At 34.7% G+C, this 57,671-nt stretch carries 33 protein-coding genes, 1 tRNA gene, 3 pseudogenes and 1 riboswitch (1 of these 38 only partly in view); of the genes and pseudogenes, 16 read left to right on the top strand and 21 right to left on the bottom strand.

Annotation, left to right across the window (positions count from 1 at the left end):
* Positions 1-1,191 precede the first annotated feature (1,191 nt).
* The 7 genes from V4P56_RS04535 to V4P56_RS04505 all read right to left on the bottom strand — a co-directional run bounded on the left by V4P56_RS04535 (position 1,192) and on the right by V4P56_RS04505 (position 11,928).
* Positions 1,192-3,381 carry an autotransporter outer membrane beta-barrel domain-containing protein gene (locus V4P56_RS04535; protein WP_455481738.1) on the bottom strand — a complete coding sequence of 730 codons (2,190 nt, stop codon included), beginning with the start codon at positions 3,379-3,381 and terminating at the stop codon, positions 1,192-1,194.
* A gap of 163 nt (positions 3,382-3,544) precedes the next feature.
* Positions 3,545-5,824 (bottom strand): autotransporter outer membrane beta-barrel domain-containing protein, encoded by a 2,280-nt coding sequence (locus tag V4P56_RS04530; RefSeq protein ID WP_455481737.1) that lies wholly within the window; start codon positions 5,822-5,824, stop codon positions 3,545-3,547.
* Positions 5,825-8,093: 2,269 nt separating this feature from the next.
* Positions 8,094-8,167 (bottom strand) — tRNA-Gln (locus V4P56_RS04525).
* Between the two features lie 70 nt (positions 8,168-8,237).
* Complete coding sequence (locus V4P56_RS04520) at positions 8,238-8,996, bottom strand: iron ABC transporter ATP-binding protein (RefSeq protein WP_455481736.1); 759 nt, start codon at positions 8,994-8,996, stop codon at positions 8,238-8,240.
* Positions 8,993-9,868, bottom strand: a complete 876-nt coding sequence (locus V4P56_RS04515; RefSeq protein WP_455482662.1) for an iron chelate uptake ABC transporter family permease subunit — start codon at positions 9,866-9,868, stop codon at positions 8,993-8,995. Before V4P56_RS04515 ends, V4P56_RS04520 begins: the two co-directional genes overlap by 4 nt.
* A gap of 67 nt (positions 9,869-9,935) precedes the next feature.
* Positions 9,936-10,892: an ABC transporter permease gene (locus V4P56_RS04510; protein ID WP_455481735.1), complete on the bottom strand. Its 957-nt coding sequence runs from the start codon at positions 10,890-10,892 to the stop codon at positions 9,936-9,938.
* 112 nt (positions 10,893-11,004) lie between these two features.
* Positions 11,005-11,928: a siderophore ABC transporter substrate-binding protein gene (locus V4P56_RS04505; protein WP_455482661.1), complete on the bottom strand. Its 924-nt coding sequence runs from the start codon at positions 11,926-11,928 to the stop codon at positions 11,005-11,007.
* Positions 11,929-12,132: 204 nt separating this feature from the next.
* Here V4P56_RS04505 and V4P56_RS04500 point away from each other — a divergent pair, with 204 nt between their 5' ends.
* The 4 genes from V4P56_RS04500 to V4P56_RS04485 all read left to right on the top strand — a co-directional run bounded on the left by V4P56_RS04500 (position 12,133) and on the right by V4P56_RS04485 (position 26,746).
* On the top strand, positions 12,133-18,561 hold the full coding sequence (locus tag V4P56_RS04500) for an autotransporter outer membrane beta-barrel domain-containing protein (protein ID WP_455481734.1): 6,429 nt from the start codon (positions 12,133-12,135) through the stop codon (positions 18,559-18,561).
* 721 nt (positions 18,562-19,282) lie between these two features.
* Positions 19,283-22,570, top strand: coding sequence for an autotransporter outer membrane beta-barrel domain-containing protein (locus V4P56_RS04495; RefSeq protein WP_455481733.1), 3,288 nt, complete (start codon positions 19,283-19,285; stop codon positions 22,568-22,570).
* Positions 22,571-22,993: 423 nt separating this feature from the next.
* Positions 22,994-26,158, top strand: coding sequence for an autotransporter outer membrane beta-barrel domain-containing protein (locus V4P56_RS04490; protein WP_455481732.1), 3,165 nt, complete (start codon positions 22,994-22,996; stop codon positions 26,156-26,158).
* Between the two features lie 234 nt (positions 26,159-26,392).
* Complete coding sequence (locus V4P56_RS04485) at positions 26,393-26,746, top strand: hypothetical protein (RefSeq protein WP_455481731.1); 354 nt, start codon at positions 26,393-26,395, stop codon at positions 26,744-26,746.
* Positions 26,747-27,003: 257 nt separating this feature from the next.
* Here V4P56_RS04485 and V4P56_RS04480 read toward each other — a convergent pair whose 3' ends face one another.
* The 3 genes and pseudogenes from V4P56_RS04480 to V4P56_RS04470 form a co-directional block, all read right to left on the bottom strand.
* Positions 27,004-27,975 carry a WD40 repeat domain-containing protein gene (locus tag V4P56_RS04480; RefSeq protein ID WP_455482660.1) on the bottom strand — a complete coding sequence of 324 codons (972 nt, stop codon included), beginning with the start codon at positions 27,973-27,975 and terminating at the stop codon, positions 27,004-27,006.
* A 10-nt stretch (positions 27,976-27,985) separates the two neighbouring features.
* Positions 27,986-29,006 (bottom strand): annotated as a pseudogene (locus V4P56_RS04475) (CobW family GTP-binding protein).
* A gap of 22 nt (positions 29,007-29,028) precedes the next feature.
* Positions 29,029-29,769, bottom strand: coding sequence for a creatininase family protein (locus V4P56_RS04470; RefSeq protein ID WP_455481730.1), 741 nt, complete (start codon positions 29,767-29,769; stop codon positions 29,029-29,031).
* 1,349 nt (positions 29,770-31,118) lie between these two features.
* On the opposite strand from V4P56_RS04470, the gene V4P56_RS04465 reads away from it, so the two are divergent.
* Complete coding sequence (locus tag V4P56_RS04465) at positions 31,119-31,538, top strand: hypothetical protein (RefSeq protein WP_455481729.1); 420 nt, start codon at positions 31,119-31,121, stop codon at positions 31,536-31,538.
* 83 nt (positions 31,539-31,621) lie between these two features.
* Positions 31,622-31,993, top strand: coding sequence for a hypothetical protein (locus V4P56_RS04460; RefSeq protein ID WP_455481728.1), 372 nt, complete (start codon positions 31,622-31,624; stop codon positions 31,991-31,993).
* An 801-nt stretch (positions 31,994-32,794) separates the two neighbouring features.
* Here the strand turns inward: V4P56_RS04460 and V4P56_RS04455 are convergent.
* Entirely contained in the window at positions 32,795-34,123 is a 1,329-nt protein-coding gene (locus tag V4P56_RS04455; RefSeq protein WP_455481727.1) for an NAD(P)H-dependent oxidoreductase, read from the bottom strand.
* Between the two features lie 166 nt (positions 34,124-34,289).
* Here V4P56_RS04455 and V4P56_RS04450 point away from each other — a divergent pair, with 166 nt between their 5' ends.
* Positions 34,290-34,760 carry a MaoC family dehydratase gene (locus V4P56_RS04450; protein WP_455481726.1) on the top strand — a complete coding sequence of 157 codons (471 nt, stop codon included), beginning with the start codon at positions 34,290-34,292 and terminating at the stop codon, positions 34,758-34,760.
* Positions 34,761-34,774: 14 nt separating this feature from the next.
* Here the strand turns inward: V4P56_RS04450 and V4P56_RS04445 are convergent, their stop codons facing one another.
* Genes V4P56_RS04445 through V4P56_RS04435 form a run of 3 tightly spaced genes read right to left on the bottom strand, consistent with a single transcriptional unit; the run spans position 34,775 to position 37,286 of the window.
* Entirely contained in the window at positions 34,775-35,434 is a 660-nt protein-coding gene (locus tag V4P56_RS04445; protein WP_455481725.1) for a methionine ABC transporter permease, read from the bottom strand.
* Entirely contained in the window at positions 35,427-36,461 is a 1,035-nt protein-coding gene (locus V4P56_RS04440) for a methionine ABC transporter ATP-binding protein (RefSeq protein WP_455481724.1), read from the bottom strand. Before V4P56_RS04440 ends, V4P56_RS04445 begins: the two co-directional genes overlap by 8 nt.
* Before the next feature lie 6 nt (positions 36,462-36,467).
* Positions 36,468-37,286, bottom strand: coding sequence for a MetQ/NlpA family ABC transporter substrate-binding protein (locus V4P56_RS04435; protein WP_455481723.1), 819 nt, complete (start codon positions 37,284-37,286; stop codon positions 36,468-36,470).
* A 521-nt stretch (positions 37,287-37,807) separates the two neighbouring features.
* Here V4P56_RS04435 and V4P56_RS04430 point away from each other — a divergent pair.
* Entirely contained in the window at positions 37,808-38,434 is a 627-nt protein-coding gene (locus V4P56_RS04430; RefSeq protein ID WP_455481722.1) for an SH3 domain-containing protein, read from the top strand.
* An 81-nt stretch (positions 38,435-38,515) separates the two neighbouring features.
* Here V4P56_RS04430 and V4P56_RS04425 read toward each other — a convergent pair whose 3' ends face one another.
* The 3 genes from V4P56_RS04425 to V4P56_RS04415 all read right to left on the bottom strand — a co-directional run bounded on the left by V4P56_RS04425 (position 38,516) and on the right by V4P56_RS04415 (position 41,115).
* Complete coding sequence (locus V4P56_RS04425; RefSeq protein ID WP_455481721.1) at positions 38,516-39,547, bottom strand: aspartate-semialdehyde dehydrogenase; 1,032 nt, start codon at positions 39,545-39,547, stop codon at positions 38,516-38,518.
* A 691-nt stretch (positions 39,548-40,238) separates the two neighbouring features.
* Positions 40,239-40,439, bottom strand: coding sequence for a Trm112 family protein (locus V4P56_RS04420; RefSeq protein WP_455481720.1), 201 nt, complete (start codon positions 40,437-40,439; stop codon positions 40,239-40,241).
* Between the two features lie 13 nt (positions 40,440-40,452).
* Complete coding sequence (locus tag V4P56_RS04415) at positions 40,453-41,115, bottom strand: LON peptidase substrate-binding domain-containing protein (protein ID WP_455481719.1); 663 nt, start codon at positions 41,113-41,115, stop codon at positions 40,453-40,455.
* Between the two features lie 505 nt (positions 41,116-41,620).
* Positions 41,621-41,720, top strand: a riboswitch (glycine riboswitch).
* A gap of 137 nt (positions 41,721-41,857) precedes the next feature.
* On the opposite strand from V4P56_RS04415, the gene gcvT reads away from it, so the two are divergent.
* Genes gcvT through gcvP form a run of 3 tightly spaced genes read left to right on the top strand, consistent with a single transcriptional unit; the run spans position 41,858 to position 46,152 of the window.
* Positions 41,858-42,976: a glycine cleavage system aminomethyltransferase GcvT gene (gcvT, locus tag V4P56_RS04410; RefSeq protein WP_455481718.1), complete on the top strand. Its 1,119-nt coding sequence runs from the start codon at positions 41,858-41,860 to the stop codon at positions 42,974-42,976.
* 6 nt (positions 42,977-42,982) lie between these two features.
* Entirely contained in the window at positions 42,983-43,351 is a 369-nt protein-coding gene (gene gcvH, locus V4P56_RS04405) for a glycine cleavage system protein GcvH (RefSeq protein WP_455481717.1), read from the top strand.
* 5 nt (positions 43,352-43,356) lie between these two features.
* Complete coding sequence (gene gcvP, locus V4P56_RS04400; protein WP_455482659.1) at positions 43,357-46,152, top strand: aminomethyl-transferring glycine dehydrogenase; 2,796 nt, start codon at positions 43,357-43,359, stop codon at positions 46,150-46,152.
* A gap of 306 nt (positions 46,153-46,458) precedes the next feature.
* On the opposite strand, the gene alr is transcribed toward gcvP, so the two are convergent.
* The gene (gene alr, locus V4P56_RS04395; RefSeq protein ID WP_455481716.1) at positions 46,459-47,580 is read right to left on the bottom strand and encodes an alanine racemase; all 1,122 of its coding nucleotides are present in this window, start codon (positions 47,578-47,580) and stop codon (positions 46,459-46,461) included.
* 2,260 nt (positions 47,581-49,840) lie between these two features.
* On the opposite strand from alr, the gene V4P56_RS04390 reads away from it, so the two are divergent.
* From V4P56_RS04390 to V4P56_RS04370, 5 genes and pseudogenes are all read left to right on the top strand, one after another.
* Entirely contained in the window at positions 49,841-50,671 is an 831-nt protein-coding gene (locus V4P56_RS04390; protein ID WP_455481715.1) for a ferredoxin--NADP reductase, read from the top strand.
* A gap of 64 nt (positions 50,672-50,735) precedes the next feature.
* Positions 50,736-51,059, top strand: a pseudogene (locus V4P56_RS04385) (ferredoxin--NADP reductase); the annotation flags it as partial.
* 660 nt (positions 51,060-51,719) lie between these two features.
* A complete protein-coding gene (trhO, locus tag V4P56_RS04380; protein WP_455482658.1) occupies positions 51,720-52,637 on the top strand; it encodes an oxygen-dependent tRNA uridine(34) hydroxylase TrhO in 918 nt (305 codons plus the stop codon).
* Positions 52,638-53,314: 677 nt separating this feature from the next.
* Entirely contained in the window at positions 53,315-54,448 is a 1,134-nt protein-coding gene (locus V4P56_RS04375) for a type III PLP-dependent enzyme (protein ID WP_455481714.1), read from the top strand.
* Positions 54,449-54,491: 43 nt separating this feature from the next.
* The gene (locus V4P56_RS04370) at positions 54,492-55,076 is read left to right on the top strand and encodes a GNAT family N-acetyltransferase (RefSeq protein WP_455481713.1); all 585 of its coding nucleotides are present in this window, start codon (positions 54,492-54,494) and stop codon (positions 55,074-55,076) included.
* A gap of 146 nt (positions 55,077-55,222) precedes the next feature.
* On the opposite strand, the pseudogene V4P56_RS04365 reads toward V4P56_RS04370, so the two are convergent.
* The 3 genes and pseudogenes from V4P56_RS04365 to V4P56_RS04355 form a co-directional block, all read right to left on the bottom strand.
* Positions 55,223-55,315: pseudogene (locus V4P56_RS04365) on the bottom strand (rhodanese-related sulfurtransferase); the annotation flags it as partial.
* 183 nt (positions 55,316-55,498) lie between these two features.
* Positions 55,499-57,070, bottom strand: coding sequence for a DHA2 family efflux MFS transporter permease subunit (locus tag V4P56_RS04360; protein WP_455482657.1), 1,572 nt, complete (start codon positions 57,068-57,070; stop codon positions 55,499-55,501).
* Positions 57,071-57,097: 27 nt separating this feature from the next.
* Positions 57,098-57,671 carry the 3' portion of an HlyD family secretion protein gene (locus V4P56_RS04355; RefSeq protein ID WP_455481712.1) on the bottom strand. 527 nt of this gene lie beyond the right edge of the window, so the window shows 574 of its 1,101 coding nt (coding positions 528-1,101); its start codon lies beyond the right edge, outside the window; the stop codon is at positions 57,098-57,100.

Below are 57,671 nucleotides of genomic sequence, written 5' to 3'. Positions count from 1 at the left end.
TAGATGAATGTGCTGTAGGTGCAGTACTTGTGGTTTCAGATTGTGTTCCTGTAGGTATAAGTTCCAAAGTGGGGGCAGGCACAAGTACTGTATCTGTAGTTAAAGATTCCACAGTTGGAATTAAGGATTCTGAACTCACAGTCTGAGTAAGTACAGACGTACTAAATCTTGTTTGTTCTGTATCTGTAGTCCCACCTGATGCGGTTGATATATCTGCAGATTCATTAGATGAAGGTGCTGTAGGTGTAGATGAAGGTGCTGTAGGTGTAGATGAAGGTGCTGTAGGTATAGATGAAGGTGCTGTAGGTGTGATTGAAGATTCCACAGTTGGAGGTGAAGATTCTAGATGCGCAGTCTGAGTAGATACAGACATAGGTTTAGGAGGAATTTTCATTATTTTTTTAAGTGGAAATTTTGCCATAGACTCGAATTTCACAGGCTCACCTATTTTTAATTCTATAGGGTTTTCAAGACTAGGTACTTTCTGCACAATTTTAAATTCTACAGGGTTTTCAAGACCAGGTACTTTCTGCACAATAACTGTGGGGTTGTTATTTTTACCTTTAAGTACATATGTAGAATCTGAAAGTGCAAGGTTTTTAAAGTTAAAACCTTCAGATTTAATTTCTTTAATTGACAATGGTGTAACAGTTTCATTAGACGCATAAGAAAAACTTGGATGAGAATAAAATAAGATTCCAGAAGCTGTGTATAGTAAAAGGCTTTTTTTCATAGAGATATATTCCTCACATTCATTACCCCTCTCTAATAAAGAATCTAGCGAGCTTTTAATCCATTGTGTCTTTTTTGTAAAGAACAAAACAAAGTATTGTATAGTATTCTCAAATACTTTAGAGAATTTAAAAAAATGACAATATAGATCAGTGGAAAAACGGATTCTGGAAAATTCAACTTGGAGCTGATACTCATGGTTAAACCATCATAAAGTATGAGCTTTTGAGACATTGTATATTGATTAAATGTTTATATTTGTATGAGAAGCAGAATGTCGTGATGTGGGAGATATTAGCGTATTTATCATATAAAATCGTTACGTAGATAATTTTTTTGGGGGATGTAATGAAATAATCTTTATATATTTTAAAAAATATGACGTATTTTATAATTACGTAAAAATAAGCAGCACTGTTTACATTTCAGTGCTGCGTGAACTGCTAAGATTCAAAATATTTAGAAGCGGTAGTGCATTCCACCAGAAAGAGTAATTCCAGAGATACTGGATTCTTTGAGTTTATGTTGATAGCTGATATCAGCATGGAGTGTAATGTTTGGAGATAATTGTGCGTTAACGCCAAGGCCACCTTCAATGGACGATCCTATAGTGTCGAGATGGAAAGCAGTATCATTAATTTTTATCGTGTGTTTATCAGCAAAAGCTTTGATAATGTTCAATTTACTATAAAGTGAAACAGCATCACCGTCATTTTTTGTTAAACGCCCACCAAGACGCAACAACCATTGACGAGGATTACTCATATCTACTTCAAGATCATTGGCATCTAAGAAGGTTCCCAGTGTTAAATGCTGGTAAATAAGCTGTGCTTGTGGTTCAAATATTAGCCCCCCAAAGTCGGTTACCAATTTCTGACCAATTGTGGCAGACGCACCTAATGTTTTTGCATCATTAATTTTTGTACTGTTTTTTATAAGAATTGTGGTGATATTTCCCTTGAAAATTCCATAAGAGAGGAATGCACTTAGATACACGCCACTATCATGCTGGATGTTGCCGTAGGTAGTGAATAACCATTTATCAAATGTACTCTTTTCAGAATTTTCTGTACTCTTTGAAAAAGTTAATTTTCCATATGTACCTAAAAGACCAAAATTTGTAGTGATATTTTGATCTTCTAATGTCAATAGTGTAGCACCTGCTTGCAATGCGGTATAGCGAATATCATTACTGTAGCCATATTTTAGCGGCTTGTTGGATAATAGTTTAATCTTATTATCATGGGTGATTTTATTCCCGTAAGAAGACAAGAAAAATTTTCTCTTTTTATTATCCGTTGGTTCAAACATTGTTATCCGTATATTATCTAATAGTGCGCTTTGATTGCTCATATCAGCAAATCCGGTAACGAATAAAGCATGAGGCATTACCAAATAGTTTGCCACGTGTCGTACAAAATAGTCTGCCACTCGTTGTACAAAAGCTCTTGTTTGTTCTTCAGGATCAGGATCAGCATTAGATAAAATTTCGTTTTCTTTATGGGATCTCAAGTTAGATGATTTTTTGGCATCAACCGTAGTTTGTGCAGTAGCATCAATCTTTAAAGGTACATTCACATTAACATTTGGTGAGACATTAAGAGCTGTTTTTGGTGCTGGGGAAGGAGTGTTTTGTGATTGTGGGGCAACATCAACACGAGATGGTGAATTTACATCAGCTGCATATTGCTGATTAGTAATTGAGCTGTCTTGTGATACTTCATTATGTGTCTTTTGAAGATTAGAATAATGGTTTTGCGTATTTTGTACCTGTCTACGATCATCAGTATTAAGCGGCTGATTGGTATCAGCCATAGAAGTATTATGTGCAAGTGTATTACTTTTAGCATCCCCTAATGCATTGGATGTTATATGTGTATGCGCACTAGATGATGGTGTATTTAAAAGCATTTGATTTGCAGCTAGCATATTAGATAAATTTTGAGCAGATTGAATAAAAAATGCTTCCGTCAGTATACTATCTACAACAGAATTTAGTGCTTTATCTAAAATAGGATCCCGTACTCGTATTTCATTTAAAGCATGACTATTTATTCCATCTACAGTATGACCTAATACCTCACCTATAGCATTAACCAATACTTCACCTATAGCATGCACCACAGCTCTTGCATGATCGTCAGAACCATATTTACCAGCTTTAGACATCATTAAATCAATATTTGTAATTGCTAGACCCCAAACATTCTCTAATGCTGGTATATTCGCCATTATCTCACTATTTGTAGTATGAATAAGTACATCACGTACAGCCTGCTCCATAATTCTTTCATGAGCTTTAGAACCATATCTACCAGTTTTAGACATCATTAAATTAACACCTGTAGCTGCCCTATTTAACGCATTCTGTAGTGTTTGTTGAAATGGACTAGGTGAAACATCCAAAGATGTAGGTATTAAATTATGAGATGTAACTGCATTCATACCATGGGGAATAGTCGACATAGTGCTCATGCTTGATGGTGCAATATGTAAATTAGGATGAATGTAATTATCAGATCTATTTTTATGCATTTTTATAACATCAGAAGAAGTTTTATGAGTCACTGTGTTAAGTGCATAAGATAGGCTGGAATGAGAATAAAATAAAACTGCAGAAACTGTATATAATAATAAGCTTTTTTTCATATAAATATATTCCTAAATATTTATTGCCTATTGCTACTAAAAAATATAGCAATCTTTAAATACATTATGTTCCTATATAATGTAGGGAATAAAATAAACGCTACTATACAACACTGTTTAGATTGCAGTGCTGTATGAGTTTTAGTGTTATGAATTAAAACATTTAGAAGCGGTAGCGCATTCCACCAGAAAAATTAATTCCAGATACACCAGATTTTTGGAGTTTATGCTGATAGCTGATATCAGCATGAAGTGAAATATCTTGAGATAATTGTGCATTAACACCAAGACCTCCTTCCACAGAAGATCCCATAGTATCAAGGTGAAAAGTATCACCAATCTTTATCGTGTGGTTATCAGCAAAGGCTTTAATAACATGCAATTTTCCATAAAATGAAACAGTATGGTCTCTTTCAGTATGAGCAAAAGTTTGCATTAAACGCCCACCAACACGCACTAGCCATTGATAAGGATTATTCATATGAACTTTAAAGCCATCAATATCTGATAGAGTTCCTAACATTAAATGCTGATAAATAAGCTGTGCTTGTGGCTCAAATACTAACCCCTCAACATTAGTTACTAATTTCTGACCAATTGTGGCAGATGCACTCAATGTCTCCGCTTTCTCTAATTTTGTTGTGCTTTTGATGTGAGCTGTGGTGATATCTCCTGTCAAAATTCCATAAGAGAAGAGCGTATTCACATATAGATCGCTATCATGCTGGATGCTACCATAAGCGGTGAGTAACCATTTATCAAGTATGCTCTTTTCAGAATCTTGCATATCCTTTGGGGTGAAAGCTAGCTTCCCGTATGTACCTAAAAGACCAAAATCTGTAGTAATATTTTGCCCTTCTAGTGCAGTCAGTGTAATCCCTGCTTGTGAAGCAGCGTAATGAACATCAGCACTGTAGCCATACTGCAATGAACTACGGTTGGAAGATAATGTGATCTTATTGCCATAGGGAGACAAAAAGATTCCTTTCTTTTTCTTATCTTTTGATCCAAATGCTGTTGTACTCCTATTATTCAACAAAGAAGTTTGATTGCTCACATCAGTAAATCCAGTTGAGAACAATGCATTGGGCATAACTAAATAACTTGCTACCTGTGGTACAAGAGCTTTAATCTTTGCTTCAGGATCAAGATAAGCATTTTGCAAACGGAAATCCCAAAAATTCTCATCTCCATCCAAGAAGCTTTGTTGAACATTAGCTTTACCGTGTACTGATGTTGATCCGTAGGCATTCAGTGTATATTTATAAGGTAAACCATTCATTGTGGTATAGCCATTTACTAATTTGAAAGAATTCTCATTTGCTGTTCCGGATACTTGAACAAGTGAGAGGCCACGCGTATTAAAAAGGACAGAATTTCCTGCTTCTTCTAGATTTTCATTCTTTAAAAGGTTATTTAGATAAATTGTTGTAGTTCCTGATACATTACCATGAATGAGAAGTCGATCAGCTTTTTGTTGATCTTTTGCAGCACCATCACTCCATTTCAGATTGAGATAAATCTTTGCATCGCCTGTTGCATTGTAAACTGTTGTTGCGTCAGTTTCCCTTTCTTCCCTTGGTTTTTGTTCTTGATCTTTTTGCTGTTGGTTTCCTATACGTAAAATTTGGTAATAATCTTCTTTCGGTTCATTAAATACGATAGCGCTATTATTAAGATTAAGTACTGAAATATTAGAATGTGCTCTTTGATTAATGTCGAGCAACGAGTAATTAAATGGATTTTCTTCATTATCTGGTTCATTTTCACTAATCTTTAAGAACCATTTGCTGTCATTGCTCAGAGTAAAAACTGTTGTATTGCTTGGAAATGTTCTTGTTCTACCCTCTAAAATGGAACGATCAGAGGATAATGTCAGAGTGACGGGGGAAAGATCTCGTCCTTTTTTATTTTTCAATAATACATCAGCACGAATTTCTGAATTTTTAAGTTTAACGTCACCATTTACTAATGGTCCTAAAATACCAACACCATCTTTAACAAGAAGTTTTGTGTTGGTAAGTATTGCTTCACCGGTAGTTTCCGTTTTTCCTGTTTGAAAAACGATACCATAGCCTTCATGGTTTCCTTTGATGGTTACAACTGAATCTTTAAGATTGATTACACCTTTTGCGATTTGTAAACCTGTTATCATTGCTTTTGCATTAATCTCTTCAGCATTAATGTGTGCACCGTCTCGTGCACTAAATGAAACAAATTCTGAAGTAATTGTTCCTTTTTTAATCGTAAGTACTGACTGGTCGCCACTTACATCTACTGCATATAACCTATCACGAATATTAACGTTATTGAGGATTTTATTTTCTTCGGTAATTGTAACTTTAGAATGCTCCGTAAGGGCAGTATCTGCATAAGCTGAACTGAAATGAGAAAAAACTAAAGATCCAACGATCGTATATAATAAAAAATCTTTTTTATACATAGATATGCCCTTCATATAAATATATCCTGAACGCTTATTCCATCTTCATGATGGCATGAGTATGGGGCAGATCTACCTCATTATGTATTTTTTGTAAAGAACAAAACAAAGTATTGTGCGGCACTATCTATACTCTACTTTATGAAAATAATAAATGTAAACCAATGGAAAAATAAGTTCCATAAAATTCAATTTGGAGAATTTATACTCATGATTTAAACGACCATAAATTATGATTCTTTAGGATATTGTGTATTGATTAAGGTCTGTTATCATTGAATCTTTACAGGATTGAGGTAAAAAATATCACCCATCTAAATCCCCATTAAGATTATCAAAAATTAACTGATAATTAAATTGGTAGTAAAATAAAAAACAAAGAATCTTTGAATAGATTATCAATAGAAAAAGCAGTTGTATGGGCTCCATTACTATCAATGGACTGGCAGTTTAAAGTGTATACCATAACAATTATATCTTAATCCTTATAGTGACTTTTACTTGATAATGGCACAACTAATGTCAGAATAAGGATAAGATATATTAGGAATTCTACTACTATGAATTCAGATAGTAAGATAATTTCCAATTATAATAGAGAGGATATAAGATTCTTTATTTTTTGCATCTTTTTCAAGTATAATGTCCTTAAGGCGTCGGGTGCTTGAAATGTTAAAATGGATTATTAATGTGGAAAAAAATATGCCATAAAAATTGGTGGTTTTCCCGTTACCGGTATTTTATAGACACCACACCCGACAGAAAAGGATTATTCAACGCATATTTACTGCTACCATAATTTAGTATTTTATTCAATATGTGTTTTTATATAAATCAAAAAAACAAAAATATTTTACGTTTTTTATTGTTAAAAAGAAATTTTTATTTGTTCTTTCAAATACTTAAAATTATTTAAATGAATGAAAGATTATGTGCATTCGATAGAACAGAATTCTCTATTTTTGTGTTCTTATTATTTTCTAGCATAAAAGTTCTGTGAAATGAATTATTATGGCACTTTATATATCATTATAAATGAGAAATTGATCAGCTTTTATTACTTCTTTATAGCACCATCACTTCACTTAAAATTGCAATGAATTTCTGTATTATCTATTATATCATATTTCGTTCATTGCGTGATTACTTATGGCCATTAAGATTTATATGCGGTGATTTAATTATTGATTTCCTTTGAATTTGCTGAAAATAAGAGTACCATGGGTATCATAGTTGAAATTAAGTACAAAATTTCAGGATATAATTTAGGGTTATATTAAGTTATTGGTTATTATTATTTTTTTGTACTATTTTTAAAGCACTATATTATACTACTGATCAGACCAAAGGTTATTTAGGATGGGGTGTTTTAAAGTTTCTATTTTGTATTTTCTAAGATTGAATAGGTTGGTAGTTATGTTGTATTTACCAAAAATATTTTAGATTTATTATTTAAAATTTATGGAATAAAATAAGGTGAATAGCTGTAAGAAAATTTTCTAAAATGGAACAGCTTTTATTTTTAACATCCATATCTATTTGCATGTGCAAGGTTGTGTACTTCGCTTTGGTTATGTCATATTATTTGAATTCATAAGTTCTCCATTTCGTTGTGTTGTTTTTCTTTATTTTGAATATAACTGAATGCTGCCCTTTGAACAGGTAAATTTTACTTTGTTATGTAAAATACACCATTTTTTTCGGCTTTAAGAATGATTAAGTTACTGTAAAAAGTTGGTACTTTGAGAAAAGGTATTTAATTTTGATAGAATTACAAAAAAATCGATTTTCAAAAATTTTTAGCCATAATATAAACATGTTATATTTTTTTATTATAAGTACTTGAATATAATTAATAAATCTACGTTTTAAAATAGATATTTTTTCTGAGTTATGTAATATTTGTAGTTGGATATAGCTGATGATACGATGTTCATTTATGGGAGAGCAGTATAGTAAGAAATTTACTAAAGAAAATTTTAGTAATTTATTTTATCACTAAGCAATAGTTGAAAATTAGCGTATATTTGAGAAAATGAGTGGTTGTGTATGTGGTTAATACAAAAATTACAGTTTTGAAAATGGAGATATCTCCGAATTTAATTACGAACAATGTCGTATCATTATGGATCTAGATAGTTGACAGAAAATGATTAAAAACAAAGCAATCAAAACCTCTAAAGAAGCTCAGGGTGGCTAGACAGTAAAATAACAAGATCTGAAGTTTCAAAATTTTTAAATTTTTACTACCATCAATTTTATTAAAATTTGGCTGGGGAACCTGGATTCGAACCAAGATTAACGGAGTCAGAGTCCGCTGTTCTACCATTAAACTATTCCCCAGTAAGTAGGAAAGTGTCGTTACTTTTAGCAGATTTTGCAGTGTAAGCAAGTTCAAAAAAAGTCTTTGTAATTATTGATAATAAAGGGCGATTGGTATACCATTAATTATTTGGATTTGAATATTTACATCATAAATTTCTTTAAGAATTTCTGGATGCATAATTTCTTTTGGTGTTCCATAATAAGCTGCTTTGCCATTTTTGAGTGCAACAATCATATCTGAATAAGATGATGCAAAATTGATATCATGCATAACAATAAGAATAGTTTTCTTAAGTTCATCAGCTGTGCGGCGTAATTGCTTCATCATAGAAACAGAATGTTTCATATCAAGATTGTTCAATGGCTCATCTAACAGCAAGTAATCAGTATCTTGACAGATGACCATTGCGATAAAAGCTCGCTGACGCTGTCCCCCAGAAAGTTCATCTAAAAAGCGATTTTTTAAGTCTTGTAAGCCAAGATATCGAAGTGCACTATCAATGTATTGTTTATCTTCGTTGGTATACCGGCCTTTGGAATAAGGATAGCGTCCGAAACTGACTAAGTCATATACGGTTAGGCGAATAGATAAAGGATTATCTTGACGCAAGAGTGAGAGTTTTCGAGCTAAAATATTATCTGGGATTGTGTAAATATCAAGACCATCGATGTTAATTGTACCTTTATGACTTGGCAAAAGGCGTCTTATCATCATTAAGAGCGTTGATTTTCCTGAACCATTTGGGCCTATGAGAGAAATAATTCCTCCTTTTGGAAGATGAAGGCATAAATTATCAATAATCAACCTAGTTCCATAAACTTTGGAAAGATGATCGATTTCGATCATTTGAGTTTTCCCTTCATTAATAAAATTAAGAAGACGGTTCCACCACAAAATTCAATAATAAAACTTAAGCGTCCTGCCATATTAAAAATTTGCTCTAAAATAAATTGTCCACCAACCAAACAAATAATAGCTAATAATATTGCAATTAGTACAATAATACTGTGCTTTGCTTGAGGTGAAAGCTCATAGGAAAGATTAGCAACTAACAGTCCAAAAAAGGTAACTGGTCCGACTAGTGCTGTAGAAATAGATACAAGAATAGAGACCAAAATAAGAATAGCTGTAGTACTTTTGTGATAATTAACCCCAAGATTAAGAGCAGTTTCTCGACCAAGAGCAAGAATATCAAGCAGGTAATGTAAGCGCCAAGCAATCAAACTAGTAATGAAAACAACTATAGCAGCAAGGCTTATTAATGACGTATTAAATTTGTTAAAATTTGCAAACATAATGTCGGTTAAATTTATCATTTGATCTGGGTTTAGCTGTAATTGCATGAACATGCGTAAGCTGAAAAAAAAACCACCTAAAATTATACCAATCAATAGCGTCAAATGGATCCCTTTTAGATTTCCTGAAAACAGCCAGCGAAAAAGGCTTATTGAAAAAATAATAAGAATGAGAGATTCAAGAATTAATTGCCCTTTTTCATCTAAAAAAGGTAAAGAAAGAGAGCCAAGAAAGTAAATTATGGTTGTTTTGATTAAAATATAAAGCTGATCAAATCCCATAATAGAAGGGGTAAGAAGACGATTGTTGATGACTGTTTGAAATAAAACAGTAGAGACAGCCATTGTATAAGCAATAAGAAGAAGAGAAACAAGTTTTGTTAAACGGAATTTCCACGTATAAATATTGATATTCCATGTCATATAAAGACCGATTACAGTGCATGCAATGATGATAAGTATTGTTAAGATAAAAGGGAATGCTTTCTTTTTACCCAAGACGTTTTCTCCAGCGTAAAAGAAGTATAATAAAAATGAAGCTACCGATAATTCCCATTATGGTGCTGATGGGGATCTCAAGAGAACGATGAATTATTCGTCCTAAAAGATCACAAATTAATACCAATCCTGCTCCACTAATTGCTACCCAAGGAGCAGTATGGCGCATGTTGTCACCCATAAAATTTGCAACAATATTTGGAATAATTAGTCCAACAAAAGGAATTCTGCCAACTGTACAGACCACAACAGCAGTTATTGATGAAACGATAAAAAGACCAAAGAACATAACTGCACGATAATTAAGCCCAAGATTATTAGTTAAATCTTCTCCAAGACCGGATACAGTAAAGCGATCAGCAGTGAAATAGGAAAGAACGCATAGGGGAAAAGACAACCATAAGAGTTCGTATTTTCCATGAAGAATCATTGCAAAACTACCAAATAAATAAGCTTGAAGAGAGGGAAGAAGCATTTCATAATCAGCAATAGCATTGGTTAAAGAACCAAGAATATAGCCTAACATAATTCCTACAAGTGGTACAATAAGGGGTGATTTTAGAGGAATTTGGCGTAATAAAAACATAAAAAGCAATGCGCCAATCATAGCAAAGATTGCAGCGATGACCATTTTCCCCAAAACAGGTATATTGGGGAGGAAAATCATAATAAAAAGAATGCCAAGAGATGCGGATTCAACAGTTCCAGCGGTTGATGGTTCAACAAAGCGATTGCGTGTAAGCAATTGCATAATCATGCCTGAGAGTGCAAGTGCTGCACCTACTAAAAATATTGCAATTGTACGAGGAAGGCGTGTCTGCCAAAAAATAAGCCACGCGTGTGGATTTCCAGATAATAAATCAGAGGGTGTTATATCAGAATAACCAACAAAAATACTGAGAATAAACAGTAGGACAAGAACTATTATAGCTATCCAGTAATTTTTCACGTTTGAATCATTTCTTAACAAAAAGCATTTCTTAGCAAAAAAAGTAGAGGTTATTTTATAAACAACCTCTACTCTTATTTTTTTTTATGTGATAAGCAAGCCATTTATATGCTTATTTACTTTTTACTTTCATAAAAGCTTCATTGATTTGTTGAGCAGCTTCATTAAGCCCAGTTAAACCACCACCTGCACGATACCAACTCCAAGAGTCTAGATAAATAATTTGGTTTTGTTTTCCAGCTATTGTGCGTTTAACAAGCTCATTGTCAAGTATTTGTGCTGCAGATTGCCCTTCTCGTTCAATAGCTGCATCTCTATCAATAACCAATAACCAGTCAGGATTTGTTTCGAGAATGAATTCAGGAGAAATGAGTTGCCCATGTCTTTCCACAGTTAATTTATTGGTTGCAGGAGTAATACCAAATTTGGAATGGAGAATATCAAAACGTGATTGAGGACCAAAAGCGTTTATTTTTCCACCAGAGGTCATTAATATAAGGCCTGTACCTTTTCCTTGAGTGTTGTTGCGAGCTTCTGCTAAATTAGCATTGAGTTTTGTAATTTCCTGTTGAGCTTCTTTTTCTTTACCGAAAATTTTTCCAATAATCGTTACGTTACGTTCAATATCTTTAAGAGGATCTTGGTTTCCTACTGTTAAATCAATAGTTGGAGCAATTTTGGATAAATCTTTATATTTGGATTGAGTCCGTGCAGAAATGACAATGAGATCAGGTTGAAGGGTAGCAATTTTTTCATAATCTGGTTCAAAGACTGTACCAATTTTTTCATATTTTACATCATTAAATTGCTGTAGATATATGGGTTTTTTTCCTTCTGGAACACCAACAATAGTTTTGATACCGAGACGATTCATATTGTCAAGTGATGCAAGATCAAACACAATTACTTTTTGAGGAGAGTTTGAGACAGAGGTGGTACCTGAAGCGTGATCAATGGTAACATTTGCCCATGCAAACGTTGTAAGGCTCATCGCAACTGCCAAGATGGGAGTTAACCATTTTAGATATTTTTTCATCATCATTTCATCCTTATTATCTTGAAGTCAGAAGAGTTTATCTACTTCAAAAACTTAAATTAGGCGGTTTATACACAATATGATAATTTAATAAACAACATTATGTTGTAAAGTTGTTTTACATGTGTTAAAAGCCGGCCGCAATTACTATTGTGTTTATTTTGGCGATTTTGCAAGATTTATTTTTTTAGAAAGTTTTGGCATATGGTTAATGTGTTTAAAAAACGTACGCATTTATGTGTCGTTACAACAAGTGTTTTCTTCTTTTTACAAGGTATGGGCGTTTGCACAGGGGCAAATAGTTTCTACGAAGGAAATGACTTCAATGTTGATGCGAGAAATTCTACTAATTTGGACGTTAATGGAGGTGGTTTTACTGGCGCAAATATTACTAGCGCGAATATCAAAGTAAAAAGTCTCGATGATACTCAGAGTATCCGCACTAAAACCAAGTGTATTGTTCAAAAAGAACAAGGGTATTTTTGCGATGATGGTAAAGTACATGAAATAAAAGGTTATACTTTTAAGATTAGTGATAAAGATAAGCATGCTATACATGTGAAGGAGGAAAAATTTCTTAGTAATGGGAAAGTATCTGCGATTGGGGAAACACAGGTTAATGCACAGGGCGTGACTATCATTGGTCCAAGTCTTACTGGTAGTGAAGATATTAAAGATGGGCTTACTAGCGCTGTATTTGCAGAGGGTAAAACAAAAATTTCTTTCATAGGGGAAAAAGAGTCAAAAAAGGAAAAAGAATCAGGAAAAGAAAAAAAGACACAAAAATCAAGAAAGGGAGGGGTGGATATTAGTTTTTTCTCCAGTGGACTTGAGGCACAACAAGGGGGATGGATTGAAGTGTCTGGTGGGATGATTAATGTTTTTTCACAAGGTGTTCTTGTCGGTCCTAATTCTAATGTTAGTTTGAAAAAAACGACAATTGATGTAAAAGGACCTCGTTCCTTAGCTGGTTTAGCCAGTCTTGGGGGTGAAATAACCATGGACTCTGGAGAGATTGATTTTGTAAATGGGATGGGGGGTTTTGCGGGAGAGAATGGAAGAATTGAGTTACAAGAAGTCAGAATTAAAGGGGTTAACAAAGAAGAAAGGGTTGCAAAAGCTGATCAGGTAGCATCAAATTCTGCAAAGGTATTTAAAGGGGCTGGTTTTGTATTAGGTGATAGTGGCTTTATTAATTTTTCTGATGGGGTTATGAACTTAACCAATCTCAATGGTGTGTGGTTTCAGAATAGCACTTATGTATCTGGTTATTCTCCGGTAGTTGAGGCTTCAAAAGGTGAAGCTGTTACGCTGAGCAAAGATATATCAGGATATTCAGCAATTGCATATATGAAATCTTCATATATTACAGTAAAAGGTAAGGATTCTTACGGTATATATTTTGATGATTCTCGAGGAAATTCACGTAACCAGTTTTTAAATTCAGGTAATGGGATTCCAGGTGAAGTTCAGTTAGAAGCGAGTAGCGAAGGTTCTCGAATAGCGTTCCAAAACGATTTTGGAATGAGAAAAGACGTTGTTAGTGGTAAGATGGTTACATTAGATGAGACTGTTTTTGAAGTGCCACAGGGCTCAGTTATTTATGCTGATGGTGGTCATGGAAATGTTGTCTATAAGAGTGATGTCATCTTAGAAAATAAATCAATTCTTGCTGGTGATTTATTGCTTGAATCTTTGGGTAAATCTCATGTAATTGTCTCTGTTGATAAATCTGCAATTATAGGTGCTGCTCGTGTTGATGAAGATTCTACTGCCAGGTTTTCTTTATCTGGTGGATCGCAGTGGATTTTAAAAAAATCTTTGTATAGATCTCAACAGGATTCAAAATTGCAATCTTTGGGCGATGCTCAAGAAGTTTCAAGGTTTGATTGTCTGGATTCATGTATTTCTTATCTAAGTCTTAAAGATAGTACTCTTAAGTTTTCAGCTTCATTTCCTAGATCTAGCGATTCCAGTAAGGAAGTACTTGGAAATGTGTTTCAAACACTTCGCATTGGAAAAGGAAAAGGAAAAGCTTATCAAGCGCATGGTGATAGTGCTTGGATCCAGTTAAATGCGCATCCGAAAGATGGCCGTCCAGAAGATACTCAAATGGCTGATCAGATTTTGATTTATGGTAATGTTTCTGGGCGCACTACGGTTCATGTGCGGGATCCTTTTGTAAATTCTCAAGAAGATAGGAGCAGTTTAGGTGATGGGCAGCAGGAGGCTCAGAAAATTGCTCAGAGTATTTCAATTATTCAGGTTCATGGAGAAGCACAGAAAGATTCTTTCCGGCTTAATGGTGATTATGTTGCACTAGGGGGACCTTATCAATATGTCCTTCGTGCTTATGCTCCAAGTTCTTATCAAGAAAAAGTTCTGGATAATCATTCTTCTTTACGTCGTGAAGAACGTAGGGAACGACGTGAGGAACAAGCAGTGTTAAGGAGTACAGTACTGGATGATAATGAATCGATCAGGTCTAATAAAGATTTTTGGGATTTTCGCTTAGAGAGTAAAAATAATTCCGTTACTGTATACGATACTTATGTTACAAAAAGCGATTCTCCTGTACGTACTTTCCCTGATAAGATTATAGATGATTATGCAGCAGGCTATAGAGAGAATGATAACGCAAGAATACCTTTACTTGTGCATGATACGGTTGATCTTCCTGCTACGTCTAGAGAATCTGGACCTGTAGAGCGTTCTTTACATGATTCATCTTCACATAGTCTATCTAGGTCATTGATTCAATCTATGCCTACTTCTAAAGCTATATCTACTCCTAAGGCTGCATCTACTCTTAAGGCTATACCTATTCCTGATGCTGGGTCTGTTCTTACGTTTGGTCAGGTAAATGGTCAGGTAAAATTGGTTGCTACTGGTGAGGCGATTGTTTTGAATGGTATGACTTATCCAGAATATATACCTCAGGATTTAACGAAATATGCCAATTGTCCTGTGAGATATTACCAATCTCCTAATTCTACCTTTATTAGATACACGAAGTTGTCTGATGGAAGTATTGTGGTTGAAACTTCTGCTAAGCCCGGTGTGATTGCTAAGCAGGATAGTGAGATACCTGAAAATTTTGTCACATCTCGTACGATGTCTGATGGAAAGAGTGTTAGAGAAATGATACCATTGAAGGGTGGGGGTGTTCGCGCAAAATATCCTGCTGGGGCTCCTGGAGTTTCTGGAGTTTTAGCTAGATTTAATAAGTTTTCATTATCTTCTGATGGGACCCTTATTCAAACAGAAAAATCTCAAGTATCTGTTACAGCTGCTACAGCTTCCGGAACTCCTACAACTTCAGCTTCCGGAACTCCTACAACTTCAGCTTCCGGAACTCCTACAACTTCAGCTTCCGGAACTCCTATAACTTCAGCTTCTGGAACTCCTACAACTGCAGCTTCTGGAACTCCTACAATTGCAGCTTCTGGAACTCCTACAACTGCAGCTTCTACAACTCCTACAACTGCAGCTTCTACAACTCCTACAACTGCAACTTCTACAACTCCTACAACTGCAACTTCTACAACTGTTGTAGATCCTTCAGTTGCCACTTCTGCTTCCTCTCCTAATGTAACTTCTGTTGCTCCTACTGCATCTGAGAATGCTGTTACAATTAAAACTGATACAGCTAAAGTGCCTAAGGTTTTGGGTCCTGTTCAGCGTATTTTATCTGCGGCATCTGAGCAATCACCTGCCATTGCATTTGCTTCTGTTGCGCGTAATGGTGTGAAAAATACTTCTTTTAATTGTGAAGCTAATGGGAATAGGAAAGAATCTTCTTCTTATTTGTGTCAAGATGGAAAGCAATATAAAATTCAAGGTCGTACACTTAAGGTAAGTGATAATAGTGAATATCCTTTATACGTAACGGGAAAGAATACAAAGGTTACTGCTGAAGGTGTGACGATAATTGGTAAAGATCTTGATAATAAGGATACTGCTAATTTAACTCAGTCACAGCTTGTAAGTGCTGTACTTGCAGATGGAACTGCTGAGATTATTTTGGAAAAGAAATCGAAAGTTCAGTCATCATTAATTGGACTTGAGGCTCAGACTCATGGAAAGATTAAAATGGATGATGGGGATATCTCCGCCAATTATGTAGGTGTTTTAGCAGGTTCTGGGGGTAAAGTTTATTTAAATAATACAAATGTTGTTGCACGTGGGCCTTCAGCTGTAGCTGGTTTAGCTGGTAGCGGTGGTACAATAGCAATGAATGCTGGGTCAATTGTCTCCACAAGTGGGGTAGGAGTCAGATCAGAATCGGAAGGATATGTTAAGCTAAATAAAGTTAATCTTACTGCGAAAAGAAGCACAAAGGTACAGCCGGATTCTGAAGATACGTCTGAACGTGCAGCTTTTCTGATAAGTAATAATGGTTCTATTGATTTTGCTAATGGGAATGTTGTTACTGATGGTAATGGTTTGTGGATGAAGAATCTGGGTGATGTCGTTAAAGCGGGTGCTTCTAGGAGCAGGAGACATGCTGATATTCAGTCTTCACCTGTTAATCGCAATCGTAATCACGCTAATATCGAATCTTCATCTGTTACAGTGGAGGGTAACAAGTCCTACGGTATATATTTTGATGGGTCAGAATGGAGAAATGCCAATGAAAAGAATCAGAATAAGACTCCAGAACAAATTGAAGTTAGATCATTAAATGTACCTACTGGGAATGAGAATCCTACTAGGGGAACAGCGGTAGTGAAGCGGAGTGCTGAATCCTCATCAAAGCAAACTCCTATAGGTAAAGAATGGTTAGTTTCATTGAAAAAAACTGATTTTGAGGTTTTAAGTGGTACAGCTGTTTATGGTCAGAATGCCCATGGTCGTGTTTCTTTAGAAAATAAAACATCCCTTTCTGGAGATATATTATTAAGAGCTGAAAATAATTCTAATATATTGGTTTCGGTTAATAATTCTATGATTACAGGTGATGTTCATGTTGATAAAGGTTCTCATGCTCAGTTTGCATTATCTGATAGTTCGCAATGGTTTTTAAAGAAGAGTGTACATGGAGATCGGCAAGCTTCAGAGTCTGGTTGTCTATATTCATGTATTTCATCTGTAAGTCTTTCGAACAGTTCTATTGCGTTTTGGCCGGTAGTATCTGGAGAATCTGGATATCAGACACTCCAGATCGGAAATGGTCAGGGCAATGTTTATAAGGCAGATGGCGATGCTGTGATTTATTTCAATGCGCATTTGGATCCTTACGATACTAGTAATGCTCAAATGACTGATCGACTTTTAATTCATGGTGATGTCTCTGGAAAGACTGTGGTGGATGTGAATGTTGTTGTAGGAGGTGCGAGAGAGAATAACAGGAGCGATAAAAAAACTCACAGTGTTCCGATTATTCAGGTTTATGGAACGGCAGAAAAAGATTCTTTCCAATTGAAAGATGATTATATTGCACTAGCAGGAGTACCTTATAAGTATGTGCTTCGTTCTTATGATCCAGATACCACTGCAACGGAAGAGCATACTAAGCAGAAATTTATGAAAGATGGTAAAAAGTTCTGGAATTTCCGCTTAGAAAATGAATATGTTGATTCAACCGGTTCTAAGGGTATCATTTCTGTATCGTCTGCAAATACTGTTTCTCTGTCTGGGTCTGTTCTTCATTCTGAGAACACTGTGAAAGCTATTGTTCCACAAGTTCCAACTTATTTGCTTTTACCAAATGCCTTATTCCATGCTGGGTTGATGGATATAAGCAATCAGAATAAGCAGTTGGAAACTATGCGCACCGCTTCCGGTGGAATGTTAGAAGTTCATGAAAATCCTGCTTTATTTTTGCGTGGTTATGGTGGTAGTTACAGTTATACTTCAAACTTATCCGCACTTGAATATGGCTATGGAGGAGATCTTGATTATAACGGGATGAAAGCTGGTGTTTTACTTAAAACAATTGAGAACACAGACAGTGCTATTTCCTTTGGGGTTATGGGATCTTATGGAAAGCTTTCTCTGCAACCTTTAGATGTTGAAAAAAGCCAAAAAAGTGCATTTGATAAATGGTCAATTACAGCATATGGTAGTATGCAGCATGATGTAGGCTTTTATGTCGATGGTCTTTTATCCTATGGTTTGTTGAAAGGTGATGTTCTCACTCTTTCTCGTGGTAAGACAGCAACACTGAAAGGTAATCCTCTAAGTGTTTCATTAACTGGTGGTCAATCATTTGCGGCAGGATATGAAGGTTTAGTTTTTGATCCTCAAGTCCAAGTTGTTTATCAGCACCTTCAGTTTGATAAGGTACGTGATATTGATAATTTTGATATTGAGATGGGTAAGCTTGATCAGTGGTTAGTGCGTGTTGGTGGGCGTTTAACCAAAACTCATACTGAACTCGAGGGTGTACGTGATGTTTCCTTCTACGGAAAGATTAACCTCGCGCACAGTTTGGGGAATAAACAAACTGTTCATTTCAAAGATGCTTTCCAGTTAGGTTCCTTTGGTTCTTCTGTAGAAGCTGGATTAGGTGTTAATATAAAATTACTTTCAAATTTTGCACTTCATGGTGATTTTATTTATCAGCATAAGCTCAGTAAAGCTGGTTTCTCTGGAACCACTTTCTCTGGTGGATTGCGCTACCAGTTTTAAACTAAATACAATATGTACTTGATATAAAAGGCAGCACAGTGTGCTGCCTTTTTATTTTATAAAAAAACCATGCTGCTTTATTTAAAAATTCTTATGTCTTTGATATTTATGGAAAATAATTGTAATATTTTATTTTCTGAGTTTTGTATATTAGAACACTTGATGGTTGTATCATGTATTTTTTCATGAAAGTGAAAAGTGAATTTTTTCGAAATTTTTAATGATGATGATACGATATATCGATTAGTTCTGTTCTAATGGATTTTTAATAATAGGAATTTCAGTGCTGGTATATAATATTTTTATGACATGTTTTATGGTCATTTGATTTATCAGCTATATGCTTGTTAAAGCTAGGGTTTTTAGCATCATTTTTCCTGTTGGTTTAGGTTATTTTTTTCACTCATATTTTTGGTTAATCCCTTTAATAAAACAATCTTAAATTGCAAAATTTACGATTTGCAATTTAAGATTGTCTATACTGTTTTATTTTTACTTTACACGAAATACGGAATGTATTATACACGTATAAATTGTGTTAAATGATTATTCTCCTATAAGTGGTTATTGTATGCTTTTAAATCTCTGACCGAGCTTATTTGGATAATGCATTGCACCGATCAAACGAGCAATCAATGTGTCCTTTTGGTTTTAAATATTGGGATGTTTATATGAATGCTTTTGTTTTCAACGAGAGGGGAAGGAAAGTTTTGATGGAGCTATGATTAAGGTGTTTAAAAATCATATATATTTATGTACTTTCACAACGGCTGTTCTTTCTTTGTTTCAAAATGGAATAGGGATTTGTGCGAATGTTGAGAGAAATGAACCTAGTAGCTATGGTGATAGCTATGTTGGCTTAAACCATAGTAAAGATGGTATGAACGGTAATAGTAACCGCAGCCGTCGTAGTTATAATATTTCTGTTGTTCCTATTTCCCCCTCTGGTCCCCCCCTTGTTTTCCTCCCTAGTCCCCCTCCTGGTTTCCCCCCTAGTCCCCCCCCTGATGCTTCCCCTGAGTTCCATGGTTATGGGGGCTATGGTATTCTTCCTAATTTGCATCATAATGGGAGAGGAGGTAGCTATAATAGCCTTCCTGGTTTGGAATATGATGGAATTAATGGAAGAGGATATCCTAACCATAATGCTTTTCCTAAACCAAACCCTAACGATGAAAGTATGAAAAATTACTATGGTTATATCAAGTATGATAACTTGGGAAAGGATTCTAATTTAGAGGGAGGAAATTCTGTATCATATGGATCATATTATGTATGCAGCAATTGTAGGAACGATACAATTCGTAATAAATCTTTTAAGATTATTGATAAAAACACTAATGAAGCTTCCGCAACAGCTGTTGCCATAACAGTTGAGGGGGACGGTAAGAAGATTGGTGAAAATGGTAAAATGATGACAACAGTTACGGGAGAAAAGATAATTATTAAAAGTGGAGTGTCAGGTAAACTTTATAAACATGGTATTTCTGTTTCAAAAGGTGGAAAGATTGTTTTGAAAGATTTTTCTCTTAAAGATGCAAATGTAGCTCTTTATGTTAGTGAAGGAACAATTGAGGTAGATAAGGGGGTTATTGAGAGCAGTAATATCGGTGTTCGAGCACTAGGAGATTCAAAAAAGGATGTAACACATGTTGTTTTAAATGATACAAAGATTACAACCAGTAATGAAAAGGCAAGCCTTCATAGTTATGATGGTGCAGAGATTAAAATGACAGGGGGATCAGTTGATTTTACAAAAAGCAGTGGGGCTTATGCTGCATTAAATGGGAAAGTAATTTTCGATAATGTTGATATTACTGGAAAAGGTGGGGATGAAAATAAACCAAATTATGCAGCTTTTTTGATGGATAGAGGTGGTATTGTCCATTTTTCAAATGGAAAAGTTGAAGTAAAAAATGTGCATGGTATATTGTCAGAAAATACAATCGATACTTTTAATTCGATTCTGTGGAATGAGAAGTTATCAGGAAATATTGGTACGACTGAAGTTAATCTTACATCTTCTTCTGTTATAGTGAATGGTAAAACATCTTATGGTATGTATTTTCGAGGAGAGAAGCCATTAGAGGGCATAGAGGATAGAGAAAATTTAATAGAGGAAGGAAGACCATCTAGAATAGAGGTTGTTAATTTAACCAGAACGAGGTTTTCGGTTCCAGATAGCACGGTTGTTTATAGCACTGATAAAACGCATAGTATTATTACTTTATTGCAAAGCTCTCTTCATTCGTGGGATTCATTGTTAAAAGCTAAGAATGGAGCTTCTGTGGTAATTTTAGCTGATGCCTCTACCCTTGAAGGAAGTACCCATGTTGATAAGTATTCTACTGCTAAATTTTATTTAAGCAACGGTTCAACATGGATTTTGCAACAAAAGAAGCGGGAAACTCCACATGAATCAGGTTCTACAGATGATTTATCTGTTTCATTCATAAATCTTATGAATAGTTCCATTAATTTCAAGAAATTAAAATCTGAGCCAGCTTATGATTATCAAACACTTTACATTGGAAAAGGATCAGGTGAGGTTTATAAGGCATTAGATGATGCGCAGATTTATCTTAACACATATCTGGATTCTGGTGGTTTAATTGGAAATCAAAAAACTGATCGTATTTTAATTTACGGCGATGTTGCTGGAAAAACTATGGTTCGTGTGCGTGCTGTTTCAGGAAGCCCAGGGGGGTATACGGGAAAAGGTGGAAATGACCAAGGTATTTCAATTATTCAGGTTTCTGGAAAGGCGAATGAAAATTCCTTTATGCTTGATGGTGGTTATGTTGCAATGCATGGTTTACCTTACCAGTATAAGCTTTATGCTTATGGTCCAGATTCTTCTTTAGGAGAAGCGAGTTCTGATCAAAGATTAGTGAAAGGTGAAGGGGTATTTTGGGATTTCCGCCTTGAAAGTAAACATATTGACTCTGATCTAAGACCTCATCCTGATCCAGAAAAACCTAAACCCTATCCTGAAAAGCCAGATCCTCATCCAGAACCTCCTCCTCACCCAGATCCAGGAGTAAGAGATGTTGTTCCTCAAGTTCCGACTTATCTTCTTTTGCCAAATGCCTTGTTGCATATTGGTTTGATGAATATTGGCAATCAAAGTAGGCGGTTAGAAGCGTTGCGGATTGCTCCTGATGTAATGTTAAAAAATAATGAAAACCCTGCTTTCTTTATTCGCAGCTATGGTGGTAATTATCGTTATATTTCGGATCTTTCCATACTTAAATATGGTTATGGAGGCGAGATTGACTATAGCGCTGCAGAGGCAGGTATTTTACTGGGAAAAAATGAGAGTGCATATAGTATCACATCTTTTGGGGTTATGGGGTCTTATGAGAGACTTTCTTTGCAGCCTTTGGATGTCCAATATAGCCAAAAAAGTCCATTTAATAAATGGTCAATAACAGCATATGGTGGTGTACAATATAATACAGGCTTTTATGTTGATGGTCTTTTATCTTATGGTTTATTTAAAGGTGATGTCCTTACTCTTGCACGAGGTAAGACGGCAACATTAAAAGGAAAATCTTTGAGTACTTCAGTGACTGTTGGTGAAGCGTTTATGACAAAATATGAAGGTCTTGTTTTTGATCCACAGGTTCAGGTCGTTTATCAACATCTTCAGTTTGATAAAGCACTTGATATTGATGGTGTTGATATTGAGATGGGAAGACCTGATCAATGGGTGATGCGTACTGGTGGGCGTTTAACCAAGACTTTGGCTTCGTCTGAGGAAGGTCGTACTGTTTCTTTTTATGGCAAGCTGAACCTTTCTAATAATTTGGGAGGAAAACAATTTGTGTATTTTAAAGATACTTTTCAATTAGGTTCCTTTGGTTCTTCCCTAGAAGCTGGATTAGGTTTTAATGCTCAATTATCTCCAAAATTCGTTCTTTATGGCGATTTAATTTATCAGCATAAGATTACAAAAGCTGGTTTTTCTGGAACTAGTTTTGCTGGTGGATTACGCTATCATTTCTAGTTTTGTTATATTTTTGATTAATACTTTTAAAAGCCACAAGTTGTTTTTTTTGTGGCTTTTTTTCTATCTATTAATTTTATTTTGCAAACAATTTTAAAATAGGTACTTTTTATCTTTTATAGATATTTTTAGTTCAATTTCTTTGAATTTATTTAAAATTAAATTAGGATTTTTCATATCTAATAGTTTGTATATATTATATTTTCTTATTATTATTTATCAATTTAAATTTATTAAAGCTGATTTTTTATAAATTAATCTGTCATTTTTATCTATACATAAAGTATAGAATCAGATATACTGAAATATACATTTAGATAAATTGTTAAGTGTAATTATTTAGGTTTTATATTTTTTTATTAATGGGGTTGTTGAAGAATTTAAATATTATTCGTCTTTATTGAAGGGGAGTAAAGAAAATTCATGTTAAATGTATTTCGAAATCACGTACGTTCATGTACTTTTACAACAGCTGTTTTTTATTTTTTACAAGTTATAAATTCTAATGCTTCTGGATCTTCGTGTAATCCAGATGAAGAGTTTTATACATGCAATGATGGAAAATCTCATACGCTTCAAAATAAAACTTATCAGCTGAAAAATCCTCAAGAAACATCTTCTGCTTCTGTTCCTGTTGCCATAAAGGTGCAAGGACAAGGTACAGTTGTTAATGCGGAAAAAATAATTATCGAAGGTTCTGAAGATTTACGTTCTGGATATGGTGTGGATGTTTCAGATAAAGGTAAGGTTATACTGACCGATTCAATGCTTGAAAATGTGGCAATAGGTCTTAAAGTTGATGATGGCGTAGTTCAAATGAACGGTGGGGTTATTGAATCGAGTGGGATGGCTGTTAGTGCTTCAGGAAATGGAACAGATGTTGCTCTAAGCAGAACAAATATTAAGACGGATAACGCTATTGCAAGTTTTTTAAGTAGTAACAATGCAGAGATTAGGTTGGCAGGTGTATCAGTTAATTTTACAAAAAGCAGTGCATTCTACTCAAAATCAGGAGGGAAATTTCGTATTGAGAGCATTAATGTTACTGGGCGAGGTGAAGAAGAGAGTGATGTAGTTAATAGTGCTGATAACCCTAAGGCTGTTATACATTTACTTCAAAGTGGTTATGCCTTATTTAGGGCAAATTCTGTTGATGTTACAGGTGTTCATGGGTTATTGGTTGAAAATTCATCAGGTACTTTAACTTCTGATATGAAGAAGGTTAAAAGTTTATTTGATAGCTCTCTGATAACTAAGGTTGATATCAAAGACTCAATTGTGACGGTGAGGGGTGATACGTCTTATGGTCTGTATTTTCGTTGGAAAGAAGAAAAGCAAGATCAAAAGGGTGTAACAAGTTCACTGTTACCATCAGGTGCTGCTGGAATGGGTGCTATTCATCTGTCGAATACAACTTTTACAGTTCCAGAGGGTACAGCTATTTATAGCACTAGAGCTAATAGTTATTTAAATTTATCAGAGAACACAAAAATATCAGGTGACTTACTGTTAAAAGCTGTTGATGGTGCTTTTGTAGTGATTTTTGCTGATTCTTCTATCTTAAAAGGGGGAGCTCACGTTTATAATGGTGCACGTGCTGATATTAATTTGCATCGTGACTCGACATGGTTTTTAACAAAAAGGAAGCATAAGAGTCGGCAAGAAGAGCCTATGAATTCATATGTTTCATCTATAAGTCTTGCTAACAGCACTATTCATTTTGATGATCAAACGCCTGATGAGTATCAAACATTGTACATTGGGAAGGGAGGAAAGAACGTTTACCGTGCACAAGGAAATGTTCAGATTCATTTAAGTGCATCTTTGAATCATGATGATTTGTTTGATCATCAAAAAATTGATCGGATTTTAATTCATGGTGACGTTTTTGGAAAGACTCTAGTTCGTATCAATAATTCCTTAGGAACTTCAAAAAAAATATCAGATGACAGAACAGATGATCGAAGTATTTCGGTTATTCAGGTTTCTGGAAAAGCACAAGAAGATTCTTTTACGCTAATTGATAAGTATACTACGCTTAATGGTTCACCTTATCAGTATTATCTTCGTGCTTATGGTCCAGATTCTTCTTTAGGAGAAGCAGATTCTAATGAAAGATTAGTATCAGGTGATGGAAGTTTTTGGGATTTCCGTCTTGAATGTAGCTATATCAATCCTAATCCTGATTCTTCTGAGATTATACCTATTCCAGATGTTCCTAGTGGATCCTCACATACAGATTCTCCATCTGTTCCATCAGATTTAATAGAACATTCTTCTGCAGATCTTACACCTATTTCATCTGATACATTAGAGCCAGATCTTGCAGATTCTTCATCTGTTCCATCAGATTTAATAGAACATTCTTCTGCAGATCTTATACCTATTTCATCTGATACATTAGAGCCAGATCTTGCAGATTCTTCATCTGTTTCGTCTGATACGTTAGAACCTTGCTCTACGGATGCTTCATCTATTTCGTCTGATACATTAGAAATTTCTTCTACAGATATAGATTCTGCGCCTACTCCGCCAGATTTAATAGAACATCCTTCTAAAGATTCTATACCCACTCATCCTATTAAGCATACTAAACATAATTTCTATCCTAAGCCAAGAATTAAGGCTGTTGTTCCACAATTGCCAATTTATCTGCTCTTGCCAAATACTTTATTTCATACTGGCCTGATGGATATCAGCAATCAAAATAAGCATTTAGAAATTACACGAAGTACTTCTAATAGTTATTTTAGAGGTGATGAAAATTCAGCCTTTTTTATGCATGGTTATGGTGGAAATTACCATTATACTTCAGATTTATCTGCTTTTAACTATGGGTATGGATCTGAACTTGATTATAATGCACTCGAGGCAGGTGTTTTGCTGAAGGAGATTGAGAATTTATATGATTGTGCGTTCTTTGGGATTATGGGGAGTTATGGAGGCTTTTCTTTATATCCTCAAGATGTGAAAGAAAGTAGAAAGAGTACATTTCATAAATGGTCTGTTTCAGCATATGGAAGTATACAGCATGATACGGGTCTTTATATGGATGGGGTAGTATCTTATGGTTTATTTAAAGGTGATGTCCTCACTCTTGCTCGAAAAAAGACGGCAACGTTAAAGGGTAAATTGCTCAATGCCTCCCTCACTCATGGTATAGTATTTATAGCAGAGCATAAAGGTCTTATTTTTAATCCTCAAGTTCAAGTTGTTTATCAATATCTCCAATTCGACAAGGAGCGTGATATTGATAATCTTAATATTGATATGGGAGAATTTAATCAATGGACGGCGCGTTTTGGTGGGCATTTAACCAAGACTCTTGATACTTTTGAAGGGGGGCGTGTTGTCTCTTTTTATGGTAAATTGAATCTTGCTAATAATTTTGGGGGAAAGAAATTTGTGTATTTCAAAGATGCTTTCCAGTTAGGTGCTTTTGGTTCTTCCATAGAAGCTGGGTTAGGTTTTAATGCTCAATTATCTGCAAAGCTTGCTCTTTATGGTGATTTAATTTATCAGCACAAGCTCACCAAGGCTGGTTTTTCTGGAACAAGTTTTTCTGGTGGGTTGCGATATCATTTTTAGCTAAGTCTTTGCTGCACCTTTTGTAAATCTACCAATTTGTGACTGTAACCTTAGTATGGTTTTTTGTGTTTTAGCTTTACATAAAATCCAAAATGGCTTATATGTAAAGCTACAGTCAAATAGACCAAATAAGCGCGTATTTGTTTTATTTCCTTATATTTGAGATGTTTATTTGAATGTTTATTTAAGCACTGATTGTTTTTTTAATTGAAGAAGAAAGTTTGAGGTAAAATTATGGTTAAAATGTTTAAGAAAAATATATCTTTATGTATTTCTACAGTCGCTATTTGTTCTTTTTTACAAGTTGCAGGTGCATATGCAAATTTTGAAAAAGGCAAATTCCAACACACTATTGTTTCTGCCATGGCAGTGCAAGAAGATGTTAAAACGATGAATGTAGCAATCGTGGGTATTCCAAATGAAAGCGTAGAAAAAAAAGAAGAATTTGAAAAAATAAGTGCCAAAAACTCTAATATAAAACCAAGTGGGATTTCTTCAGCTTTCTCACATAAAAACTTTGGAAGTTTTTTTACTAATTTATTTTCAGATTTTATGAGATTTTTTTCAAAAATTGCTAAAATGATCTAAGAAAAATAATTTTAATTGCCATACTTTTGGATTGGGAATGAGTATTTTGGTATTACCAATGGTGGTGGCAAGTTATTTTTGCTAGAGTTTTTGAAGGTGGGAGACTTGTCATCATCAAGATGTTTTCTAGTTTAACAGATTTATTTCTTAAAAACTAAATCGTTTTTTTATGTTAAGGAGCTCTTTTTTATATTAAGCAGTTCGGGCAGTTTTTTCTTTCGTCTTTAAGTTTTTTTTCTGTTGTTGGGGATATTTTTTTAAGTCGTGATATTTATAATACCGCATTCTCCACTTTCACTACCGAAGGCTAAGTTATCTCTTTTCTGATCCCAGTTTATCGCTGAAATAGCACTTTTGCCACAGTCCTTTAGAAGGATTTCTTTTCCATCATGAAAATGTGTGCACAAGATCATTCCATCATTAAAACCTATTGCTAAAATTTCTTCTTTTGGGTGGCAAGAAACAGTGGTGACAAGTGCGTTTGCTCGTGTGCTAAGCTCTAAAGGTGTTTTACCTATAGGACCATCCTTTGTATAAAAAGGCCAAACAATTGCTGCTGATGCACCTGATGTTGCTAACCATTTTCCTTTTGAGCTCCAAGACCAGCTTTTAACTTTGCTTGGATAACCATTCATACGTAAATGTTGATTATCTGTAAGACGCCAACCATGTAGGGCATTTTCTTGCATTGTAGAAATTACATAGCGGTTGTCTGGTGAAAAGGTCACAGCAAAATGTGCCCTTTTCCATACTAATGTGGTTGGGGGTATTTGTGTTGATAACCAATGAAGTGTAACACTATTATAATGGGCAACAGCAAGCCGTAAACCCTTTGGGGAGAAAGAAATGTCTTCTACACTGTATTTGTGGATAAGCTCTTGCAGTCCATTACCAATATTTGCTGATATTAAACGTGAAGAGGCAAAGGCAAAAATTTTCTGTGGTCCAAAAGCAACACTGCTTATCCATTTTCGTTCTTGTTGCCCCAATACTTCTATATGACCGTTTGCCGTTATTTGACAGACTTTTCCATCTTCTCCACCTGTAATGATAGCTGTATTATCATGAGCAAAATGGCTTGAAATTATTCCTTTATGGACTTCAATAGTTTGTGGAGTTGAGCTTAAAAAAACAATTATACCTTCCACTGAAACAAAAGCCGGTTTATTACCAATAAACCCACAGGAAAGGCAATAATTTTGCAGATTATAGTTAATAATGTTTGGCATTTTCATTTATTTATGTGCAATTTTTCAGACCAATTTTTAGTTTTTCTGCATCAAGGGTGCGGCCAATAAAAACAAGTCGACTTTCGCGTTTTTCATCTTTACGCCATGGGCGCTGATGCTCTCCCTCAAGGATCATATGTATACCCTGAATGGCATAGCGGTCATCATCTCCTTGAAATGCGATAATACCCTTTAAACGCAAAATATCAGGACCCTGTTGCTGAGTAATTTGTCGGATCCATGGGAAAAATTTTTCTGGTTGAAGAGCACCTGTTTTGAAACTCACAGAAGTTATCGTAGTATCATGAATAGCAGATGTGTAATGATGTTCATGATTGTGATCACAATCGGTACCACATACATGATTTGAGTGCTGGTGATCGAAAAAATGGGGATTATTATCTAAAGTACGTTGTAGATCAAATGCTCCATGAGCAAGAAGTTTATCGAGGGGGATGTTAGCACGTTCTGTTGCGTAAAGTGCGGCTTGAGGATTAATTTTACGAATGAGCGCTTCGATGTGTGCACGTTCGTTTACACTAACAAGATCAATTTTATTTAATAAAATAATATCAGAGAAAGCAATTTGCTCTTCAGCTTCACGACTTTTTTTAAGTTGGAGTGGAAAATGCTTTGCATCAACGACTGCTATGACACTGTCGAGTGCAGTTTTTTCATGTATAGCATCGTCCATAAAAAAAGTTTGTGCAACAGGGACTGGGTCAGCAAGTCCTGTTGTTTCTATAATGATAGCATCAAATCGATGAGAGCACTGCATCAGACTTTCTAAAATTCGAATAAGGTCGCCGCGGACGGTACAGCAAACACAGCCATTATTCATTTCATAAATTTCTTCATCTGATATCAATGATAAAATCATTATCGATACCGATTTCACCGAATTCATTGACAATGACGGCATAACGTTTGCCATGATTTTCATGGAGAATACGATTGAGAAGTGTGGTTTTTCCTGAGCCAAGATATCCTGTAAGAACTATAACAGGAAGTTTATCGGGTATATTTTGTATTTTTTCATGGCTTTGCCTTTTATCATAACGTGTCTATTGAAAATCGATTGATGTCATCAAGTAAAATACGAAGCCCACAAAGAACATGAGAAAAAATTGCTTCACCTGCTTGTGCTGTTGCTGCGCTTGCGTTACCTACTGCTCCTTGCGTGTTAAGATCACGCATTATCCACCCAAAGGGATGAGGACCATAAGCACGTAAATATCTATAATTTTCAATCATATCAGCTTGCTTATTATGAAAATTTTGTGCCTTCTCCATATGCACTTTTTCTGGTGCCAAATAAAGCATTAAGGAAGTTTCGATAAATCCTCCGTGAATATCAAGTTGGTATTGAGACGGCTTCATTAAACCTCGCGGTAAACCAAAACGATTCCAGCTTGTTGCTACCGCAAGCATTGAAAAACGCCTCCGTAATTCAGTGATAACAATGTTCATTAAAGGTGAATTACCTCCATGAGCGTTGAGAAGAAGAAAACGCTTAATACCTTGATCATAGCAGCTCTTACCGATGTTTATCCACCGTTCTATGGCATCAGAAAAGGTGAGTGTTTGTGTGCCGGCAACATCCATATGTTCTATTGAATATCCAATTTTTTCAACAGGTAAGAGTGCGATATGAAATTGCTTTTTTGTTTGTAAAGTAAGTGCTTTTGCAAAAGATTCAGCAATAATCCAGTCGGTTTCAAAGGGGAGATGATTTCCGTGATATTCATGTGCGCCTAAAGGTAGCAGAGAAAGGAAAGGTGTATCAGATACCATAAGTTTGTTATCAAAAAGAAAAGTTAATAAATATGGAGTAATCAAAGATTATAAAGGCTATTTCATTCAATTTTAATCTATATATGAGGGAAACGCAAACAAGAATATTTTTGTGTTAAATAGGTGCGTAACAAAATTAATGCTTTGTTAAAAACGGTAGAGATATCATTTAAACAATTATCTGAACTTTTGCTAAAATATGAAATTTCGTCTTCAAGCATTAAGTATATTTTGTGAAATTTTCTGCTTAATATTCTTATCTTTGAAAGCTGTTATTTAAGAATTATCAGATATTTTTAGTACCATAAAATTTGAAATAAATCTTCTCATCGGCTCATTTAGAATGCGTGTTCAGGTTTGAGTTATTAATGCTTTAATTTTTGCTATGGAAGTAAAAAAATAAATTATAGCTAGCTGATATAAAGAATAAAATTATCACTAAATTTCAGTTTCAAATTAAGATGCTAGAAGTTATTTTGTTGAGGATTATGCAGAAGTGTATCAGAAAGATAAAAAACTTCTTTTAATAGTGCATCAACAAGTTTTTATGTAAATGATGGATGTTGATATGCATACATAAGTTGAAAAATTTTAGAAGAATTTTGTTAGCATTAATTTAGTAGATGGGAAATAGTATGTTCATTTAAAAAAGTACAATAATTAAGATGTGCAGTGGAAGTTTATTTTGTTAAAACTATTAAGGTAATGACTGATTGATCTTATGTAAAAGATTATACAGTATATTTGGAAGTGTGGGAATTTGTTATTTTAGCTAATGTTATAACTTATTAGAATAGGTGAAATAGTGAATAATGAATAAAGGGATAGCTAAAAGGTTGCAGAGTGTATTGTTGATTTAATTTACAACAATTTGTATTAATTTAATTATAAAAAAATACTTTTTAATCTTAATAAGAATTAATAAAAATATTTTTGTTTCTTTAATTTGCTCCTAAGGGGAGGTTATAAACATATCATTTTTTTGTGATGAAACAGATTTTTAAAAGTTTTTAGCGATAATGGTGTCATATAGATTAGTGATGGTATTTGCTTTGATCTAATAAAATTTTAATAATTTCATCTTAATATTTATATTCTGTTATTTTTTAATTCCAGTTCTCACAGTAGTTTTAGGTTGAGATAAACTTGCTTTAAATTAATATTTTAAAAGAATATTATTCTAAATAGATTTTTTTATTTTATAAATTTCAATTCGATCTTTATATGTAATAAATTATATATTAATATAAGTATTATTTTTTAAAATGGATATTTATATATGAGTATTATTGCTTTTATAATATAAACATTCTCTCATATTTTAATGAATAAAAAGAGGAGCAAAAAATATGTTTAAAGTATTTAAACGCCGTGTATATTCATGTGTTTTTATAGCATTTACTCTTTTTTTTGCACAACCTATAGTAAATTATGGGAATACTGTAAAGATTCAATTTCAACAGGAGGTAGTTGCTTTTTCATTAGGAAAAAATATAGCTAATAAAGTCGTAAATGTGGCTATTGCCCATAATACTTTAGAACAAGGTGGATTATCTTTTGAAAAAATTGAACAAATATCTTGTTTCAATTCAGAATACACTAACCACGCAAAAGTATACTTTTACCAAGCATATGAATATATTTCATTCTATGCAAAATATACACTCAAATCATTTCGAGAGCAATTTGATATCGGCTCACTGATAACCTCTATGGTAACAGGTAGTGTCGTTGGCTGTATAGTATCTTGTATAACGTCATTATTTTAATTATTTTGCATTTAAAAATGGACATTTAAATGCAAATTTAAACTGTTTTTTTAGCTTTCAGTAAAAAAGGAGCAGCAGAAAATATGTTTGAAATATTTAAAAGTCGTACATGTTTTTATATTTTTATAGCGTTTATTTTTTATTTTTTACAAACTGTAGTAAGTTATGGGAATATTGTAAAAACTCAATTTCAGCAAGAAGAATCTGTTGCTCTACAAGAAAAAAATGTAGCTAGTAAAGTGGTGAATGTGGATAATATTCATAATATTTTAGAACAAGATAGATTAGCCTTTGGGAAAGTTGAACAAGTATTTTTGTTTGAAACATCATCTGGAAAATCCTCTTTATTATTCAACGTAATTTGGGGCGGTGTGAGTATCGGTTCATTAATAGCCTCTCTTGCTACAGGTAATACAGTTGGTATTGTCGTATCTATTATATCGTTATTGATTTAACTGTTTTACATTCATTAAATTTACTTATTTTATTATTAAAAACTAATATTGGGAGCACACTGAATTGAATGAGGAAAGAATTATATTATTAAAGGCAATATTGGATATCTACTCGATATGTATCGATAAAAATTCACAACTATTCGGTTGATATCTTTCTCTATTTAAAAAGATAAGGCTTTAAGCTTTTTTATGGCTCATAGTTTGTGAACATTTTGCAGTAAAGGTATAGGTAGTTGTTATTTTCATGATTTCTTTTTAATTTAGCTTTATAAAGTATCTAGAAAAATGTTCTTTAAGTAATGGAGATTTTGTATGGTCTCATACTTTTTTTCTCACATGTTTTACTAAGGTCATAGCTGTTCTGAATAATTCTACACTATTATACTGCTAATTTACGCACTTTCGTTAAAGAGGTATCTTTATTTGCTGCCAATGCTATTTTTCAGTGATATCATGGAGAGGAGGCAGATTATAACGAGAAATCTATTAGTTTATTGCTATTTTTATGTTTATGAAGCAATAGATTAGTTTTATCGTTATGTTTTTCTGCTTTCCAGTATTGCTTACAAACGATTTATTAATCATATGTTTAGTCTATTTTAAAACTAAGTTTCAAAACACACACATCAATGTCTATCATTGAACAGTTTTTTATGATTCATAACTAAGAGTTTTTGGAATAACTAGATATTAACCATTAAAGAGGCTGATTTAATATCTTATATTAAAGATAATTAATACACTGATGAAAAATAATTAATATATTGCCATAAGTCTACAATAGAGTTTTTTCAAGCATTAGTAGGAAGCGGGATAATGAAGCAAAAGGTCTTGTTTAGCTCGAAGTTGTACAATCCACTGGTTTTTTCGAATGGTAGTGTTATGTGATGTGATAAGCTCATTTTTTTTAATTTTAGCTGTAACTATTGCTTTTTCTAGAAGACCACAAGGAATGGCGTGGTGAATACGTGCCTCTTCAATACTCATTATCCAAGCACGATAGCTGTAAAGACCAATAAAATCTAATTGATCACCAGGATATAAATCTTTTTTAGCAACAGCACAAACTTCTGCTACTGGATGATTAAGTGGTGTCATATCTTTTTTTCCATAAAGTATAACGCGCGCGCAGGTTAGTGGAACTTCCATTGCTGTTAAATGATAGGGGCGATGAAAGGTGAAGTAAGGCCCCTGACCAATTTTTAAATCTTCCATGCGTTCGCGTAAACGTGGGTGTGCTATTTCTGCAACTACAAAAACACCTGGAGCAATTCCTTGGCCTATTGAATAATCCACAACACCATATTTCTTTAAAATACCACCATCCTGTTTGGGGATAAGGACTTTGCTTAAATCTTGAAGTGCTGCTTTTGGGCCATGCATTCCTGGACAATCAGGGAGAAGCCCAGTTGCATTAGCGATTGCTGCCATTTCAACCATTGTTTTCGAACCATCAATAAATTCGACTAACATGCGGACATTCATATTACGTCTTAATGCTTCTTCTTTATAATTATCGGGAGTAGCATCAAAGATAAGAGGGTTATTTTTACCTTTACCAGCTGCAACAATTTTGTGTCCAAGGGTTGAAACAAATTCAATAAGTTCCATGCAGGAAGTAGGTTCATCACCGGCACCAAGTGTATAAATGAGACCTCGTTTTTCTGCTTCATATTTTAGATAAGTACCAATTGTAACATCTGTTTCAACATTCATTGTAACAAGATGTTTATTATTTTCGAGTGCTTTGAAGCCAATTTCTGCACCAACTTCAGGGTAGCCTGTTGCATCAACGATAATGTCGATTTGTTCATGGCGCAAAATAAGATCAATATCGCTTGTGACAGCAATTAAACCTTTCTCGATGGTTTGGGTTAAGGTATTAGCATTTTCGACTTCTCGTGCATGACCATCTTCGCCATAGGCTACTGCAGCAGCATCAAAAACACGAGATGGTGTCCGAGTAGCAACAGCTGCAACTGTTATGCCATCCATATGCACAATACTAGACAGTAAATCTGTTCCCATTTCACCACAGCCAACCAGTCCAATGCGGATTGGTTGATAATTTTCTGCATGCTGCTTTAAATCACGTGCTAAACCTGTTAGGCTTACATTGCTTGCCATTATTTTTTCCTATTTGAAAATTATATTTCTAAGAAGGTGCTTTTTTATTCATGAAATATGTTATCTCGTAAGACTGTTAATCTTTTATTATTGATGCTCTAATCAATGAGTTTTATAAAAGCAAGAGGGTGTAAGAGCTTTTATCAAATAAGACAGGAATGGTGTGATGCAGCAAAAAATAGCAGTAAAGGATATAACAGATTTTATTGGAAAAGAAGTAGGTTTATCACAGTGGCGTCTTGTTACACAGGATATGATTAATCAATTTGCACATGCAACAGATGATCATCAATGGATTCATGTAGATGAGGAAAAGGCGAAAGAAACGCCTTTTGGTTGCACTATTGCACATGGTTTTTTAACCTTATCGCTTTTGTCTACATTAGCTTATGAAGCTCTTCCAGAGTTAGAAGGTACAACAATGGGGATCAATTATGGTTTTGATAAAGTACGCTTTATGAGCCCTGTAAAAACGGGTAGTCGGGTGCGTGCTCGCTTTGTTTTAGATGATGCTGAGATCCGCTCTTCTGGGCGAGTTATTTTTCACTATGGAGCTACGATAGAAATTGAACAATTAAAAAAACCAGCTCTTACCGCTCAATGGCTTATCATTGCTATAGTTGAGGAAAAAAAATGAACCTTTAAATTATTTTAAGGTTTTGTTTTATCAAGCTTTTGTACAATCTTATCAGAAGACCATTGAATAACAACATTTAAAATGATCAAAAGAACAATAACTATTGTCATGATGGAAGTATTATAGCGCTGGTAGCCGTATCGGATCGCCATGTCACCTAAACCACCTCCACCAAGATATCCAGCAAGTGAGGTGGCTCCGATAAGAGAAATAATCATGACTGTAAAACCCGTGATTAAGCTAGGGAGTGCTTCAGGGATAAGAACATATCTGACAATTTGAAGACGATTTGCTCCCATGGAACGAACAGCTTCAATTAAGCTATTCTCAACTGTTTTAAAAGAGAGTTCTGTCATTCGTGCATAAAAAGGAATTGCTGAAATGGTAAGAATAAAAATTACAGAAAGCATTCCTACACCGCTTCCGGCTATTACACGGGTGACAGGCAGAAGGTAAAATGCAAGAATAATAAAAGGAATGGCGCGAATACTATCAACAATGATGCTTAGTGGGCGGTTTATAAGATACGATTCAAAAAGCCCCCCGCGTGCGGTTGTATAGAGTAGCAATCCAAGCGGGAGTCCTACCACAAGCGCTATTAAAGAGGAACTAATTGTCATTAATAATGTATCAAAAATAGCGCTAGGAAGTTCATAAGAAAGAATATTAAACATAGCCTACGACTTTGCAATATCGGCTTTTTTCTGTCAACCATTTGATAGCTTTTTTTAAAGCTACTTCATTTTGTCCAGGAAGACTTAAAAATAAGCATCCAATAGTTTCACCTTGGACTGTATCAATGCCACCATGTAAAATACGTGCTCTTAAGCCTGTTTCATCTTCAAGAAGATGAAGAAAAGGTTGCTGAGCGATTTCACCTGCAAGATTAACTGCAATAACGGCTTCTTGACCGATTTGTTTAAGGTTTTTTACAAATTTTTCAGGAAGTTGTGGTGTTACAAGCTTGAGCATAGCAATAGTTGTTTCATCTTGCGGTGATGTGAAAATATCTTTCACATATCCTTCTTCTACAATACGTCCTTGATTCAAAACGACAACACGGTGTGCAATAGTGCGCACAACTTCCATTTCATGGGTAATGAGCACAATAGTCAAATTGAGATGATTATTAATATCAGCAAGAAGTTTCAAAATAGATTGTGTTGTTTCAGGGTCAAGAGCAGAAGTTGCTTCATCTGATAACAGTATCTTAGGATTAGCGGCTAGAGAACGTGCAATACCAACACGCTGTTTTTGCCCTCCTGAAAGTTCTATAGGATAACAATATTCTTTACCATGTAATCCTACTAATTCGATGAGTTCAAAGGCACGTTTACGGCGTTGTTTTTTATTTATACCGATTAGTTTAAGTGGTAATTCAATATTATCAATAACTTTTTGCGATGATAAAAGATTAAAATGTTGAAAAATCATACCAATACGTTGACGATAAGGTGCCCATTCTGTTTCTGATAGATTTGAGATATTGACATCTTCAAAAAAAATAGCTCCTTCATCAATGCGGTTTAATCCGTTTAAGCAGCGCATAAGTGTGGATTTTCCTGCACCGCTGCGCCCGATAATACCAAGAATTTCACCAGCATGAATATTGAGAGATAAATGATCTATTGCTGGAGTTCCTGCTGTTTTTCTAAAACGACAGCTAACATTTTTTAAGGAAATAAGAGCCGGTTTTTCCATTCACAATTACCAAGATGTTTGGGCTGCTGCACCAAAAATTTCTTTGATTTTTGCACGAACAGGCTCACTATTATAGGCGGCAACTAATTTCTTAACCCATGGTTGATCTTTATCAGAAGTACGCACGACAATAATATTGTTATAAGGATTATTTTCTGCTTTCTCCCATGCGATGGCATCTTTTTGTAAATCTAATCCGGTTATCAAAGCCCAATTTGTATTTACAATTGCGATATCAAAATCATCAATTGCACGGCCTAAAATTCCAGCATCTAATTCACGGATTTTTAAATCTTTAGGATTTTCAATAATATCAAGTGGAGATGCAAGAATATTTTGAGGATCTTGTAATTTTATAAAGCCTAAAGAATGGAGAAGAAGCAAAGCTCTCCCACCATTTGATGGATCATTTGGAATACCGACATTTGCTCTGTCAGGGAGATCCTTTATATCTTTAATTTTGTGTGAATAGATACCTATTGGAGTAATAAACGTATATCCAGCGATTGAAAGTTTATAACCATGTTGTTTTATCTGATTTTTAAGATAAGGTGTATGTTGAAAAGCATTTGCATCAATATCTCCTGCATGAACAGCATTATTAGGTAAAGTATAATCAGAAAAATAAATTAGCTCAACGTTTAAACCATCTTTTCGGGCTTGCTCAACAGCAACTTTCCAAACAATTGCCTCACCCCCTTCCATAACACCAAGTTTGATCGTTGATTTGTCTGCCGCTGTGGAGAAGGCAGTAGATAAGAAAAGTGTAAAAAGAGAAAATAATAACCCAATAGCAGCATTCCAGAATAATTTCTTTAATATCATATGTGTTCACCTTATTTTTCTTTTTTAGAGATTTTTTTAAGAAAGAGCTAGTATACTCTATACTGTATTTTTTTAAGGAAAATTAAAAATATAAAAGCTTAACACAATATTCAATCATTTTTATTTTAAAAATAGTATTATTTTTCCTATATTACAGGTATTTTTTGTCAATAATATATATTGGTTGGAGACTACTCTTCCAAATTTAAGCAAATAAATCCTTATGCTACACTATTTGGGGGGAACCAATGACAATTTCAAAACTTCTTAAATGATGATTGGCTGAGCAAGTAAGCGATCAGATTATGTTCTTGAATGCAGTGAATCCGTGAAGGAATATGCTGCAATCAAGACAGTAGACCGTGTGTATAGGACGGTAGGGGATAAAATTAAGAGAATTTTTCTCAAAATGTGGTGGGCCTTTAAGGCGATAAAAATTAGTCACCACTGTATTGAAACGTGGCAAATTTTTGCAAAGGTGAATATTTTGCCTCTCACACTATGAGGAGGAAAAAGAGGTAATGTTTAAAAAGAATTTTTTATCAACTACAGTAATTTTATTGTCTTTGGTAGGAGCTGGGCTTGGAGTATCAGCTTTTAATGTGGTTGCTGGAACAGTTGCTCATGTGGCATCAGGTTATGTGATTTTACACACAGGCCCAGCTACAACTTACCAAGTTATAGAAACAGTTCCAATTGGAGCAAAAGTACAAATTAACAGCTGTCTACCTAATAAATCTTGGTGCTTACTTCAATATAATGGAAGGATAGGTTGGGCATCAGCACGTTATTTCAATGTCAATAATGTTCCTATAATTTCTTCTGGACATATGCACATGAAGTTAAACCCTATGGTAAAAGTAAAAAAGGGAAAAGTGAAGCAAGTTGTTCCCGATTTTAAAATTATCACGGCACCTCAAAAAATACAAAAACAAATGCAAAAACAATATAGAATAGACGTAATTCTTGATCATACAGGTGTAAAAAAAAGAGATGAACGGACAATTCTGAATCCGTCACCTAATGCACATGGCATATCTGTAGAGCATGTAGCGGCTTATAATCCGTTATTCCCTAATAGCGTCCATTTCAAAAATTTTGAACGCAATGAAACGCGTTACCGTGTTGTAACATATCCTACCCCATAAAGGTAAAAAAATTACCGTTATTAGGATAGTAAAAATTATAGCAGCATAGAGTATTTTTTACCTTATGTCGCCATTATTTACTTAAGCTGCCAACTTAGGGGTAACTAAATTATGAGAAAGGAGTAATTCAGCAATTTGAACTGCATTTAATGCTGCACCCTTTCTTAAATTGTCAGAAACAACCCAGAAAGCTAAACCATTTTCGACAGTGATATCTTCGCGAACACGGCTAATAAAGGTATCATCTTCTCCAGTGCATTCATAAGGAGTTATATAGCCGCTATCCTCATGTTTATCGATAAGCTGACAACCGGGCGCATCACGCAGAAGGGCTTGTGCATCATTGGCACTTAGTGGTTTTTCAAATTCAACATTAACAGCTTCAGCATGGCCAATAAAGACAGGAACTCGAACAGCAGTGGCTGTTAATTTTATCTTAGGATCAAGAATTTTCTTAGTTTCAACCACCATTTTCCATTCTTCTTTTGTATAACCATCTTCCATAAAAACATCGATATGGGGAATAACGTTAAAAGCAATGCGTTTGGTGAATTTTTTTGATGTGATGGGATCTGCAACAAAAACTGCTCGTGATTGTTCAAATAACTCATCCATCCCTTCTTTACCAGCTCCAGAAACTGATTGATAAGTGGATACAACAACACGTTTGATAGTTGCTGCATCATGGAGAGGTTTTAAAGCCAAGACAAGTTGAATTGTTGAGCAATTAGGATTTGCTATAATATTACGCTTGGAAAATCCATTAATAGCTTCTGCATTAACTTCAGGTACAATCAATGGGATATTGGTATCATAACGCCAAGTTGATGAGTTGTCGATCACCACACAGTTAGCAGCACCAATCTTAGGAGCATATTCTTTAGAAATATTCCCACCAGCAGACATGAGGCATAAATCTGTGTCGGAAAAGTCATACGTATCAAGTGCTTTTACTTTTAAAGTTTTGTCACCATAAGAAACCTCCTGTCCTAATGAGCGTCGTGATGCCAAGGGGACCACTTCACGAACAGGGAAATTACGCTCTTCCAGGATTGTTAGCATTTCACGACCAACATTTCCAGTTGCACCGACAATTGCAACTTTAAAACTCATTTTTCCACACTCCTACCTCTCTCCGTTTCCTCGGGCTATCTCTAAGAGAGGGTGAGTTGGCCAAGGAATATTAAATCATATTATCGATTTTTATAGATTCAATTTCAATTTTTTGCACACTAATAAAAAACTACAAGTCGGATTATTTTGAATACATTGTTCTCCTAAATCTGAAGTTGAGAAAGTCTGAATATTTTGTGCAGCCGTATGAAGATTTTCCTGACAGTTCTTCAATTTAGTGAATTACTCCTCTTCTGTCAATTATTTACCTTGAAGAGTTTGAATTTATAATGATTATATTACTCATTGTGCAGGTAAAATTTTGTATTTCATTATTGCAAGTTTTTATTATATGTAGGTTGATATGAAAGCTACAAATATAATTTTTTAATGCTGTTTGCTATCTTTATTTTTGCTTTATAGTTCTTATTTTCAATAGATAATTCCTTTTCATACTAAAAACCAAAATTTTATTTAAAGCAGAAAGATCAACACATTTCTTACCATAGTTTTAATTCTGATCCTATTGTTTGGAAAATAAATCTTTTTAATAAGATGATTTTTCTACTTTATTTTACGAATCATTTTTTAAAACAGGTCGGTATTGAAAAAAGACTGAGTGAATAAAGAATATCCATGGATGAAAAATTGATTTATAATAGTTTGCCACAAAGGGAAAACTTAACAAATTTCATTGCGCTATTTTTTCATTAGGCTGTAAAGGGCGAGCTTCTGAGGCAAGCATAATAGGGACGCCATCACGAATAGGATAAGCAAGTTTTGCTTTAAGTGAGATTAATTCTTGTGTTTTGCGATTTAAAGAAAGTGTTCCCTTTGTAATTGGGCAGACGAGTAATTCGAGCATTTTAGGATCGGTAGTCATCTTTTTCATATTTTTAAGTCCACTAGTTGAGATGGTAGTATGTTCCTGTTTGTTTCATAAGTGAGCGTTCCGTTAAAGCGAGAAGCGTTTGAGCACGACTTCCAATATCTGGAGCTTCCAGTAGAGCTTGCTTTTCTGCTGGTGTAAAAGGGATAAGAGATGAAAAAGCATTAACTAATATAGGTGTAGGGGTTTGTATGATACTGTTCCAATTATATTCTATTTCATGTATAGTGAGATATTTCTCAACGATATTTAATAAATTGTCTCGATTAATACTTTCTGAAACATCTGGTTCTTGTAAATCTTTTGTGTTTAATTGGATAACAGCAATTCGATAAGATTTTGTATTTACTAGTTCTTGTTCTAAGGTAAAATGGCAAATTCCTTGTAATACGATAAAAAGCCGTCCATTTCCCGTTTCGTTATAATTCGTGATGCGACCTACACAGCCTATTCTGTAAAGTTGTGTAGATAGACAGTCGGTATTCGATGAAAGTGGTTGAATAATTCCTAATAGACGGTTGGATACCATAACGTCTTCGATCATTTTGAGAGCTTCTGGTTCAAAAATATTGAGTGATAAAAATCCACCTGGCAGTAAGAGTGCACCTTCTAAGGGAAAAAGAGCAATTTGTTTTGGTAAATCATTTTCGCAATTATAATGGATATTGCCAGCTTTCATGAGCGTTTTATAACCTTTATCTGATTAGATGTAGTATGTGAATAATTGTAGTGTATGATACACCTTAGGTAATAAGATAAACTCATTGATTGGGCATTAAAATCATACCTCTACAATACCTTAAATATTCATTGTCAGAGGACATAAAATTAAATTAATTTATAGTCGGATCTTGTATGGAAGGATACTGCTTTCTAAGCTTTTTTATTTACGAAATTTTGTCCTTATCCGTATTAGGCTATTAGGCTGTAAAATTTTGTAATGTTATAAAGCGATATTTTTGTTTATGGTTCCTGTAATTTTCGTTCTCCTTGCTTTATAAAGTAAAATTACTCACATTTTATAATGTTTAAAAATTATAATGTTTAAAAACTGCCACTATAAGCTTTTTAAAACAGCCCGTGCAAGTCTAAAAATTAGAGCATTGTCGTTATTTTGCTGATGACAGTGTTAAAAAGATAGTTTATAAATAATACTATGTCAGAAAGAGCATTTTTGTTTCTTTCATTCTTTTGCGGGAGAGTGCAGGGTGCGGGTTTTTGCGACTGCTGCCGAAGGGGGAAACAGCCCATAATCTCTCAGGCTATAAGAACCGTAAAGGAAAAAAGGCAGATCTGAAAAATTGGGAGATCCTGCGTTGAAAATGTAAGCGAAAGCTCTTTTTGCAAATCTCTTGGGTTAATGACAGAGGGGTGCAGAAGCGACCATATCGTGTGGATGTTAGCACAGCTTTGGAGATATTATGGGCACACAACAAGAATTTGATACATCTTCTTTAAAAATACTTCCCCTACATAAATTGCACGAAAAATCTGGCGCGAAATTTGGTGCTTTCGCTGGTTGGCAAATGCCTTTAACTTATCCTCTTGGCGTTTTGAAAGAGCATCTTCATACCCGTGCTCATGCAGGTCTTTTTGATATTTCTCATATGAAATTGATTATTGTTGAAGGTGCACAAGCAGCTGAGTTTTTATCGTATGCTTTGCCTGTTGATGCAGCGCTGTTAAAGATAAGACAATCACGGTATAATTATTTACTTAATGAGCATGCTGGTATTATTGATGATCTGATAATTACCCGTTTGGCAGAGTACCGTTTTATGCTCGTAGTTAATGCCAGTAATGCACAGGCTGATTTTGCTGAACTTGAGAAACGTGCTGGTGGCTTTCAGTGTCAAATAATTGCTCTTGAGAGAGTGCTGCTTGCTCTTCAAGGTCCAGAAGCTTCAGCTGTTATGGCTGATGCTGGGGTATCTGGTAATGAATTGCTATTTATGCAAGGATTTGAACCACAACAAGATTGGTTTGTAACGCGCTCTGGTTATACAGGGGAAGATGGTTTTGAAATTGCCCTGCCAGAAGATCAAGCACATTCATTAGCGAAAAAATTGCTCAGTGATTCTCGTGTTAAATGGGTTGGTCTTGCTGCGCGTGACAGTCTTAGATTGGAAGCAGGATTGTGTTTGCATGGTAATGATATTACGGCTGATATTACGCCTATTGATGCTGCATTGACATGGGCTGTTCCAAAAAATGTTCGAGAAAAAGCTCAATTTTATGGGGCAAAGGCTTTTCTTGAAGCTCTTCAGAAAGGACCTTCTCGTTGTCGTGTTGGGTTAAAGCCGCAAATACGCCAACCTGTTCGTTCCGGTGCAGTTCTTTTAGACGATAAAGGAAATCAGATTGGGGTGGTAACATCGGGTGGTTTTGGCCCTTCTTTTGATGGTCCTGTAGCAATGGGCTATGTTCCTGTTGGTTGGGAAAATGAGGGAACAGAAGTATTTACTGAGGTGCGTGGCAAAAAGATTGCACTGTCTGTTCATGTACTTCCTTTTGTTGAACGACGTTATTTTAAAGGATAGTTTTTTATGTCTAAAATTTATTTTACACAAGATCATGAATGGCTCAGCGTCGAAGGACAAGTGGTTACTGTGGGTATTACCCATTATGCTCAAGAGCAGTTAGGTGATTTGGTTTTTGTTGATTTACCAGAAAGCGGAACACAGCTTTCCAAAGGAGATTCCGCTGCGGTTGTAGAGTCGGTGAAAGCAGCTTCAGATGTTTATGCGCCTCTTGATGGTGAAGTGATCGAAATTAATGAAGCATTAGCAAAGAATCCTGAATTAATAAACCAAAATGCTGAAAAAGAAGGTTGGTTATGGAAAATGAAGTTGCAGAATGAAATGCAGCTTGAAGGGTTATTAGATGAGGCTGCTTACAAAGCACTGATTGGATGAGTACTATGCAAGAACGTCATTTCTTTTCCCGGCATATTGGGCTGCGTCCGGATGAAATACAAAAAATGCTTGGTGTTTTAGCTCTTGATTCGATTGAAACATTAGTTTCTCAAGCTGTTCCCAAATCGATTCATTTTGAGCGCTCACTTAATTTGCCACAGGCAGCCAGTGAAGGGCAAGCTCTGGAAGAATTATCTAAGATGATGGGACATAATCATGTGCACAAAAGTTTTATTGGGCAGGGTTATCATGGAACATGGGTGCCTCCTGTTATTTTGCGGAATCTTTTTGAAAATCCAGCTTGGTATACTGCCTATACACCCTATCAAGCAGAGATCAGTCAAGGTCGTTTAGAGCTTTTATTTTATTTTCAGACATTAGTTAGCGAATTAACCGGTCTACCTGTTGCTGCTGCTTCATTGCTTGATGAAGCAACGGCTTTGGCTGAAGCTAATGCTGTGGCTGTGCGTTTTTCACGTGAGAAAAAAACGAAGATTTCTATTCAGAGTCTTTTGCATCCTCAGACTTTGAGTGTTGCAAAAACACGTGCTGAAACGCAGGGTATTCATATTAGTGAAAACAGAAAAATTTGTTCTAATACGGCTGCGGTTGTTTTATCTTGGCCAGATACAAAAGGTTTTTTTAACGATTACACTGAAATTATTAAGGAAGCAAAAGAAAAAGGAGCACTAGTAATTGTTGTTGCTGATCCTTTAGCGCTTACTCTTATGGAAGCACCATCTAAATGGGGAGCTGATATTGTTGTTGGTTCCATGCAGCGTTATGGAATTCCAATGGGGTTTGGTGGTCCTCATGCTGGTTATCTTGCAGTAAGTGATACCTTAACGCGCCTTATTCCAGGGCGTATTGTTGGTCAATCAATTGATACAAAAGGGCGTGTTGGTTTTCGTTTGGCATTGCAAACACGTGAACAACATATTAGGCGCGATAAAGCGACATCAAATATTTGTACAGCACAGGCTTTGTTAGCAAATATGGCAACGGCTTACGCTATTTGGCATGGACCACAAGGCTTACAAGCAATTGCTCAACGGGTTCACAATTTAACATGCCGTTTTGTTAGTGCTTTAGAAGTTGTAGGTCTTTGTTGTGAAGGGGAATATTTCTTTGATTGCGTAAGTGTTTTTGTTAAAGGAAAAGCTCAAGAAATTGCTAACCAAGCAAAAATGAGTGGGCGTCTTTTGCGTGTTTTCGATGACGACCGTATTGTGGTTAATTTTGATGAATTATCAACAGAAGAAGATGCTTGTGCTTTGGCGCAGCTTTTTGGTGCACAGTTAGCTGAGAAGGCTTCTGGACGACTTTTAGGGAAAGGGCGTGATGCTAATTTTCTTTCTCAGCCATTTTTTCATATGGTTCATTCAGAGACAGATATGATGCGTTTTTTACGTCGTTTATCGGATAAAGATTTAGCATTGGATCGAGCAATGATTCCACTTGGTTCTTGTACGATGAAGCTTAATGCAGCGGCTGAATTAATGCCTGTAAGTTGGCCTATGGTAGCTAATATACATCCCTTTGTTCCTAAGGAAGATACGGCAGGTTATCAGGAAATGATTGATCAGTTGAACAAGTGGTTATGTGAAATTACAGGATTTTCACAAATTTCTTTCCAGCCAAATTCTGGTGCTCAAGGTGAATATGCTGGGCTTTTGGCAATTCGTCGATATTATCAATCGCGTGGGAAACATCAACGCACACTTTGCCTTATTCCAGCATCAGCGCATGGGACTAATCCAGCTTCAGCCCATATGGCAGGTATGGAGGTTATTGTAGTAAAATGTTTAAGTGATGGCGATGTTGATATTAATGATCTCAAAATAAAAGTACAGCTACATAAAGATCGCCTAGCAGCATTAATGATTACCTATCCTTCAACGCATGGTGTTTATGAGGAAAATATTAAAGATATTTGCTCTATTATTCATGAAAATGGTGGGCAAGTTTATTTTGATGGTGCTAATTTAAATGCACTTGTTGGGCTTGCCCGTCCAGCAGATATTGGTGCAGATGTTTGCCATATGAATCTTCATAAGACATTTGCAATTCCTCATGGTGGCGGTGGTCCTGGTGTTGGGCCGATTGGAGTGGCAGCGCATTTAAAGCCATTTTTGCCAGGTCATGAGCAAGAAGGAACAACGCATGCAGTTTCAGCAGCTCCTTATGGAAGTGCATCTATTCTTGTTATTACGTGGATGTATATTCGGATGATGGGAGCTGATGGTTTGAAATATGCAACGCAAATAGCAATTTTGAATGCTAATTATATCGCAACGCGTCTTTCACGTGCTTATTCTATTCTTTATCGCGGCAAGAATGGCCGTGTTGCTCATGAATGTATTGTAGATACCCGCATCTTGAAAGAGCAATATGGAGTAAGTGTTGATGATATCGCAAAGCGTTTAATTGATTATGGATTTCATGCTCCAACGATGTCGTTTCCAGTATCTGGAACTTTGATGATTGAGCCAACTGAATCAGAATCAAAGGCAGAGATTGACCGTTTCTGTGATGCTTTGCTGTCAATTGCTGAAGAAGCTCAGAAAGTTGGTACGGGTATTTGGTCAAAAGAAGATAATCCATTGGTAAATGCACCACATACATTAGCAGATACTGTAGATGATGCTTGGGCACGGCCTTATTCAAGACAAGAAGCTGCTTTTCCCAATCACCATATTAATCCAGAAAATAAATATTGGCCTCCTGTTTCACGCATTGATAATGTTGCGGGAGACAGAATGCTTATTTGTTCTTGCCCACCGTTGGGAAATACATATTAAAAAATTTATTTATTTATATTGGTGAAAAAAGGCTCATTCATCTTGTATGGGCTTTTTAAATTATTGAGCAATATTAATTTTTGTTTTCTTAGCAATATTCTTAAAATAAAAGGATAATTTTTATTATAATTATTTATTTAATATCAATGTCTTAAAAGAATTTTTATCAATAACATTGATCAATAGAATATTGAAGGGGTATTCTATGATAATAGTATATGGTAATATATCGTAAGACATTTTGGAGCAGGGAGCACAATATCATTTTCTAAAGCAATATTTTTGTCATTTCGTTTTTTGATGATCTTAAATATAAATACATTTACAGCGAGAACTTAGGGAAACCAAAATTTCATGAGGGACGGTGTTGGCATCTGTAGATACTTTTTCAATAGTCTGGTGTGTTCCAATAAGTTCTACCCAATCATCTCTTTGAGGCTTTTCATCTTTAAGATCGGTGGCATCAACAATGATGGAATCCATAGAAACACGTCCAATAATGGGAAGTTTATAACCATTAAAATAAACAGTTCCTTTATTAGAAAGAGCACGTAACCAACCATCTGCATAGCCAATGGAGATAGTTACAAGAGTGCTTGGTCTGCGAGTAATAAAGCTTCCTCCATAACCGACAGGTGCTCCTGTATCAAGATAGCGGCTTTGAATAACTTGGGCTTCAAGTTTTAAAACCGGTTTAAGTAATGTGGGGTATTTTTTATGAGGATCGATGCCGTAGAGTGCAATACCTGGGCGAACAAGGTCAAAATAAAAATCTGAACCAAGAAAAATACCTCCAGAATTAGCAAGCGAGACTTTACAGGTGGGTAGTTGTGCAAGTATGGCTTTGAGAGCAGCCAATTGAGCATAATTGGATGGATGTGTATCATCATCCCCATTAGCAAGGTGGCTTATAATATATTTTACCTTTGCTTTTTTAAAAAAATCAGGGTTCTTGATGAGTTGTTGTAATTCTCTTTGATCAAGTCCTAATCGATTCATATTGGTATCAATTTGAATAATCGCCGGGAATCTTTTACTTTTTTTTTGGCAAAGTGTTTGCCAGCTTTCAATTGCATTCCAAGAATTAAGAACGGGGACAATACCGGATTGAGCTACAAATTCTTCAGCAGTACGTGAAATACCATTAAGAAGAGCAATCATTACATTTGGTGGTAAAATAGCCTTTAATCGAAGTGCTTCTTCGATTTTAGCAACAAAAAAAGTGCGGCAACCAGCTTGATAAAGTGCAGGAGCAATTTTGTCGGCACCCAACCCATAAGCATTTGCTTTTATAACTGCTGAACATTTTGCTGGGGCAACACGTTGAGATAAAGTTATATAATTATCGACAATGGCACTAACATCAATGGTTGCTATGACTGTATAGGGAAATAATGTATTTGTTTCATCATTAACGGATTTGTTCATTTTAAAATCCTATTTGTGCTAGTAAGATATGAAGTCCCTTTGTTTATGGCATATTACGATTATTTCTATAATATGAGAAGTATTTATTATTTTCAAAATTATGAACAATTTATATTTCATTATATTCTGTGAAAGCAACATTTTGATGCAAAAAGCTGATTTTGTCTATTATTAATAAGCATCTCATTCTCTATATCTGCATTGTTATAAATATGTTATCTACCAATAATTAGTAGGAATATAGGCTTTTTTCTTTTTGTTTTTTTTTGCAATTATTACATGTGCAAAAACAAAAGTTAATCTGTGTTATACTGCTCTTAAACAGTATAATTAAAAGAAACTTTGATATCAATAATGAATTAAATTTTAGAGTAAAATTTGATTTATATGTTTTGATTAAGTTATTATTAAATATAATAACTTAAGTTATTTTAATAGTAAATAAATAATTAAAAAATATTATTAATTTTTAATTATTTTTATTTAAATTACTTAATTATACTATTATTTTGGTAAATTTATTTATATATAATATGTATATCGTAATAATTTATGATTTGATTAATTACCTTATATTTTATTAAATAAATAATGATGGTGATATAAATTTTTTCTATTATTAGATAAGATAGTTTTACTTTAGATATGGGAGCAGTGGGTATATTGGTTCTAAAAATAGAGGAAAGATTCATTTCCTTAATTACTCTATCTGAAAATCTATAAGTTAGTGATCATTATCGTTATTTTAATCATGGAGGTTTGGGTATATAATGTAATATTAAAGTACCATGGAAACGGGGTATTAGTGTAAATTAGAGTGTTTCAAGAAATGAAGAGTTGGTTACCATTATAAAAATGTACTTGATGAATAGTCTAAAATGATAGTCCATACCATTAAAATTCTAAAGACATTTGATACCCAGAATCATGTATTGGTTTGCTACGATAGTAGCTTTAAATTTTTTCTTTTTCAATTTTAGGTACCATAAGTTTTGTGTTTTTATTAAGTCTTAATGCTTCATAAAATTATATACATTGTATGGTTTATTTAATCTAACCTTTAAAATTATTCTTTATTCCCCAAAGGGGAAATGGTTTGTATTATTGGTAATTTCAAAATATTGAACCTTTAACAGTATTTTTTTAGGCTATGATGAGAGTGTATCATAAAATTGATAGGCTGTTATAATAGTAGTAGCTTTTTTCTTTATTTGATTATTCATGTATGTAAAAATATTAGCTATCATTATTTGTTTTTATAATTTACGCACACAGAGCATTTTTTTATAAGAATCTATGGTTTTTTCATGGATTAAAATGTAAATTATTGTAAAGATTAAGAATTAATAAAAACACGTAACTTATTTATTACATTTAGTTTTTATTTATTGAGCAATTTCAATAAAGAATGAAATCTAGCAAAAAATCACAAACGATGTATGTGTTTAATTATAGTAGTTGGGAAACGATAACAACATACTAGAAATTGGTAATATATTGCCTTTAATGATATCTCTCATCTTTGTATTTACGTTAAGAGGATAGGTATAAATTGGACGACATTATCATAGGTAGTTTTTGTGATTAAAACCTTTTTCTGAAATATCATACTTTATTCTGATAAGGAAAAAATATTACCAAGTTACTATTTTATTCTCATGGGTTCAGTTTGGGTAGGGCATATTTGTATGAATATAAATGTTATTATCATCGTTTGAGTGATTTATGATTAACTTTTACAAGTATTTACGTTGTATTTTCTCTATCTTTACCAAAATGATACAATTTAATATTGAGTACATGGTTGCTGTAGCTTTTATTAAGATTATTTTTTCTATTTCATTTATAATCAGGATATAAGGATGCAATGTAAGGAATATTTTAACATCCTTTGACTACAATGCTTAAAAATTTCTTTTTTGAAGAATATTGTTTGTGGCGATATGATTAGCTATAAGGAAAGTGAATTGAGAAAGAGGATTTTGAAGAGATTTAGAGTGGCGGATAGTGCTGCAAGTTAAAGAAATTATCTTTGAATAAATAAGGGGTTATCTCTTGTTTTAAGATTTTTGTTTATAAATGGTATAAAGTTGAAGAGTGTTATGTGGTAGCGGGTAGCTATTACACCATTAATGTGTTTCAGTTTGTTTGAATACAAAGTTGATCTTGTAGTTTATATTTCAAGAAAAATATTGGTAGATCATTATGTAAGAATTACATTATTATTTTCAAAATTTAATATTCGATAAAGGAAAGTTTTATGAGTGCATCGCCCGCTAATGTTCAGTCAAACGTCAGTAGTGTTGCATCAAATTTTTCGATTCCTGAAAATGTATTTGCCCTTACTGTTCAGGAAGTTTGTCATTATACAAATTATTTATTTAAATTTCGCCTAAATCGCCCAGAAAATTTTCGTTTTCGTTCAGGTGAATTTGTTATGATTGGTTTGCCGAACGCAGAAAAGCCGATTTATCGTGCTTATTCGATTGCAAGTCCGTTTTGGGATGAGCAGCTTGAGTTTTTTTCAATCAAAGTTTCAGGAGGTTTATTAACTGAGCATCTTCAGAAAATAAAAATCGGTGATACAGTTTTAATGCGTAACAAATCGACAGGGACATTGGTTCTTGATGCTCTTATTCCTGGTAAACGGCTTTATCTTCTTTCAACAGGAACGGGAGTTGCTCCTTTTACAAGCCTTATTCGTGATCCTGAAACTTATGAAAAATTTTCAGAAGTAGTGCTTATCCAAACAACCCGTGAACGAGATGAGCTTAACTATGCGAAGGATATTGTTAGTTCTTTACAGCAAAATCCACTAATTGGTGAATATGCAAAACAGTTGAAATTTTATCCTATGACCACCAGAGAAACTTCTGAGTATATGGGGCGTATTACTACTATTATGGAGAGTGGGACTTTTTTTGAAATGACCGGTTTACCGCAAATGAATCCGAATGAAGATCGGGTGATGATTTGTGGTTCTACGGCGATGTTAAAAGATTGTGCTAGAATGTGTGAGGCCTTTGGTTTTGTTGAGGGTGCAAATAATGCACCAGCTACTTATGTTTTGGAACGTGCTTTTGTAGGGTAAAAGAGTCGTTGTATTTTTGCATATGTTAATATGCTAATTGTATCTCAATTATTGATTATCACAAATTAAAACAACCCGTGAACGGGATGATCTTAACTATATGAAGGATATTGTTAGTTCTTTATAGCAAAATCCATTGATCAGTAAATATGTAAAGCAGTTGAAATTTTATCCTATGACCACCAGAGAAACTTCTGAGTATATGGGGCGTATTACTACTATTATAGAGAGTGGGACTTTTTTTGAAATGACCGGTTTACCGCAAATGAATCCAAATGAAGATCGGGTGATGATTTGTGGTTCCACGGCGATGTTAAAAGATTGTGCTAGAATGTGTGAGGCCTTTGGTTTTGTTGAGGGGAAAAGTTTTTTTGGGAATTTCATCTAAGAATCATGAATGTAGAATACATTTGAAGTTTAGGTTTGCGGTTATTACTTTGTGAAATATTCTTGTGGTACAAAATTTATCTCAGGGAAGGGAGAAGTTGAAGCTTGAATGTTTGAACAAGGTGACATTGTTTTTGCAGAAGGAAAAAAATCAAGATATGCAGCAGTTTCTGCTTAGTGCTTTTATCCATTTATTTGATATGAAAATATCGAGGAAGGGGCTTTCATTATCTTTTATGTAAATAGTTAATTTTTTTATTAAACAATGACTTATAAAGAATTTTTCTTCTATTTATTAAACTTAATTTATAATGTACACTATTAATAGTTGTTTTTGTGCTAACAATTGATTTAAGCCCTTTTTATGTTATTGTCTTAAATTACATTGATTGCATTTATTTTTTGCAATGTGATCTTAATTATTTTCAATTCTTCTTGAAATAAAGGGGCGTACTTAAGGGTATGGTGTTTTGTAGATCGTCAATGTGCAAAACAGAATAAGGGTTTATTTTAGAGAAATGGTAAAAGGTGATTTATTTTTAGCACGTGGTATGCTTTTTCAAGAAGACGGTGCTGTCAGTATTATTGGATTAAGCACAATGTATCAAGGATCGATGAATAAATCTTGAAATTGAATGAAACGCGCGTTATGGCAAAGATTATGGAAAAGAATTTTAGAGTTGCTGCTGTTTATTGTTTTGCAGATTTGAAGCATTATCGCCAATTACAGAAACCTCTGCTGGATTTATGTCAAGCAAAGGATATTAAAGGTACCTTACTTTTAGCAAAGGAGGGTATTAATGGGACTGTTGCTGGTTCTTATGCCGCGATTGAGACATTGGTAGATTTCATTATGGCTGAGCCAGCATTTCAAATACCAGAGATTAAGTATTCATGGGCATCAAAAATGCCTTTTCGTCGCATGAAAGTGCGGTTGAAAAAAGAGATTGTAACGATGGGGTGCGAAAGCATTGATCCATTACAGATTGTTGGTACTTATGTGGCACCTGAAGATTGGAATGCTCTTATCCAAGATGAAGAAACACTTTTAATTGATACACGTAATGATTATGAATATGCGATTGGAAGCTTTCAAGGAGCGGTTAATCCTCGTATTAAAGTGTTTCGTGAATTTCCTGCATGGGTTATGAAGCATGAAGCTGATTTAAAAAAGAAAAAGAAAATTGCTATGTTTTGCACAGGTGGTATTCGATGTGAAAAATCAACAGCTTATGTACGTGAACTTGGTTATGAGCAGGTTTATCATTTAAAGGGTGGTATTCTTAAATATTTGGAAATTGTTCCAAAAGAAGAAAGTTTGTGGTGGGGAGAGTGCTTTGTTTTTGATGAGCGTGTTTCTGTTGGGCACGGTCTTGAAGAATGTGGACGCTCATTATGTCGTGCATGTCGCGCTCCTCTTAATGCGGAAAGTAAATTATCACCTCACTATGAAGAAGGCGTTTCATGTGATTCTTGTTATAATACACGGAGTGAAATTGATAGGCAGCGTTTTCGAGAACGCCATAAGCAGTTCCAATTATTAAAGTTGTGTACAACTGATTCCTATCAAGAACAATAAAAATATCGTGCTTTATTTATAACTTGAAGCTTTTGCCTTTTTTCTTCTGTTGTTAAGGAAAAAGTATTTTAAGCATTAACAAAGAATTACTTTAAGGCTGGGTAATGCTGAGATTTTATGTTTGATACACAAGAGATATAAAACAAGGTAATATACCTACCTGAAGCAGTATCGTTTTTTTACATCATTTTATATTAAAAATTAAAAAAATATTGAAATAAATAAAAATTGATTCTATATGCATTTTTGCCCAAAGTCGCACGTGCCTGTGGATGTCCGCTGGTCCTCAAATGGTGAGGTTAACCGGTACGGTACCTGGAACTAACCGCTCCAGTCACTTTTACGGCCAACCGAAAGAGTGAGGACATCTTGAAGCAACGACGGTGCGGGCCTTTCTGGTGTCTTCCAGCTGTCCAAATGCTGGGATAACTATAGAGGCACACCTCATTGCCTTCAGTGCGGAAGTGGTTTTCTCAACTCCAATCAAAAAGGCAGACAAAGTAGAACAATGCGATTTTTCGCGCTGTTCCTTCGTGGCATATAACACTGATTTCTTTCTGATATTAAAACAATCAGAGTGTGAATAATGGTTGTATGTATTTTGTCCTTTGGTTATTGGCGGCTTCGTGCTGTCCAAGCATAGAGTGGAGAAGTTTATTCTCCAAGGAGAATTGCAGATGGCAACGCAACGTATACGCGATTTCCTTGCAGCACATCGTTCTGAAGGTCCATGTTTGATTGTTGACCTTGATGTTGTACGTGAAAATTATTTAAATTTTGAGAAATTTCTTCCGCAATCTCGTATTTTCTATGCGATAAAGGCAAATCCAGCATCAGAGATTTTGAGTTTGCTGGCTTCTTTAGGATCTTCTTTTGACGCTGCTTCTGTAGCAGAAATTAAAATGGCTTTAAAAGCAGGAGCAACACCTGAGCGTATTTCTTTTGGTAATACTATTAAAAAAGAACGTGATATTGCACGTGCGTATGCGCTTGGTATTTCGCTTTATGCAGTTGATTGTATTGAAGAAGTGGAAAAGATTGCTCGCGCTGCTCCAGGTGCTCGTATTTTTTGCCGAGTTCTTACTGATGGGAAAGGTGCAGAGTGGCCATTATCACGTAAATTTGGTTGTGTTCCTGCTATGGCAGTTGATGTATTGCGTCGGGCACATCAATTAGGCTTGCAGGCATATGGTATTTCTTTTCATGTAGGATCTCAGCAAACAGATCTTAGTGCATGGGATCGTGCTTTATCGGATGCAGCTACGGTTTTTAGGCGTTTGGAGCAAGAAGGAATCTTGTTGAAATTAGTTAATATGGGAGGTGGGTTTCCAACGCGTTATTTAAAGGATATTCCTACAGCACAAACCTATGGTACAGCTATTTTTAATTCGTTAAAAAAATATTTTGGTAATCGTATCCCTGAAACGATCATTGAACCAGGTCGTGGGATGGTTGGTAATGCTGGTGTTATTCGTACAGAAGTTGTTCTTATATCAAAAAAAGCAGACAATGATAATGTTCGATGGGTTTATCTTGATGTTGGCAAATTTAATGGTCTTGCCGAAACTATGGATGAAGCTATTCGCTATCCTATTGAGACACCCCATGATGATAAAGCAATGGAGCCTTGTATTGTAGCGGGACCAACATGCGATTCGGCGGATGTTCTCTATGAAAAAACACCTTATCTTTTACCTTTATCTCTTACAGTTGGAGATGAATTATTAATTCATGGAACTGGTGCTTATACGGCGACTTATGCATCTGTTGCATTTAATGGTTTTGAGCCTCTCCGATCTTATGTGATTTGAGTTTTTTTATAGTAACGTAATATTGATAGGATAGGTGATAGAGATGAATGTGATTGATTTTCAAACAAAAGATGGTGCATTTTTTACACTCACACCTGAGCAAGAAGCTGATAAACCCTACCGAGAACATTTACTTGATTTAACTTTAGGAAAAGGGCGTAAACGTAAGTCATCAGAAATTTTACGCTGTGGTCGATTAGCAGCATGTGGACTTTCTTTTGTTGTCAAAAATGCACTTGGAGAACTTGTGGGGAGTGTACGTCTTTGGCATGTTCGATTTAATAAAGGACAAAATGAAGTACAGCATGCTTTACTTTTGGGTCCACTGGCTGTTTTTGCAGAATATTCTGGTATGGGTATCGGGACGGTTCTCGTACAGCATGCAATTAAAACAGCAAAAAAGTTGGGCTATGGTGCTATTTTGCTTGTAGGTGATTCTGAATTTTATCAGCGTTTTGGCTTTTCAAGCAGTTTAACTAAAAACCTAGCGATGCCAGGTCCTTATGAAAAACACCGTTTTCAAGCGTTAGAATTGATTCCTGAATATCTTTCTTCATGTCATGGTGTTTTAATACCAAGTGGTGAGCTACAAAGTTTAACTTCCTTTCAGCATCATAAGGTAGCTTAAGAAGCTTATCTGTTTAGCTTTGCTTTTTTATGATAGTAATTTTAGAATTTTAAAGATTATTTCTTTATTGAAGGTGTATTATTTTTTAAGTCTAAATTTTGAAAATAATTTCATTTCATAATATAGTTTTTTATTTTTCTTTTTTAATCAGCTTCATTCTTCACAATCCATGCAGAAAATTCACGAAATACTTTAATACGAGGATTAATTGTTCCTTGAAAGTTCTCAATCGCATATTCATCGATAAATATTGGTTATTTTGTATAAAATAACTTTAGCAAAATTTTTGGTGGATAGTCACTGGAAGTACGTCAATATTTTATACTGAGCAAGATGTAGTTTTAGAATAATCTTTCATGTAAAGTTTTAAAATATATGTATAAAATAATTTATGGAAAGAAGAGTGCTTTATCACACTGCGCTTAATGGCTGGGAGAGATATGTGTGGATGGTAGTATTTTTTTGAGAAAAATGGGTAAAAAGGCTAAGATACTAAAAAGTACGGTCATCATAAAGAAAATATCACTTAAAGCCATGATTGTTGCTTGCGCGTAAACCATATTAAAGAGTTGGGATAAAGCAAGAGAATGAGGATCAAAAGTGGAAAAATTGAAGTGCATAGTAAGTTTTGAAATCATTTCAGTTGCTTGTATATTTCCTCTGTGAATTGTTTCAGCGATTCGTTCATGATGGAGATTTGTATGTTGCATCATAAGAGTGCTAATAATGGCAAGTCCTACAGCTCCACCAAGATTTCGTGTCAGATTAAAAAGTCCTGAAGCATTTTTTATTCGTTCTGGTGGTAATGATCCGAAGGCAATATTATTAACAGGAACCATACATAATACAGTAGAGATGCCACGGAAAATTTGAGGCCAAAAGAATTCCCAAAAATCCCAATTATCTGTAATACCAGTGACAAGCCAAGTTCCCCATGCAAACCCCGCAAGTCCTATCCCGATCATAAGACGCGCATCGATTCGTGTTAAAAGAAATCCAGCTATGGGAGCAGTAAGAAACATAGCTAAACCTGAAATAAACAGTGTTTCTCCAATCATAAGTGCATCATAATGGCGAATTTGGCTTAAATATATAGGATAGAGATAAGTAAGGCCATAAAGACCTATTCCAATCATAAAAGAAAAAATAGATGCAACTGAAAAATGGCTATTGGAAAAAGCATAAAGATCAACAATGGGCTCTTTTGCAGTAAAAGCGCGCCAAAAAAACAAGCTTCCAAACAAGATCATAATAATGGAAAGGTTAAAGATAATCTTATCTTGAAACCAGTCATGACGTGCTCCTTCTTCTAGAATATATTCTAAAGACCCTAGAAAGATTGCCATGGAGATAAAGCCTAACCAGTCAAACTTATTTATTAAAGAGTGATCAGCTTTATCAAAATCAATTAATTTCCAAGCTATAATTGAGATAATGATTCCAAAGGGTATATTAATAAGAAAAAGCCAATGCCACGATAAAGTATGACTGAGATACCCTCCTACTGTCGGGCCGATGGTAGGTGCTAATGTTGCTATTAGTCCAACAATAGGAGAAATAATATATTGTTTGGAAGGGGGGAAAAGTGTATAGGAGGCGACGAAGATACTTGGGATAATTCCTCCACTGATAAAACCTTGGAATATTCGGTACACAATCATTTGTTCAATAGATGTTGCAGTTGCACAAAGGGCAGACGTGATTGTGAAACCAGCAGTTGATAAGCTGAAGAATATTCGTGTTGAAAGTAAGCGTCCTAAAAAACCGGAAAAAGGTAACATAATGACTTCAGCGATGAGGTAAGAGGTTTGAACCCACGAAATTTCATCAGAGCTAGCCGATAGACCAGCTTGAATCTCAGCTAAAGATGAGGAAATAATTTGGATATCTAAAATGGCCATGAACATACCAAAAGCCATAGCAACGAAAACAATAATTTTTCGTATCTCTATATGTTCTTGGGGATAAGTAGATACAGATGTGGGGCTTTTCATAGTGGTATCTTCATGTATCATTGCCAATTATTCAGAAAGTTTTTTATCACTTGGTTTTTTACGTGTGTCAATTTCTACTGAAACACTCATTCCTGCTTTAATTTTTCCACTTTTTAATACATTTTCGGGGATAGAAATTCGCACAGGAATCCGTTGGGTAATTTTGGTAAAGTTGCCTGTAGCATTTTGTGGTGGTAAAAGAGAAAAAACAGCTCCTGTTGCAGGAGAAATAGAAAGTACTATACCTTTAAAGATATCATGTTTAAAGGCATCAAAAGAAATATAAGCTGTTTGTCCGTTGCAAATATCGCTTAACTGTGTTTCTTTATAGTTTGCTTCAATATAAAGTGCATGAATAGGAACTAATGCTGCAAGATATTGGCCATTAACAACAAAATCGCCAGTTTTTGCTGTTAAATTTCCAATAATTCCATCAAATGGAGCACGTAAGATCGTTGAATCAAGGTCGCGTTTTGCTTTATTGCGTGCAAGTTCAAGGCTTTTAGTTTGGCTTTTAGTTTCATTTCGTTGCGCTTCTAGCACTTGAATATTGGCATGTGCTGCAGCGATTTGTGCATCAGCACGATTAACATTAGCAATA

The organism is Bartonella sp. B35(2025), from assembly GCF_053794465.1.
This window is presented reverse-complemented; position numbering and strand designations above follow the sequence as displayed.

Bases quoted from the DNA above. Each gene is read 5' to 3' on its own strand.
- V4P56_RS04535 (WP_455481738.1), bottom strand. From the start codon at position 3,381: ATGAAAAAAAGCTTATTATTATATACAGTTTCTGCAGTTTTATTTTAT.
- V4P56_RS04530 (WP_455481737.1), bottom strand. From the start codon at position 5,824: ATGTATAAAAAAGATTTTTTATTATATACGATCGTTGGATCTTTAGTT.
- V4P56_RS04520 (WP_455481736.1), bottom strand. From the start codon at position 8,996: ATGATCGAAATCGATCATCTTTCCAAAGTTTATGGAACTAGGTTGATT.
- V4P56_RS04515 (WP_455482662.1), bottom strand. From the start codon at position 9,868: ATGACATGGAATATCAATATTTATACGTGGAAATTCCGTTTAACAAAA.
- V4P56_RS04505 (WP_455482661.1), bottom strand. From the start codon at position 11,928: ATGAAAAAATATCTAAAATGGTTAACTCCCATCTTGGCAGTTGCGATG.
- V4P56_RS04500 (WP_455481734.1), top strand. From the start codon at position 12,133: ATGGTTAATGTGTTTAAAAAACGTACGCATTTATGTGTCGTTACAACA.
- V4P56_RS04495 (WP_455481733.1), top strand. From the start codon at position 19,283: ATGATTAAGGTGTTTAAAAATCATATATATTTATGTACTTTCACAACG.
- V4P56_RS04490 (WP_455481732.1), top strand. From the start codon at position 22,994: ATGTTAAATGTATTTCGAAATCACGTACGTTCATGTACTTTTACAACA.
- V4P56_RS04485 (WP_455481731.1), top strand. From the start codon at position 26,393: ATGGTTAAAATGTTTAAGAAAAATATATCTTTATGTATTTCTACAGTC.
- V4P56_RS04480 (WP_455482660.1), bottom strand. From the start codon at position 27,975: ATGCCAAACATTATTAACTATAATCTGCAAAATTATTGCCTTTCCTGT.
- V4P56_RS04470 (WP_455481730.1), bottom strand. From the start codon at position 29,769: ATGGTATCTGATACACCTTTCCTTTCTCTGCTACCTTTAGGCGCACAT.
- V4P56_RS04465 (WP_455481729.1), top strand. From the start codon at position 31,119: ATGTTTAAAGTATTTAAACGCCGTGTATATTCATGTGTTTTTATAGCA.
- V4P56_RS04460 (WP_455481728.1), top strand. From the start codon at position 31,622: ATGTTTGAAATATTTAAAAGTCGTACATGTTTTTATATTTTTATAGCG.
- V4P56_RS04455 (WP_455481727.1), bottom strand. From the start codon at position 34,123: ATGGCAAGCAATGTAAGCCTAACAGGTTTAGCACGTGATTTAAAGCAG.
- V4P56_RS04450 (WP_455481726.1), top strand. From the start codon at position 34,290: ATGCAGCAAAAAATAGCAGTAAAGGATATAACAGATTTTATTGGAAAA.
- V4P56_RS04445 (WP_455481725.1), bottom strand. From the start codon at position 35,434: ATGTTTAATATTCTTTCTTATGAACTTCCTAGCGCTATTTTTGATACA.
- V4P56_RS04440 (WP_455481724.1), bottom strand. From the start codon at position 36,461: ATGGAAAAACCGGCTCTTATTTCCTTAAAAAATGTTAGCTGTCGTTTT.
- V4P56_RS04435 (WP_455481723.1), bottom strand. From the start codon at position 37,286: ATGATATTAAAGAAATTATTCTGGAATGCTGCTATTGGGTTATTATTT.
- V4P56_RS04430 (WP_455481722.1), top strand. From the start codon at position 37,808: ATGTTTAAAAAGAATTTTTTATCAACTACAGTAATTTTATTGTCTTTG.
- V4P56_RS04425 (WP_455481721.1), bottom strand. From the start codon at position 39,547: ATGAGTTTTAAAGTTGCAATTGTCGGTGCAACTGGAAATGTTGGTCGT.
- V4P56_RS04420 (WP_455481720.1), bottom strand. From the start codon at position 40,439: ATGAAAAAGATGACTACCGATCCTAAAATGCTCGAATTACTCGTCTGC.
- V4P56_RS04415 (WP_455481719.1), bottom strand. From the start codon at position 41,115: ATGAAAGCTGGCAATATCCATTATAATTGCGAAAATGATTTACCAAAA.
- gcvT (WP_455481718.1), top strand. From the start codon at position 41,858: ATGGGCACACAACAAGAATTTGATACATCTTCTTTAAAAATACTTCCC.
- gcvH (WP_455481717.1), top strand. From the start codon at position 42,983: ATGTCTAAAATTTATTTTACACAAGATCATGAATGGCTCAGCGTCGAA.
- gcvP (WP_455482659.1), top strand. From the start codon at position 43,357: ATGCAAGAACGTCATTTCTTTTCCCGGCATATTGGGCTGCGTCCGGAT.
- alr (WP_455481716.1), bottom strand. From the start codon at position 47,580: ATGAACAAATCCGTTAATGATGAAACAAATACATTATTTCCCTATACA.
- V4P56_RS04390 (WP_455481715.1), top strand. From the start codon at position 49,841: ATGAGTGCATCGCCCGCTAATGTTCAGTCAAACGTCAGTAGTGTTGCA.
- trhO (WP_455482658.1), top strand. From the start codon at position 51,720: ATGGAAAAGAATTTTAGAGTTGCTGCTGTTTATTGTTTTGCAGATTTG.
- V4P56_RS04375 (WP_455481714.1), top strand. From the start codon at position 53,315: ATGGCAACGCAACGTATACGCGATTTCCTTGCAGCACATCGTTCTGAA.
- V4P56_RS04370 (WP_455481713.1), top strand. From the start codon at position 54,492: ATGAATGTGATTGATTTTCAAACAAAAGATGGTGCATTTTTTACACTC.
- V4P56_RS04360 (WP_455482657.1), bottom strand. From the start codon at position 57,070: ATGAAAAGCCCCACATCTGTATCTACTTATCCCCAAGAACATATAGAG.